47 protein-coding genes (2 of these 47 cut by a window edge) are annotated in these 57,671 nt (G+C 58.5%); 33 read left to right on the top strand and 14 right to left on the bottom strand.

Translation table 11 applies throughout. From position 1 onward, the window contains the following. The 8 genes from BM395_RS07585 to glnE all read right to left on the bottom strand — a co-directional run. A protein-coding gene (locus BM395_RS07585) for a lipopolysaccharide kinase InaA family protein (protein ID WP_090510267.1) crosses the window boundary here: on the bottom strand, positions 1-1,197 show its 5' portion. 261 nt of this gene lie to the left of the window's left edge; only the first 1,197 of its 1,458 coding nucleotides appear in the window; the start codon lies at positions 1,195-1,197; its stop codon lies off the left edge, out of view. Between the two features lie 85 nt (positions 1,198-1,282). Beyond that, entirely contained in the window at positions 1,283-2,020 is a 738-nt protein-coding gene (locus BM395_RS07580) for a lipopolysaccharide kinase InaA family protein (protein WP_090510265.1), read from the bottom strand. Continuing rightward, entirely contained in the window at positions 2,013-2,846 is an 834-nt protein-coding gene (gene rfaP / locus BM395_RS07575; RefSeq protein ID WP_090510263.1) for a lipopolysaccharide core heptose(I) kinase RfaP, read from the bottom strand. The genes BM395_RS07580 and rfaP overlap by 8 nt, the downstream gene beginning before the upstream one ends. Beyond that, positions 2,843-3,964 (bottom strand): glycosyltransferase family 4 protein, encoded by a 1,122-nt coding sequence (locus BM395_RS07570; protein ID WP_090510261.1) that lies wholly within the window; start codon positions 3,962-3,964, stop codon positions 2,843-2,845. Before BM395_RS07570 ends, rfaP begins: the two co-directional genes overlap by 4 nt. Further along, positions 3,964-4,965, bottom strand: a complete 1,002-nt coding sequence (gene waaC, locus BM395_RS07565) for a lipopolysaccharide heptosyltransferase I (protein ID WP_090510258.1) — start codon at positions 4,963-4,965, stop codon at positions 3,964-3,966. Before waaC ends, BM395_RS07570 begins: the two co-directional genes overlap by 1 nt. Beyond that, the gene (gene waaF / locus BM395_RS07560; protein WP_069898328.1) at positions 4,965-5,999 is read right to left on the bottom strand and encodes a lipopolysaccharide heptosyltransferase II; all 1,035 of its coding nucleotides are present in this window, start codon (positions 5,997-5,999) and stop codon (positions 4,965-4,967) included. Before waaF ends, waaC begins: the two co-directional genes overlap by 1 nt. Before the next feature lie 134 nt (positions 6,000-6,133). Continuing rightward, positions 6,134-7,060 (bottom strand): branched-chain-amino-acid transaminase, encoded by a 927-nt coding sequence (gene ilvE / locus BM395_RS07555; RefSeq protein ID WP_069898329.1) that lies wholly within the window; start codon positions 7,058-7,060, stop codon positions 6,134-6,136. 92 nt (positions 7,061-7,152) lie between these two features. After that, positions 7,153-10,098: a bifunctional [glutamate--ammonia ligase]-adenylyl-L-tyrosine phosphorylase/[glutamate--ammonia-ligase] adenylyltransferase gene (gene glnE / locus BM395_RS07550; protein ID WP_090510256.1), complete on the bottom strand. Its 2,946-nt coding sequence runs from the start codon at positions 10,096-10,098 to the stop codon at positions 7,153-7,155. A 268-nt stretch (positions 10,099-10,366) separates the two neighbouring features. Here glnE and aceE point away from each other — a divergent pair, with 268 nt between their 5' ends. From aceE to msrA, 4 genes are all read left to right on the top strand, one after another. Further along, positions 10,367-13,012, top strand: coding sequence for a pyruvate dehydrogenase (acetyl-transferring), homodimeric type (gene aceE, locus BM395_RS07545; RefSeq protein ID WP_069898331.1), 2,646 nt, complete (start codon positions 10,367-10,369; stop codon positions 13,010-13,012). A gap of 11 nt (positions 13,013-13,023) precedes the next feature. Then, on the top strand, positions 13,024-14,979 hold the full coding sequence (gene aceF, locus BM395_RS07540; protein WP_090510253.1) for a dihydrolipoyllysine-residue acetyltransferase: 1,956 nt from the start codon (positions 13,024-13,026) through the stop codon (positions 14,977-14,979). Positions 14,980-15,431: 452 nt separating this feature from the next. Further along, positions 15,432-17,486 (top strand): putative bifunctional diguanylate cyclase/phosphodiesterase, encoded by a 2,055-nt coding sequence (locus BM395_RS07535; RefSeq protein ID WP_170860563.1) that lies wholly within the window; start codon positions 15,432-15,434, stop codon positions 17,484-17,486. Between the two features lie 122 nt (positions 17,487-17,608). Beyond that, the gene (msrA, locus tag BM395_RS07530) at positions 17,609-18,256 is read left to right on the top strand and encodes a peptide-methionine (S)-S-oxide reductase MsrA (RefSeq protein WP_090510248.1); all 648 of its coding nucleotides are present in this window, start codon (positions 17,609-17,611) and stop codon (positions 18,254-18,256) included. Between the two features lie 89 nt (positions 18,257-18,345). Here msrA and BM395_RS07525 read toward each other — a convergent pair whose 3' ends face one another. Beyond that, positions 18,346-19,182, bottom strand: coding sequence for a 23S rRNA (adenine(2030)-N(6))-methyltransferase RlmJ (locus BM395_RS07525; RefSeq protein WP_090510245.1), 837 nt, complete (start codon positions 19,180-19,182; stop codon positions 18,346-18,348). Positions 19,183-19,374: 192 nt separating this feature from the next. On the opposite strand from BM395_RS07525, the gene BM395_RS07520 reads away from it, so the two are divergent. The 6 genes from BM395_RS07520 (at position 19,375) to selO (ending at position 30,342) form a co-directional block, all read left to right on the top strand. Further along, entirely contained in the window at positions 19,375-20,562 is a 1,188-nt protein-coding gene (locus BM395_RS07520) for a YbfB/YjiJ family MFS transporter (protein WP_090510242.1), read from the top strand. After that, a complete protein-coding gene (locus BM395_RS07515) occupies positions 20,562-21,605 on the top strand; it encodes an NAD(P)H-dependent flavin oxidoreductase (protein ID WP_090510240.1) in 1,044 nt (347 codons plus the stop codon). Before BM395_RS07520 ends, BM395_RS07515 begins: the two co-directional genes overlap by 1 nt. Before the next feature lie 81 nt (positions 21,606-21,686). Next, the gene (locus tag BM395_RS07510) at positions 21,687-23,489 is read left to right on the top strand and encodes an acyl-CoA dehydrogenase (RefSeq protein ID WP_069898336.1); all 1,803 of its coding nucleotides are present in this window, start codon (positions 21,687-21,689) and stop codon (positions 23,487-23,489) included. 184 nt (positions 23,490-23,673) lie between these two features. Beyond that, the gene (locus BM395_RS07505) at positions 23,674-25,419 is read left to right on the top strand and encodes a potassium/proton antiporter (protein ID WP_090510237.1); all 1,746 of its coding nucleotides are present in this window, start codon (positions 23,674-23,676) and stop codon (positions 25,417-25,419) included. A gap of 33 nt (positions 25,420-25,452) precedes the next feature. Then, entirely contained in the window at positions 25,453-28,809 is a 3,357-nt protein-coding gene (mscK, locus tag BM395_RS07500; protein WP_090510234.1) for a mechanosensitive channel MscK, read from the top strand. Between the two features lie 72 nt (positions 28,810-28,881). Further along, positions 28,882-30,342: a protein adenylyltransferase SelO gene (selO, locus tag BM395_RS07495; RefSeq protein WP_090510232.1), complete on the top strand. Its 1,461-nt coding sequence runs from the start codon at positions 28,882-28,884 to the stop codon at positions 30,340-30,342. Between the two features lie 32 nt (positions 30,343-30,374). Here the strand turns inward: selO and BM395_RS07490 are convergent, their stop codons facing one another. Beyond that, a complete protein-coding gene (locus tag BM395_RS07490; RefSeq protein ID WP_090510229.1) occupies positions 30,375-31,073 on the bottom strand; it encodes an aspartate/glutamate racemase family protein in 699 nt (232 codons plus the stop codon). A 223-nt stretch (positions 31,074-31,296) separates the two neighbouring features. On the opposite strand from BM395_RS07490, the gene BM395_RS07485 reads away from it, so the two are divergent. The 4 genes from BM395_RS07485 (at position 31,297) to BM395_RS07470 (ending at position 35,032) form a co-directional block, all read left to right on the top strand. Beyond that, the gene (locus BM395_RS07485) at positions 31,297-33,087 is read left to right on the top strand and encodes an SLC13 family permease (protein ID WP_090510226.1); all 1,791 of its coding nucleotides are present in this window, start codon (positions 31,297-31,299) and stop codon (positions 33,085-33,087) included. 60 nt (positions 33,088-33,147) lie between these two features. Beyond that, complete coding sequence (trxC, locus tag BM395_RS07480; protein ID WP_069898342.1) at positions 33,148-33,582, top strand: thioredoxin TrxC; 435 nt, start codon at positions 33,148-33,150, stop codon at positions 33,580-33,582. A 123-nt stretch (positions 33,583-33,705) separates the two neighbouring features. Beyond that, on the top strand, positions 33,706-34,149 hold the full coding sequence (locus BM395_RS07475; RefSeq protein WP_069898343.1) for a YiiD C-terminal domain-containing protein: 444 nt from the start codon (positions 33,706-33,708) through the stop codon (positions 34,147-34,149). Positions 34,150-34,234: 85 nt separating this feature from the next. Then, positions 34,235-35,032 carry a universal stress protein gene (locus BM395_RS07470; RefSeq protein ID WP_090510223.1) on the top strand — a complete coding sequence of 266 codons (798 nt, stop codon included), beginning with the start codon at positions 34,235-34,237 and terminating at the stop codon, positions 35,030-35,032. Between the two features lie 58 nt (positions 35,033-35,090). Here the strand turns inward: BM395_RS07470 and BM395_RS07465 are convergent, their stop codons facing one another. After that, positions 35,091-35,858 carry a ParA family protein gene (locus BM395_RS07465; RefSeq protein ID WP_069898345.1) on the bottom strand — a complete coding sequence of 256 codons (768 nt, stop codon included), beginning with the start codon at positions 35,856-35,858 and terminating at the stop codon, positions 35,091-35,093. 279 nt (positions 35,859-36,137) lie between these two features. Between BM395_RS07465 and BM395_RS07460 the strand changes: the two genes are divergently transcribed. The 19 genes from BM395_RS07460 to BM395_RS07370 all read left to right on the top strand — a co-directional run bounded on the left by BM395_RS07460 (position 36,138) and on the right by BM395_RS07370 (position 53,664). Beyond that, positions 36,138-36,854 carry a beta-ketoacyl synthase chain length factor gene (locus BM395_RS07460; RefSeq protein WP_090510220.1) on the top strand — a complete coding sequence of 239 codons (717 nt, stop codon included), beginning with the start codon at positions 36,138-36,140 and terminating at the stop codon, positions 36,852-36,854. Further along, positions 36,827-37,642, top strand: a complete 816-nt coding sequence (locus BM395_RS07455) for a lysophospholipid acyltransferase family protein (protein WP_090510217.1) — start codon at positions 36,827-36,829, stop codon at positions 37,640-37,642. Before BM395_RS07460 ends, BM395_RS07455 begins: the two co-directional genes overlap by 28 nt. Further along, positions 37,617-37,877 carry a phosphopantetheine-binding protein gene (locus tag BM395_RS07450; RefSeq protein ID WP_069898348.1) on the top strand — a complete coding sequence of 87 codons (261 nt, stop codon included), beginning with the start codon at positions 37,617-37,619 and terminating at the stop codon, positions 37,875-37,877. The genes BM395_RS07455 and BM395_RS07450 overlap by 26 nt, the downstream gene beginning before the upstream one ends. A gap of 12 nt (positions 37,878-37,889) precedes the next feature. Beyond that, complete coding sequence (locus BM395_RS07445; RefSeq protein WP_069898349.1) at positions 37,890-38,147, top strand: acyl carrier protein; 258 nt, start codon at positions 37,890-37,892, stop codon at positions 38,145-38,147. Then, on the top strand, positions 38,144-38,689 hold the full coding sequence (locus BM395_RS07440; RefSeq protein WP_090510215.1) for a COG4648 family protein: 546 nt from the start codon (positions 38,144-38,146) through the stop codon (positions 38,687-38,689). Before BM395_RS07445 ends, BM395_RS07440 begins: the two co-directional genes overlap by 4 nt. Next, positions 38,686-40,350, top strand: a complete 1,665-nt coding sequence (locus tag BM395_RS07435; RefSeq protein ID WP_090510212.1) for an ApeI family dehydratase — start codon at positions 38,686-38,688, stop codon at positions 40,348-40,350. The genes BM395_RS07440 and BM395_RS07435 overlap by 4 nt, the downstream gene beginning before the upstream one ends. Continuing rightward, positions 40,343-41,077, top strand: a complete 735-nt coding sequence (locus BM395_RS07430) for a glycosyltransferase family 2 protein (protein WP_090510209.1) — start codon at positions 40,343-40,345, stop codon at positions 41,075-41,077. Before BM395_RS07435 ends, BM395_RS07430 begins: the two co-directional genes overlap by 8 nt. Beyond that, positions 41,074-42,015 (top strand): lysophospholipid acyltransferase family protein, encoded by a 942-nt coding sequence (locus BM395_RS07425; protein WP_090510206.1) that lies wholly within the window; start codon positions 41,074-41,076, stop codon positions 42,013-42,015. The genes BM395_RS07430 and BM395_RS07425 overlap by 4 nt, the downstream gene beginning before the upstream one ends. After that, a complete protein-coding gene (locus tag BM395_RS07420; RefSeq protein ID WP_090510204.1) occupies positions 41,996-43,540 on the top strand; it encodes an HAL/PAL/TAL family ammonia-lyase in 1,545 nt (514 codons plus the stop codon). Before BM395_RS07425 ends, BM395_RS07420 begins: the two co-directional genes overlap by 20 nt. Next, positions 43,530-43,955, top strand: a complete 426-nt coding sequence (locus BM395_RS07415) for an acyl-CoA thioesterase (protein WP_069898355.1) — start codon at positions 43,530-43,532, stop codon at positions 43,953-43,955. Before BM395_RS07420 ends, BM395_RS07415 begins: the two co-directional genes overlap by 11 nt. Further along, entirely contained in the window at positions 43,952-44,557 is a 606-nt protein-coding gene (locus tag BM395_RS07410; protein WP_090510201.1) for an outer membrane lipoprotein carrier protein LolA, read from the top strand. Before BM395_RS07415 ends, BM395_RS07410 begins: the two co-directional genes overlap by 4 nt. After that, positions 44,547-46,907, top strand: a complete 2,361-nt coding sequence (locus BM395_RS07405) for an MMPL family transporter (protein ID WP_090510199.1) — start codon at positions 44,547-44,549, stop codon at positions 46,905-46,907. Before BM395_RS07410 ends, BM395_RS07405 begins: the two co-directional genes overlap by 11 nt. Then, positions 46,894-48,150, top strand: coding sequence for an NAD(P)/FAD-dependent oxidoreductase (locus BM395_RS07400; RefSeq protein WP_090510196.1), 1,257 nt, complete (start codon positions 46,894-46,896; stop codon positions 48,148-48,150). Before BM395_RS07405 ends, BM395_RS07400 begins: the two co-directional genes overlap by 14 nt. A gap of 79 nt (positions 48,151-48,229) precedes the next feature. Next, positions 48,230-48,730 (top strand): hypothetical protein, encoded by a 501-nt coding sequence (locus BM395_RS07395; RefSeq protein WP_244528944.1) that lies wholly within the window; start codon positions 48,230-48,232, stop codon positions 48,728-48,730. Further along, on the top strand, positions 48,730-49,926 hold the full coding sequence (locus tag BM395_RS07390; RefSeq protein ID WP_090510194.1) for a beta-ketoacyl-[acyl-carrier-protein] synthase family protein: 1,197 nt from the start codon (positions 48,730-48,732) through the stop codon (positions 49,924-49,926). The genes BM395_RS07395 and BM395_RS07390 overlap by 1 nt, the downstream gene beginning before the upstream one ends. Next, a complete protein-coding gene (locus BM395_RS07385) occupies positions 49,926-50,393 on the top strand; it encodes a hotdog family protein (protein ID WP_090510192.1) in 468 nt (155 codons plus the stop codon). Before BM395_RS07390 ends, BM395_RS07385 begins: the two co-directional genes overlap by 1 nt. After that, the gene (gene fabG, locus BM395_RS07380) at positions 50,386-51,114 is read left to right on the top strand and encodes a 3-oxoacyl-ACP reductase FabG (protein ID WP_090510189.1); all 729 of its coding nucleotides are present in this window, start codon (positions 50,386-50,388) and stop codon (positions 51,112-51,114) included. Before BM395_RS07385 ends, fabG begins: the two co-directional genes overlap by 8 nt. Further along, positions 51,114-52,349: a beta-ketoacyl-ACP synthase gene (locus BM395_RS07375; protein WP_090510187.1), complete on the top strand. Its 1,236-nt coding sequence runs from the start codon at positions 51,114-51,116 to the stop codon at positions 52,347-52,349. Before fabG ends, BM395_RS07375 begins: the two co-directional genes overlap by 1 nt. A gap of 79 nt (positions 52,350-52,428) precedes the next feature. Beyond that, on the top strand, positions 52,429-53,664 hold the full coding sequence (locus BM395_RS07370; RefSeq protein ID WP_090510184.1) for a dienelactone hydrolase family protein: 1,236 nt from the start codon (positions 52,429-52,431) through the stop codon (positions 53,662-53,664). 63 nt (positions 53,665-53,727) lie between these two features. On the opposite strand, the gene hemE is transcribed toward BM395_RS07370, so the two are convergent. The 3 genes from hemE to gltB form a co-directional block, all read right to left on the bottom strand. After that, on the bottom strand, positions 53,728-54,795 hold the full coding sequence (hemE, locus tag BM395_RS07365) for a uroporphyrinogen decarboxylase (RefSeq protein ID WP_069898364.1): 1,068 nt from the start codon (positions 54,793-54,795) through the stop codon (positions 53,728-53,730). A 191-nt stretch (positions 54,796-54,986) separates the two neighbouring features. Beyond that, positions 54,987-56,405 (bottom strand): FAD-dependent oxidoreductase, encoded by a 1,419-nt coding sequence (locus BM395_RS07360; RefSeq protein ID WP_069898365.1) that lies wholly within the window; start codon positions 56,403-56,405, stop codon positions 54,987-54,989. A 103-nt stretch (positions 56,406-56,508) separates the two neighbouring features. Beyond that, positions 56,509-57,671: the 3' portion of a glutamate synthase large subunit gene (gltB, locus tag BM395_RS07355; protein ID WP_090510182.1), read on the bottom strand. The gene runs 3,286 nt beyond the window's last position; only the last 1,163 of its 4,449 coding nucleotides appear in the window; its start codon lies off the right edge, out of view — the gene reads right to left on this strand; its stop codon occupies positions 56,509-56,511.

Below are 57,671 nucleotides of genomic sequence, written 5' to 3'. Positions count from 1 at the left end.
AGCCAACTCGGCATCAGATGGCCTGGCCGCTGAGCCAGTCGCTTCGGCATAAGGGCTGAATCGGCTGATTATATCCTCACCTGAGCAATGCTCGGTAACCAGATAAGCGCCACGGCGCAACCAGAGCGTCCTGCGCTCGACAATCGCCAGTGGGCGCGGCGTACCGATGCCGAGGAAATCGAGGCGGTTTCCCTCCTGCCAGCTATGCCAGGCGCGGCTTGGACGCCAAAAACGCTTGAGCCAGTGAAAGAAACCTTTGATGTTGTAACGCTTTATAACCAGCGACCGTCCGGCATGCTCAATTTGCGCAACGGTTGAGGAACCGCCGAGTTTAAGTGCCTGGCCTTCTGCTATCGCGCTGTCGAGGCGGCTCAGAACTGGCGCAAGGTTTTCGACCTCTTCACGGCGAACCACCTGCAAAATGGCGGCGCTACTGCGCGCACAAAACAACGTGCAGTCACGACCGATTTTCTTCAAGTAGTCGCGCAAACGCCAGCGACGAACCCTGGCAACCTCTTTGAGTAGCGCCTCCAGCGGCAATGCATGCTCGCCATTGACCAGCAGATAATGCACCAGCAACTCTTCAATCGAGTCATCAATCGCCGCAGGCAACTGGGCGAAAAACACCCCGAGATTGCTCAGCACCTTGTCGCGGGGAAGCGCCTGACCCGACTGCTCTGCGCGCACACCGCCGCCATCAATCAGATACAACTGGCCTTCGCGGCGCATCAAGTTGTCGAGATGCAAATCGTCCTGCCAAAGGCCCTTTAGATGCAGGCGTGCGATCACCTCCAAAGCCTCGCCCAGCAGCGTTTGCTGGGCGTCACTGAGCAATGGCTGCGCGCTAAGCGCCTGCCACTCATCGCCGAGGTTTTGTGCATTGTCGAGAAACTCAAACAGCAGCCAGCCGCCTTCGCCCGGACGAAAGCCATGTTCGAGCAACTGCGGGGTTTGCATGCCTTGCGCTGCGAGCAACTGCGCACCCGCCAGCTCTTGCTGATAGTTGCGCTCGGCGCTGGAGCCGACCAGTAACTTGGCAAGCACTTCACGCCCGGCCCAACTGGCTTTGCCAACGTAACGCTTGTTGGGCAATACGCGCAGGGTGCTCAGCAGCTGTAAGGGCTGCGCGGTGGCGCCCTGCACTTGCAGCGGCAACTCAAGCGTGCGGCCGGCATGCTGCAGATCAGTCAGCTTCATACGTTGCTAACCCGTGCTACACACTGTTGTCCGCCACAGAACAGATGTTGAGGCGTTGTTGGCGAGCATGGCAAACCAAGATCAATCACTCGCGGCCCTCGAAAAAATTGATGATGCGCCACAGGTACTTCTTGTCCCGTGCGTCTAACTTGTCGTGCCCGCAGTACTGCAAATAAAAACGCAGGCGCTGGGTACGGGTGAGGTGGTATTTGGCAACCTTATCAAGGCACGCCAGATCCTTGATGATCCGGTAGCGCAGAAAAGGCCCCCACCAAAAGCTACCAGCAGGACAGTCGATGAGAAACAGTTCTTTCGCATCATTTACCAGCAAATTACGCCATTTTAAATCATTATGAGCGAAGTTGTGCTCATGCAGCGTACGCGTAGCGTCTGCCAGTTGAGCGCTGACGGTTGCAACCCACGCACCATCACGCAAGCACGGGGCATTGCGCTGCGCCAGCTGGGCCATGTCCTCGGTGGCTGGCAACTCACGGGTAATCAACGCACCGCGGCTAAACGCCCAGCCTTTGCGCTCCAGGCCAAAGCCGACGACGGGCGCAGTCGGCACCCCCCACTTGATGAAGTGCTTGAGGTTTTGCCACTCAGCCTTGACTCGCGGACGCCCGATAAACCGGCGCAGGCCTTTACCCGCGCCGAGATAACGCTTGATGTAATAACGCTGGCCATCCAGGTCGCAAAGAATCACCTCGGAGAGCGGGTCACGGGTAATTTCGCGGCCCTGAGTTGCAAATACCGCTTCCAAACTCGCAAATGCCTGAACTTCAGCAGGTGTTGCGCCTTCACTCAGACGCCACTCACTCATTGCCAGCCCCCGGCGCGTATTTGCGTGCGTAACGCTGCATCAGTTTGTCAGCCTTGCGCTGCAACCACGCCAGCAACGGCGCTTCATCGCGCAGAATCTGACGCAACGAAGGGGCAGCAGAAGCGCTGCGAAAGTAGGCTTTGAGAAAACGTAATTTGTCGCGCTCGGTCAGGCCGATATTCAATGCAGAAAAATACAATCCAGCCAAATCCTTATTGCGCCAGCGCACTGGGGTGGCGCTGCGTACTTGAGCCCGGTGCAAATCGATCACCGAGAGCCTGAAATCATCAAAGCGAACGGCCTTGTCGGTGTGCAGCAAAAAGTGGCAAATGTAACAGTCGCGGTGATTCACCCCGGCGCGGTGCATTTCGCCAAGCATCTGCCCCACTCGCTCGATCAGTGCGCGCTTGAGTTTTACCTCGGGCGGGTTTTGCGGCCAATCGAGGCTGTAATCTTCCAGGCTCTCGGTCGGCGCCAGTTCTTCGGTGATGATGAATGAATGCTGCGCGGCCGGATTATTACCGCGCTCGCCAAACGCCACGGCGGTCATGGTCGGCACGCCGACTTGCTGCAAACGCGAAATCGCCTGCCACTCCTGGCGAGCGCCAAGCACCGGCAATTTGGCGGTGGATAAGTTCTTGAAAATTTCACCCCAGCCGATTCCACGGTGAATCTTGACGAAGTAACCCCGACCCGCGACTTCTGTACGCAGCGTACGACGCCCTTCCAGCTCACGGTAAACCTGGCCTTGCAACTGCTCGACCTCGACAAACGGATCTTTGCCGGCCCACAGGCTTTTGAATGGCTCGTTAAGCATTAACTTCATGAACGCTCCGCAAGAATCACATCGGCAGCATATTGCGGCATGCTGTAAAGGTCGGCGGAGTCCGCAAAAGCCAGTCCATTGCGCTGCCACAACGCACGCTGCGAGGCATCGGCGAGCATTTCAGCCAGCATCGTATTCAGCGTGTCCTGCTTGAATGGGCTGGGCACAACGCGCCCGGCATCGGCTTCGGCGATGTAATGGGCGTAGCCACACACATCGGTAACCAACACCGGCAAGCCGGCCACCACGGCTTCAAGCAACACCGTGCCGGTATTCTCGTTGTATGCCGGATGAATCAATAAGTCAGCGCCCAGCAGGAAGCGCGGAATATCGCTGCGACCCTTGAGTATCTGCACCTGATCCGACAAACCCAGCGCCTTGATCTGCAACAGGAACGGTTTAGGGTCATCCTGCCCAATAACAATCAGCCGGGTGCGCTTGCGCAGTTCGCGCGGCAATCCAGCTAACGCCTTGAGGCTGCGGTCCAGCCCCTTGGTCTTGAAGCCCGAGCCAATCTGCACCAGCAGCAGGTCATCATCTGCCAGTTTGAACTCCTGCCTGAATTGCCGACGAATCTCATCAGCGTTGGCCGGGGCACGTCTGTCGGCAGTAATCCCCGGCGGCAGCAGGTGGAAACGCTCAGCAGGCGTCCCGTAGTGCTTGACGAATAGCGGCTGCTGAACCTCGGATATCATCAGAATCTCAGTCTTCGACTCGGGCGCAAAAACAGCGCGCTCGTAATCGGCAAAGTGTTTGTAGCGGCCCCACTTGCGGTAAATCGAGTTGCGCAAGTTTTGCGCCTTGTCTTCAAAGCAGCCGTCGGCGGCGTAATAGACATCCAGCCCGGGCATCTTGTTGAAGCCAACTACACGATCAACCGGGCGCTTGGCCAGATCGGCCTTGACCCAGGCGGTGAGCTTCTCGTTGCGTTTGTGGTTAAACAGCGCCCTGACAGGCACCACGACCACTTCGAAACCGGCGGGTATTTCGCCTTCCCAGATCGGCGTATACACCCGAATATTGTGCCCGCGCTGCTGGCATTCAAGGGCAATGCGCATGAAATCGCGCTGCAATCCGCCGAACGGAAAGTATTTGTAGAGGATGAACGCCAACTGCATCAGACCGGCTCCTGCTGTGACAGTAATTGCTCCAGCGCATCGACAACCTGCGGCGGCTTGAGATCATCGAAACACGGCAGGTTACGATCACCTTTGCCTGCATTCGGGCCGCTGGCACACAGATGCACCTGCGAGCGACCATAAGCGCCAACGCGCCCAGGCAGCGTTGGGCCGTACAAAGAAATACTCGGCACATCGAGCGCGGCGGCCAGATGGCCGAGCCCGGTGTCCACTGCGACACAGGCCTTGGCGCCGGCAATAACCTGCGCCACACCGGCCAGATTCAGCTTGGGCAATACCGCCGCGTTTTCCAAACCGACAGCGATACGCTCGGCGCGGGCTTTTTCCACCTCGTTCCCCCAAGGCAGGCGAATGGCAAAACCCTTGGCACTCATTTGCTCGGCCAATTGCCGCCAGTAGGCCTCTGGCCAGTGTTTGCTGGCCCACGTGGTGCCGTGCAGGAACAGCAAATAAGGCTGCTCAACCACACCGGCCATCTGCTGGCGGTCAAGGCCGTAATCACCCAGCCCGTCAGGCAGCTGATAACCCAGCGCCTGGGCAAATAATTGGCGAACACGCTCCAGCGCATGCTGCTCACGGGGTACCGCATAGAGCTTGTCGTAAAAGCGGCAGGCAATTGGCTCACGCGCAGAGTTACGGTCCAGCCCCGCCACAGGTGCTTTGACGTAGCGCGTCAGCAGCGCACTTTTCAGCAGGCCCTGCGCATCAATCACCAGATCGTAGGGCGTCTCACGCAGGCGCGCCTTGAATCGGCTCCATTCACCGTTCCTGAGGGTTTGCATCAGGTTCTTGCGCCAGCGGCGAATCGCCACCGGAATCACCTGCGCAACAGCCGGATGCCACGCAGGGATCTCGGCAAAGCCTTCTTCCACCACCCAGTCAAACTGAATACCGGGAATAGCCCGCGCCGCGTCAGTGAGCGCAGGCAGGGTGTGGATAACATCGCCAAGCGATGACGTTTTGATTAACAGAACCCGCACTATTGAACCTCGACCGGATCAGCCACCAGGCGCTCAAGTGCCTCAACCACCGGACGCGGCTTGAGCTCACGCAAGCAATTGTAGTGACCAAAACGACAGGTACGGTCGAAGCATGGGCTGCATTCAATGCCCAAGCGGACAACCTCGACCTGATCCGCCAACGGCGGGGTGAACTGTGGCGAAGTTGAGCCATAAACAGCCACCAGCGGCCGGTTCAATGCCGCGGCCACATGCATCAGGCCAGAATCGTTCGACACCACAGCAGCGGCGCATGACATCAAATCTATTGCCTCGGCCAGGCTGGTTTCGCCGGCAAGGTTCATCGCCTCTTCGCGCAGGCCCGGAATCAGCCGCGCTCGAATTTCTTCGCCAACAGCATGATCATTCTTCGAGCCGAACAGCCAGACTTGCCAGCCCGCGCGGATTTTCAACTCGGCGACCTTGGCGTAGTGCTCACTCGGCCAGCGCTTGGCTTCACCAAACTCGGCGCCTGGACACAGGGCCAGCACCGGCCGGTCGAGCATCAGGCCGAACTTGCCAAGCGCACTCTCGCGGCTGGCAGGATCGATTTGCAGCAATGGCTGCGGATACGGTTTCACCAGTTCAGCGCCTGGCTCATAGGCCAGCGCCATGAAGCGCTCGATCATCAACGGGTAGCGTTCTTTATCGAGAATCCGTACGTCGTTGAGCAAGCCGTAGCGCATCTCGCCCTTCCAGCCCGTGCGCACTGGAATACCGGCAAAGAACGGCACCAGCGCCGACTTCAGCGAGTTGGGCAACAAAATTGCCTGGTCGTACTGACCGGCCAGTGACTTGCCGATTTTGCGCCGGGTTTTAAGCTCCAGCACGCCATGCCCCAGCGGAAAGCTGAGCGCCTTGCGCACTTCGGGCATGCGCTCAAGAATCGGCCGACTCCAGTCAGGCGCCAAAACATCGATTTCGGACTCGGGATAACGCTGCTTGAGACACTGAAAAAGTGTCTGCGCCATCACCATGTCGCCCACCCAGCTTGGACCTACGATCAGTATTTTCATGCTTATTCCAGAAACGATCAGGGAGGCTCACGCCTCCCTATCACTCTAATTCATCAGCGAATCGCTGCCAAAACAGCGACGCGCGAGGGCGGGCCGAGTGAAACCGCCCGCCTGATTAGCTGTTAATCAGCTAATCACTTGCTTACCAGCGTGCGCCAATCTGCGTGCGCGGCTGTTTTGCCGGTCACCAGATCAAAGTAGGCGGTTTGCAGTTTTTCAGTAACCGGACCACGGCGGCCCGCACCGATCTGACGACCATCCACTTCGCGGATTGGCGTTACTTCTGCAGCTGTACCGGTAAAGAACGCTTCATCGGCGATATACACCTCATCACGGGTGATGCGTTTCTCGATTACCTTCAGGCCCTGTTCTTCAGCCAGCGTGAGGATGGTATTGCGGGTGATCCCGTTGAGGCACGAAGTGACTTCCGGGGTGTAAACCACGCCATCCTTGACCAAAAAGATGTTCTCGCCCGAACCTTCGGCCACATAGCCTTCGGTGTCGAGCAGCATGGCTTCGTCGGCACCACCGGAGATCGCTTCCTGCAGGGCCAGCATCGAGTTGATGTAGTTACCGTTGGCCTTGGCGCGCGTCATCGAGATGTTCACGTGGTGACGGGTGAACGAGCTAGTACGCACTTTAATGCCGACCTGCAGGGCTTCGTCGCCCATGTAGGCGCCCCAGTCCCAGGCAGCAACAATCACTTGAACCTTGAGGCCGCTGGCGCGCAGGCCCATGCCTTCAGACCCGTAAAACACCATAGGACGGATGTAGGCGCTTTTCAGGTTGTTTTCACGCACAGCCGCGCGCGTAGCTTCGTTGATCTCTTCTTTGCTGAACGGCATCTTCATGTTCATGATGTGCGCAGAATCGAACAGACGATCAGTGTGAGCCTGCAAGCGGAAAATCGCCGTGCCCTGAGGGGTATCGTAGGCGCGCACACCTTCAAACACGCCCATGCCGTAATGCAGGGTGTGGGTCAGTACATGGGTTTTCGCGTCACGCCACGGCACCAGTTCGCCGTCATACCAGATCACACCATCACGGTCGGACATCGACATAGTTGCAAGCTCCTCAATTCGATTGGTACAGACTGTTCGTACTCACCTGCCCGGTGGCGCAAACCACCCGACAGGCCAACATTCATTCAGGCTCAGCTCAGACCCAGCGTCTGCCAGATACGCATCACGCTGCGCCGTTGCTCATGAAACTGATCGCCACTGACTACCCCCGGCTGCTTCTGCAGCGCCTGCCGGTGAGCCGCTGAGCGATAGGTTTTGTAGGCCTCTTGCAACAGGCCGACATCTTCACTTGCCAGCACGCCTATTTGCTCAAGCCCCTCCAATATGCGGATATTGTCAGTGAACTCGAGCAATGACGGGTGCTCGTGCGACCACGCCAAGGCCGCGTATTGCACCATAAATTCAATATCGACGATACCTCCCGCATCCTGCTTGAGGTCGAAGGCTTGCGCGGCGTCAAAGGCATTATCAGCCATACCGGCCTGGGTGGCGCGGGTCCCCAGATTGTCGCGCATCTTCGCGCGCATCTCACTGACCTCGGTGCGCAATTGCGTCAAGTCGCGTTTACGGCCCAAAACGGCGCCGCGCACGGTCTCGAATTTCGCCGCCACATCTTCACAGCCCACCAGTACCCGGGCACGCACCAGCGCCTGATGTTCCCAGGTCCAGGCCTCGTTTTCCTGATACCGCTGAAAGGCCCCAAGCGAGCTGACCAGCAGGCCAGAGGCTCCGGAAGGTCGCAGGCGCATATCAACTTCATAGAGTTGGCCAGAGTTGGTTTGCGTGGTCAGCAAGTGAATAATCCGCTGGCCGAGGCGGGTGAAAAACTGCGCGCTGTCGATCGACTTGGGTCCATCGGTTTCAGCTTGTGGGTCGCCATCATGGATAAACACCAGATCCAGATCCGAGCCGTGGCCAAGCTCGATACCGCCAACCTTGCCGTAGCCGACGATAATGAAGCCGGGATCACAATACGTGCCGTCGATACGTTTAGGCGTGCCGTATTTTTGCTGGGTATGGCGCCAGGCCAGTGCCAGCACCTCCTCAAGAATGGCTTCGGCCAGCCAGGTCAGATAATCACTGACCTTCATCAGTGGCAGCGTTCCGGCAATCTCCGAAGCGGCTACACGCAGCCGGTGCGCCAACTTGAAGTGGCGCAACGCCTCCATCTGCTGCTCAAGATCATCTTCGGGAATTCGCATCAGCCGTTCGCGCAACTCGGCAACCAATTCAGGTGCCTGCGGCGGGCTGAACAAGCGCCCTTCGTTAAGCAACTCATCGAGCAGCAACGGGAACCGGGTGATCTGTTCGGCAATCCACGGGCTGCCCGCACAAAGCGTTAGCAGGCGCTGCAAGGCACCGGGGTTTTCGGTGAGCAGCACCAGATACGCCGAACGCCGGGCGACGGCCTCGATTAAAGGCATGACCCGCTCAAGCACTAAATCAGGATTGTCATGCTCTGCAGTCTGGGCCAGCAGGCGCGGGATGAATGCATCGAGCCGCTCACGCCCCAGACGCTGCATGGCGCGCACCTGATTACTGCTGCGCAGACCAATCAAACGCTGCCACGCCGACTGCGCATCAGCAAAGCCGGCCTCAGTCAGCTGTCGGCAAGCGGACTCCTCATCCTGTGCATCTTCCCAGAGCGGTATCCAGTCACCGCCAACAACTTCATCGGCATCGATACTTTCGTCTTCATCGGGGTCGGCAATAACCTGACGAAAATGCCAGTCGATCCGCCCACGCCAGTGCATCAGGCAATCATGAAATGCCTGCCAGCTATCAAAGCCGACTATTAATGCAACCCGCGCACGATCGCGGTCATTATCCGGCAGCATCTGCGTTTGCCGGTCATCAATGGCCTGCAAGGCGTGTTCGGTGTAGCGCAAGAACTCATAGCCCTGACGCAGCTCATCGGTGACCGCTGCCGGCAAGTAACCCTGCCCTTCCAGCGTCGCCAGCACCTTGAGCAGCGGTCGCTGCTGCAAGCTCAAATCGCGGCCACCGTGAATCAGCTGGAAGGCCTGAGCGATAAACTCGACCTCACGAATGCCGCCAGAGCCGAGTTTGATATTGGCCGCCATGCCCTTGCGTCGCACTTCCTGCTGAATCAGCTGCTTCATGCTGCGCAGCGCTTCAATCGCCGAGAAATCCAGATAGCGGCGATAGACGAAAGGCCGCAACATTTCCAGCAGTTGCGCGCCAGCGGCCAGATCACCGCCCACCACGCGCGCCTTGATCATGGCGTAACGCTCCCAGTCACGCCCCTGATCCTGATAATACTGTTCCAGCGCATTGAAGCTCAGCACCAGCGCGCCCGACGAGCCGTATGGGCGCAAGCGCATGTCAGTACGGAACACGAAGCCATCAACCGTAATCGCATCCAGCGCCTTGATCAGTCGCTGGCCGAGACGGATAAAGAATTCCTGATTATCCAGCGAGCGCTTCACGCCTTCCGTTTCACCGCCCTCGGGATAACCGAAGATCAGATCGATATCGGAAGACAAATTCAGTTCGTGCGCGCCCAGCTTGCCCATGCCGAGAATGACCATGTGCTGCGCTTGTCCGGTACGCCGCCCGATTGGCGTGCCGAATTGCTCGCAATGCCCGACATAGAGCCACTGATAGGCCAGATCAATACAGGCGTCCGCCATATCTGAAAGATCGGCGCAGGTTTCCTTGAGGTCGGCCTGGCGGCTGATGTCGCGCCAGATAATCCGCACCTGCTGGCGGGCACGGAAGCGCCGCAAGCGGCTGCCCAAATCGTCTTCACTGGCGCAATCGGCCAGCCAGTCCTGCAACTGCTGGCGCATTTCACCACCAGCCTTGCGCCGTTCAAGTTCACCGTCATCGGCCAGTTGCAGGAGCATCTGTGGATCACGCAGGCTTTGTTGCAAAACAAAATCACTGGCCGCCATCACGCGGCGTAGCGCTTCCAGGCGCTCAGCGGGCCAGGCAGCAAATTGCGCCAGGGCGCTATCACCCAACTCGGCCACGGCTGTACGCATGGATTGTTCGGCCGCAAGGGCAACCGATTGCAAAGAAACCGGTAAAGAGACCAGCACGGGCAAGCTCATGGTCTATCCTTTTTGTCGAGTTGTGAGCGCCAGTATTTATCACTGAACCCCTTGCAAACAGGGACTTACACTCAGAACGCAGTAATTAAATTGTAGTTTTGCTACTAAAGTTTGTAAGCAAAGGGCTGAAATTCGCGCAAATATGTAGTAAAACTACACAGCGCCGGTCCTACCCCCGGTACACCCAAGAATTGATGTGGCCCACTCACGAAGCCGGCCACGCATCCTGGCATCCGATTCTGGAAGCCTTTGAGCCCTGGAGCAAGCCATGCAAGACCTCGATCCCGTCGAAACCCAGGAATGGCTGGACGCCCTTGAGTCAGTCCTCGACCAAGAGGGTGAAGACCGCGCACATTACCTGATGACCCGTCTGGGTGAACTGGCAACGCGCAGCGGTGCACAGCTGCCTTACGCGATCACCACGCCTTACCGCAACACAATCCCGGTAACCCACGAAGCACGCATGCCTGGCGACCTGTTCATGGAACGCCGCATTCGCTCGCTGGTTCGCTGGAACGCAATGGCAATGGTGATGCGCACCAACCTGACCGACCCCGATCTAGGTGGCCACATTTCCAGCTTCGCCTCCAGTGCGACGCTGTATGACATCGGTTTCAACTACTTCTTCCAGGCGCCGACTGATGAACACGGCGGCGACCTTATCTATTTCCAGGGCCATGTTGCACCAGGCATTTATGCCCGCGCTTTCATGGAAGGCCGGATCAGCGAAGAGCAGATGATCAACTTCCGTCAGGAAGTCGACGGCAACGGCCTGTCATCTTATCCACACCCTTGGTTGATGCCTGACTTCTGGCAATTCCCGACCGTGTCGATGGGCCTTGGCCCGATTCAGGCGATCTACCAGGCGCGCTTCATGAAGTACCTGGAAGACCGTGGCTACATCCCTGCTGGCAAGCAGAAAGTCTGGTGCTTCCTGGGCGACGGCGAATGTGATGAGCCGGAATCGCTCGGCGCCATTTCGCTGGCTGGCCGCGAGAAGCTCGACAACCTGATCTTCGTTATCAACTGCAACCTGCAGCGCCTCGACGGCCCGGTTCGCGGCAACGGCAAGATCATTCAGGAACTCGAAGGCGTATTCCGCGGTGCACAGTGGAACGTCAACAAGGTTGTATGGGGCCGTTTCTGGGACCCACTGCTGGCAAAAGACACCGACGGCCTGCTGCAGCGCCGTATGGATGAAGTGATCGACGGTGAATACCAGAACTACAAGGCCAAAGACGGCGCCTTCGTTCGCGAACACTTCTTCAACTCGCCAGAACTCAAGGCGATGGTTGCCGATCTTTCCGATGACGAAATCTGGAAGCTCAACCGTGGCGGCCACGACCCGTACAAGGTCTATGCGGCTTACCACGATGCGGTCAACCACAAAGGTCAGCCAACTGTCGTTCTGGCCAAGACCATCAAAGGTTACGGCACCGGTGCTGGCGAAGCCAAAAACACCGCGCACAACACCAAGAAGGTGGACGTCGACAGCCTGCGCAAATTCCGCGATCGCTTCGACATCCCGGTCAATGACGATCAGCTGGAAAACCTGCCGTTCTTCAAGCCGGAAGAAGGCAGCGCCGAAGCCAAGTACCTGTCCAAGCGCCGCGAAGCACTGGGCGGTTTCGTGCCGCAGCGCCGCGCCAACAGCTTCAGCATTCCAACGCCGCCGCTCGACACCCTGAAAGCGATTCTGGATGGTTCGGGCGACCGTGAAATTTCGACCACCATGGCCTTCGTGCGGATTCTCGCGCAGCTGGTCAAGGACAAAGAACTCGGCCAGCGCATCGTCCCGATCATCCCGGACGAAGCCCGTACCTTCGGTATGGAAGGCATGTTCCGTCAGCTCGGTATCTACTCGTCTGTAGGCCAGCTGTACGAGCCGGTCGATAAAGACCAGGTAATGTTCTACCGCGAAGACAAGAAAGGTCAGATTCTCGAGGAAGGCATCAACGAAGCCGGCGCGATGTCCTCGTTCATCGCCGCGGGCACCAGCTACAGCTGCCACAACCAGCCGATGCTGCCGTTCTACATCTTCTACTCGATGTTCGGTTTCCAGCGTATTGGCGACCTGGCCTGGGCCGCTGGCGACAGCCGCACCCGTGGCTTCCTGATCGGCGGTACTGCTGGTCGCACCACGCTCAACGGTGAAGGTCTGCAGCACGAAGATGGTCACAGCCACATCATGGCGGCGACCATTCCGAACTGCCGCACGTTCGATCCAACCTACGGCTACGAGCTGGCGGTGATCATCCGCGAAGGCACGCGCCAGATGATGGAAGAGCAGCAGAACATCTTCTATTACATCACCGTGATGAACGAAGCCTACCAGCAGCCAGCCATGCCTGAAGGTGCCGAAGAAGGCATCATCAAGGGCATGTACCTGCTCGAAGAAGACAGCAAAGAAGCCGCGCATCACGTCCAGCTTCTGGGTTCCGGCACGATCCTGCGTGAAGTTCGCGAAGCGGCGAAAATCCTCCGCGAAGAATTCAACGTGGCATCTGATGTCTGGAGCGTTACAAGCTTCAACGAACTGCGCCGCGATGGCCTGGCTGTAGAGCGTCGCAATCGCCTGCACCCGGAGCAGAAGCCTGAGCAGTCTTATGTCGAGCAGTGCCTGACTGGCCGTAAAGGTCCGGTAATCGCCAGCACCGACTACATGAAGTTGTTTGCTGACCAGATCCGCCAGTGGGTACCAAGCAAAGAGTACAAAGTGCTCGGCACCGACGGTTTCGGCCGCAGTGACAGCCGCAAGAAGCTGCGCCACTTCTTCGAAGTCGACCGTAACTGGGTCGTGCTGGCAGCTCTTGAAGCCTTGGCAGACCGCGGTGATATCGAACCTAAAGTAGTGGCTGAAGCCATTGCCAAGTTCGGCATCAACCCTGAAAAAATCAACCCACTGGACTGCTAAGGAGCGAAACGATGAGTGAATTGATTCGCGTACCCGACATCGGCAGCGGTGAGGGTGAAGTTATCGAGTTGTTCGTCAAGGTCGGCGACCGCATTGAAGCCGACCAGAGCCTTTTGACCCTTGAGTCTGATAAAGCCAGCATGGAAATCCCGGCGCCTAAAGCCGGGGTTATCAAAAGCATCAAGGTCAAGCTGGGCGACACCCTGAAAGAAGGTGACGAACTGCTTGAGCTCGAAGTAGAAGGCGCCAGCGAAGAACCTGCCAAAGAAGCCGAGCCTGCCGCACCTGCGCAGGAAGAGGCTAAAGCAGAGACCAAGGCTGAGGCACCTGCTCCGGCAGCGGCTGGTTCCAGCGTTGAAGAAGTGCGCATTCCGGACACCGGTTCAGACGCCAAGGGCAAGATCATCGAGATCTTCGTCAAGGCCGGCGACACCATCGAAGTTGATCAATCGCTGATCACCCTCGAATCGGACAAGGCCAGCTTTGAAGTGCCATCGCCGTCTGCGGGCGTGGTGGAAAGCGTTGAGGTCAAACTCGACGACGAAGCCGGCACCGGCGACCTGATTCTAAAACTGAAAGTGGCAGGCAGCGCTGCACCGGCTGCGGCCGCCGCCAGTGAACCTGCCAAAGCACCCGCCGCTGCGCCTGAAAAAGCAGCTGCTCCGGCCAAGGCTGCAGGCTCTTCGGTTGAAGAAGTGCGCATCCCGGACACCGGTTCAGATGCCAAGGGCAAGATCATCGAGATCTTCGTCAAGGCCGGCGACACCATCGAAGTTGATCAATCGCTGATCACCCTCGAGTCGGACAAAGCCAGCTTTGAAGTGCCATCGCCATCCGCGGGCGTGGTTGAGAGCGTTGAGGTCAAACTCGACGACGAAGCCGGCACCGGCGACCTGATTCTCAAGCTGAAAGTAGCGGGCTCTGCTGAAAGCGCACCTGCAGCTGAGCAAGCGCCTGCTGCCGCGCCTGAAAAAGCCCCGGCGAAGGCTCCAGCGCAAGCGCCTGCGGCATCAGCACCAGCACCGGCTGCTTCACCAGCAGCCAAAGGCGCGAAAGTGCACGCAGGCCCGGCAGTGCGTCAGCTCGCTCGCGAGTTCGGCGTTGAGCTTGGTGATGTGCCTGGCACGGGCCCTAAAGGGCGTATTCTCAAAGAAGACGTGCAGGTTTACGTCAAATCGATGATGAACAAGGCCAAGCAGGCGCCTGCGGCAGCAGCGGCTACTGGCGGTGCTGGTATCCCAGCGGTTCCGGCAATCGACTTCAGCAAGTTTGGTGAAATCGAAGAAGTTCCGATGACTCGCCTGATGCAAATTGGCGCTGCCAACTTGCATCGCAGCTGGCTCAACGTGCCTCACGTCACCCAGTTCGACTCGGCAGATATCACCGAACTGGAAGCTTTCCGCGTTGCGCAGAAAGCGGTCGCGGAAAAGGCTGGCGTCAAGCTGACTGTGTTGCCACTGCTGCTCAAGGCTTGTGCTTACATGCTCAAGGAAATGCCGGACTTCTGCAGCTCGCTCGCGCCTAGCGGCAAAGCGTTCATCCGCAAGAAGTACGTGCACATCGGCTTCGCTGTAGACACCCCGGACGGCCTGCTGGTACCGGTTATCCGCGATGTTGACCAGAAGAGCCTGTTGCAGCTTGCAGCCGAAGCAGCAGACCTTGCCGACAAGGCCCGCAACAAGAAACTGTCGCCGGATGCCATGCAAGGCGCCTGCTTCACCATTTCCAGCCTCGGTCACATTGGCGGCACCGGTTTCACACCGATCGTCAACGCCCCTGAAGTTGCGATTCTGGGTGTCAGCAAAGCCACCATGCAGCCGGTCTGGGATGGCAAAGCTTTCCAGCCAAAACTGATGCTTCCGCTGTCTCTGTCCTACGATCACCGCGTGATCAATGGCGCTGCTGCAGCCCGTTTCACCAAGCGCCTCGGCGATGTGCTGGCGGATATCCGCACCATGTTGCTGTAACGCTACCCTGTTGTACCTATCGAGCATGCCACGCTCGTTCCTCAGCCCCGCCTATTGGCGGGGTTTTTTATGGGCTATTTATCAATTATGGCGTCGAGCGCCGCACACTCTGAACAGTTGAGTTTTGCCGTTTTGCTTGGCGTGATGGCGGTCAACCAAGCCGGATACGATGTGCGAGATACTTGAAATCAAGACCAGACAGACACGACCACGCCAACAGCGTGATTTTTTACAGAGCACCGCAAGGGCTCTAGCCCGTGGATGACTGGGAAAGGGTCTTGCAGAGGAAACATTCGGCTAAACATATTCCGCCATGCGCCACCTCTGACAACTGCACTATTGTTGAGACCTTCTGCCCCACAGTGACGTGGGAAGCCAATTTGTTTGGCCAGCATATGGAACGTGAAGCCAGCATGAGAAATGTCCCAAGATCGCTATTAGATCCGCCTACAGTGAAAGCTGCGCCGCCTGAAGCATCACCGGGGCTGGATATCATCAGCTTTGAACGGCGGAACCTGAAAACCTGGCCGATGCTCAGCATTGATAACGCCTGCAAAAACAAGCTGGGGCTATCGGCCGCGCAACTCTGCACAGACGCCAATCAGCAACAACCGCCCACGGCGTTCGCCAGCCTGATGGACTCGGATACGCGCGAGCACTTGCATAAGGTGATTCAGGAACAGTTGCAGCAGCAGTCGCTGTATCTGGTGAGCTACACCGTGAATACCGCCAATGGCCAACTGCATCTCAAGGAGCGGGGAGAGCTGATCGTGCAGGACGGGCAACCGGTCTTACGCGGTTATCTGTTGATCGATCTACCCCTGACTCCCGAGCTTGGCAGTTGGCCAGTCCAGTTTCGCGATATTGAGCGAAGCCCACGCGCCGTGGTGATCTTCAACAAAAACGCGCACATCGAATACGTGAATCCCGATTTCACCCGCATGACCGCGTACACAGCGGCCGAAATGCACGGGCAACCCATTCGCCAGCTGATTGCCGCAGACGCAGAGAGCCAGGCACTGGATATCGAGGCGCATTTCAACGCCCGCAATAACTGGCAGGTGGAGTTCAATTGCCGGCGTAAAGATCAGCTGCCGCTCAGATGCCTCCTGTCGGTTTCCAGACGTATCAGCGCCTGTGGTCGCTTCACCTACTATGTAGACACCTATGAAGACGTGGGTGAGCACCACAACGAACAGGAAAACATGGACAAGCTGGCGTTCACCGACCCGCTTACCGGGCTGGATAATCGCTACGGCTTTATCCGCGAGCTGGAGCAGCATTGCGCAAACAGCGGCAGAACTGTACTTGGCCTGCTGCTGGTGGATATCGATAACTTCAAGCGCATCAATGACAGCATGGGCAATGACGCGGGCGATCAATTATTGGCCAGCCTGGCCGAACGGTTGCGCAGCAGCGTCACTGGCAACTGCGTGATGGCGCGCATCGCCAGCAATGAATTTGCCATCCTGCTCGACGGTTTCAGTACCCGCCAGTGTCAGGCGATTGGCTTGCAGATACTGCACACGCTGGAGATGCCGCTGACGCTGGACAACCAGCAGATAGGCGTGACCGCATCCATTGGCCTGGCCATAGATACCGGCACCCAAACCAAGCCACAGGCGCTGATGCGACATGCCGGGCTGGCGCTGCATAAAGCCAAGGCCAATGGCAAAAATCAGCTCCAAACCTTCACCCCCGAGCTGCATACCGCGGCAGACTACAAGCAGTTCGTGGAAAACAACCTGCGCCTCGCACTGGGCCAGGATGCGCTAAAGGTTTTCTACCAACCCAAGTTTTGCCTCAAACGCGGCCGTTTGGTGGGTCTGGAAGCGCTGTTACGTTGGTATCACCCGCAGAAAGGCCTGATCAATCCCGATCAGTTTATTGGCGTCGCCGAAGAGACAGGAATGATCGTGTCCATCGGCAAATGGGTCGCGCGTCAGGCCTGCAAAATGAGTGCGCAACTGCGCGATGCCGGATTTGTGGATTTACCGATTGCGATAAACATGTCACCGCGCCAGTTTGCTGATCCGGATCTGGTCGACTGCTTGAAGTCGATTCTGATGCAAGAGCAAATGCCGGCGAAACTACTGGAAATAGAACTCACCGAGAACCTGCTGCTGGAAGCCACCCACAGCACCCACACGCAGTTGGCCGAACTCAAGAAATTGGGGATCACGCTGGCCATGGATGACTTTGGCACCGGCTACTCATCGCTCAGCTACCTGAAGAAATTCCCGATTGATGTGATCAAGATTGACCGCAGCTTCATCAAGGATATTCCGCAGAGCAAAGACGACCGCGAAATCACTTCAGCGGTCATCGCCATGGCCCACAAACTCAAACTTACAGTCGTTGCCGAGGGCATCGAGACTCAGGCGCAATTGAAGTTTCTCCGTGACCAGCGCTGCGACATTGGCCAGGGCTACTTGTTTGATCCGCCCATATCCGGCAGCACACTCATCACTCACTTGCAGCACTACACAACGACGCCCAAACGCTAGACAAGACAACCGTGCAGACGCCGCCAAACCTGCAGTACACTGGTCGATGAATAATCCGCATGTAACGCCACGCCGATGCAGTGGTCTACTTGCAGACAGACACATAGATTGAGGGATGGCACATGGTTCTGCGCTCGCAAATTCTGGCTCACAAACTTGAGCTGCCTACGGCCGAACAAGCATTGCCGGGGCGCGATACCCCGTTAGCAGTGCCCGACGCCCACTATGTCAATGGCAACCCGTTGCAGGCGCCCTTCCCAGCTGGCATGCAAATGGCCATTTTCGGTCTCGGTTGCTTCTGGGGTGCGGAACGCCGCTTCTGGCAACAACCTGGCGTTTATACCACCGCAGTGGGTTACGCGGGCGGCCATACGCCGAACCCGACGTATGAAGAAACCTGCTCGGGCCTCACCGCGCACGCGGAAGTTGTGCTGGTGGTTTTCGACCCGAAAGTAACCAGCTACCCGGCGCTGTTGAAAGTGTTTTGGGAGTCGCATAACCCAACGCAAGGCATGCGTCAGGGCAATGATCAGGGCAGCCAATACCGCTCAGCGCTGTATTGCTTCAATGAGGAACAACTGGAACAGGCCGAAACCAGCAAACAGGTTTACCAGGCAGAACTCGACAAGGCCGATGCCGGGCAAATCACCACCGAAATTGCTATGGCGCCGACGTTCTATTACGCCGAGATTTACCATCAGCAGTATCTGGCGAAGAACCCGGGAGGCTATTGCGGGATTGGCGGCACCGGTGTCTGCCTGCCAGCGTAACTGATGGCGCGCGCCCGCTTCGGGCGCGTACCTGCTACAGCGCACTCAGCTCAAGACCTGCACAAAGGCTTGAGCTGAGCGTGCCGAGATTACTCGGCGATCAGCCAGTCCAGACGCCAGCTGCTTTCACTTTGAGCCAGCCGTTTAGCAAGCCAAGGCAGAATTTGGCGCAGCTCGTCTTCCAGCCCCCAAGGCGGGTTACTGATGACCAGACCGGAGCCGTTAAGGCGCTGAGCATCATCACCCGGATGCACGAACAACTCTGCGCGCAGCAACTTCGGCGCGTTGCTCTTGCTCAAGTCGTTGTAGAAGCGGTGTAACTGGCGCTCATCCTTGATCGGGTACCAGATGGCGACGATAGCCTGCCGCATACGACCGATCGCATCATTCAAGGACTCAACACAACGCTCCAACTCATCGGCCTGCTCAAACGGCGGATCGATCAGCATCACCATGCGTTTTTCCTGAGTGGGCAACAGCGCGCGCGGCACATACCAGCCCTCCCCGAGATGCACGGCTGTGCGCCGGTCATGCGCCATGTTCTCTTTCAGCAGGCGACCGTCTTCAGGGTGTTTTTCGTTGAATTGCAGGCGATCCTGCTCACGACTCAACTGGCGCGCCAATTCGGGCGACCCCGGGTAATAGCGCAACTGACCGTCCGGGTTCATCGCCCGCAGCACACCGAAGTACTCATTGAACGCCGCCGGCAGATCATCCGCCTCCCAGAGCCGGCCAATGCCGTCACGCCATTCACCGGTGCGGGTAGCCTGATCGGCCGTCAAATCGTACAAGCCAAGCCCGGCATGGGTATCGAGGTAGGCATAAGGCGCCTCCTTGCGAGACAGCAACAGCAACAGACGGCTGAGCACCAGGTGCTTGAGAACATCGGCGTGGTTGCCGGCATGGAAGGCGTGACGGTAATTCATGAAAAGGCTCCTTGAAGCCCGTTAGTTTAACCGTTTGCTGAGTTTTCGCCTTGCCTGTTTGGCTGCAAAACCGATGAGCGCAGCGTCTGGACAACCTCAGGAGCCCGCGACTTAAGTCGTAAAACTGCGGAAAAATTGGCATCCCCCGCACAACTGCCGTTATGGTTTAGCCCGCCAAAAGACGGACCTGCGATGAGAACACTGCCTGACACACTGCCCAAACACTCAATTTTCCTTGCCCTGCTGGCGGGTGCCAGTGCGCTGATGGTGGTTCACGGCCTCGGCCGTTTTGCCTACACACCCCTGCTTCCCTACCTGGTGAGCGATGGCCTGCTGACGCTGGAACAAGGCGCGCGGGTGGCGACCTCAAATTACATTGGTTATCTGCTTGGCGCCCTGCTCGCACTGGTGCTGCATGCGCCGCAGCGAATGCGTATCGCCCTGCCATTGGCGCTGATCGTAAACACCCTGGTAACTTTTGCGCAGGTAGGTGCTGATTCTTACCAAAGCCTGCTCTGGCTGCGCCTCGCCAACGGCATCAGTAATGGCGTGGTGTTTGTGCAAGCACCTGCATTGGTTCTTGAATGGCTGGCCCAGCACCAGCGTACGCGGCTGAGCGGCCTGATCTATCTGGGCCTCGGCGGCGGTTTGTTACTGTCCAGCGCCACCGTTTCCTGGCCCGCGCAGTGGCTCAGCGGTGCGGCGCGCTGGTGGCCGATGGCGCTTCTGAGTATTCCGCTGGCACTCTTGAGCATCGTGCTGCTCAGGCGCCTGACGATCCAGCCGCATGCGGACGTTCATACGCAGAGCCGTACATCGCTGTTCGACCGCGCCAGTATTCCACTGTTTCTGGCGTATACCGGGGCCGGGCTGGGCTACATCCTGCCGATGACGTTCTTGCCGTCACTTGCCCGCGAGCAACTGCCCGCCAACGACCCATTGCTGAGTGGCGCCTGGGTCTGGACCGCAACAGCCAGCCTGGTTTCGATAGCCTTGTGGAATAGCCTCGGCGCGCGCCTGGGTGATCGCCGCGCACTGGTGTGCAACTACGCAGCGCAGGCATTGGGCGCTGCTGCACCGATGATATGGCCGGGCGCATTCGGCATCGTGATGTGTGGCGTACTGGTGGGCGGCAGCTTTATCGGCACGGTTTTCCTGACTCAGCGTCTGGCCCGCACCCTGCACCCGCATCAGGGCCCGCGCCTTTCCGCAGCACTGATTGCCCTGTATGGCGCCAGCCAACTACTGGGGCCGTGGATTTGCGCGCAGGCGCTGGAGAGCGGCGCCACGCTCACTCAGTGCTTCGGCATTGGTGCCGGTGCGCTGCTTTGGGGGTTATGCTGGACGTTAATGATTCCGCGTACAAAGGATGCAACCTGATGAGCCTGACCGAACTGCTTGGGGTAAAACTGCCGATTATCCAGGCGCCTATGGCGGGCGCCCAAGACCATCGCCTGGCGGCAGCTGTATGCCAAAGCGGCGCACTCGGCTCCTTACCTGCCGGCATGCTCGACGCCAATGCCTTGCGTCGCGAACTAACAGCCCTGCAGGCGCTCACAGACGCCCCCTGCAACGTCAACTTCTTCTGCCATCAAATGCCGGCCGCCGACCCGGTTCGCGAACAACAATGGCGCGAGTTGCTCCAACCATTTTTCACCGAGTACGCAATCGATCCTGAAAACATACCTGCCGGCGCCAGCCGCCTGCCCTTCAGCAGCGAAATGGCCGACGTACTGGATGAATTGCGCCCTGCCGTGGTCAGCTTTCACTTTGGCCTGCCGGCTCCTGAGTTGCTGGCACGGGTAAAAAGCAGCGGTGCGAAGATTCTCGGTTGCGCCACGACAGTTGCCGAAGCGCGTTGGCTTGAAGCACGAGGCGTGGATGCGATTATTGCTCAGGGCCTCGAGGCTGGCGGACATCGCGGAATCTTCCTCGACATGGACCTCAGCACCCAGCTCAGCACGCTGGCACTGGTTCCGCAGATTGTCGCCGCCGTCAGCATTCCGGTGATCGCTGCCGGCGGAATCAGCGATGCAGCCGGCGTAAGCGCGGCGATGCAACTGGGCGCTGCAGGCGTGCAGGTTGGCAGCGCCTACCTGCTCACGCCCGAATCAACCATCAGCAGCGTACATCGCGCGGCCCTGCAAAGCCCCGACAGCGCTAAAACAACACTGACCACCCTGTTCAGCGGTCGTCCGGCACGCGGAATCGTCAATCAACTCATTCGCACAGTAGGCGCGCAACCTGACCAGGCACCTGAATTTCCGCTGGCCAGCGCGGCCATTGCGCCGCTACGCAGCGCAGCCGAGAAGCTCGGGCGTGGCGACTGCTCACCGCTCTGGGCCGGGCAAAACCTGATGGGTTGCAAGGCCGTGCCCGCCGCGCAGATCACTGCGGCTTTGGCTGCGGGATTAAGCATGTGAGGCTTTATCACGCCAATTGATAATGCTGGGCAGAGCGGATGCGCCTGCCTAGACTCGGCCTCATTAACAGGAGGCCCCACCATGTCCGAGACGCTGCTTAACGCCCGCAACCTCGCTTTCGAGCTCTATGAAGTGCTGGATGCCGAGGCCCTTACCCAGCGCGAGCGCTTTGCCGAGCACAGCCGCGAAACGTTCAACGCGGCAATCGATACCGCGCGCAGCATCGCCGAAAACCTGTTCGCACCGCACAACCGAAAGAACGATGAAAACGAGCCCGAATACGTTGATGGCGCGGCGACGCTAATCCCGGAAGTGAAGCCGGCGGTCGATGCGTTCCTTGAGGCTGGTTTTCTGAATGCCACCCGCGAATTCGACGTCGGCGGCATGCAGTTGCCCAATCTACTGTCTCAGGCCTGCTTTGCCCACTTCCAGTCGGCCAACATTGCGACCTCGTCGTACGCCATGCTGACGATGGGCGCGGCCAATCTGATCGAGGCGTTCGGCAACGAAGACCAAAAGCAGCGCTACCTGCAACCGATGATCGACGGGCGCTTTTTCGGCACTATGGCGCTCACCGAGCCACACGCGGGCTCATCGCTGTCGGATATCCGCACGCGGGCCGAACCAGCAGCAGATGGCACTTACCGGCTCAAGGGCAACAAGATATTCATCTCCGGTGGCGACCATCCGCTGTCAGACAACATTGTGCACATGGTGCTGGCGAAACTGCCGGATGCACCGCCTGGCGTAAAAGGCATCTCGCTGTTTATCGTGCCCAAGTTTCTGGTCAACGATGACGGCTCGCTTGGCAAGCGCAATGACGTTCTGCTGGCAGGCCTGTTTCACAAGATGGGCTGGCGCGGAACCACCTCGACAGCGCTGAACTTCGGCGATAACGGCGAATGTGTGGGCTACTTGGTAGGTAAGCCTCATCACGGCCTTGCCTACATGTTCCAGATGATGAACGAGGCGCGGATCGGCGTCGGCATGGGCGCGGTCATGCTCGGCTATGCCGGTTACTTGTACTCACTCGACTACGCCCGTCAGCGTCCGCAAGGCCGACTGCCAGACGGCAAAGACCCGACCAGCAGCCAGGTTGCGATCATCGAGCACGCCGACGTTCGACGCATGCTGCTGACCCAGAAAGCTTATGTCGAAGGCGCTTTTGATCTGGGCCTGTACGCAGCCAGATTGTTCGACGACACACAGACGCTTGAAACCGCAGAGGCCCGCAGCAGCGCGCTGGAACTGCTCGACCTGCTGACCCCAATCGTAAAATCCTGGCCTTCTGAGTTCTGCCTCAAGGCGAACGAACTGGCGATACAGATTCTCGGCGGCCACGGTTATACCCGCGAGTATCCGGTGGAGCAGTATTACCGCGACAATCGCCTGAACCCGATTCACGAAGGCACTCACGGCATCCAGTCGCTCGACTTGCTGGGGCGCAAAATCTCGATGAACAACGGGGCGGCGCTCAAGCAGTTGGTCAAGCTGATCCAAAAATGCTGTGAGCAAGCCAAAGGCTTCACCTCGCTTGACGCAATGCGCCAGCCACTTGAGCAGTTACTGGCACGCCTGTCGGCAGTCACCCTGGCGTTGCTGGGTGATTTGATGAGCGGCAAGGTCAATCAGGGGCTGGCGAACTCGGCCTTGTACCTCAAGGTTTTCGGCCACTGCGTGATTGGCTGGCGCTGGCTGGAACAGGCAATTCGCGCTGAGCAAGGTCTGGCGCACGGCAACCCTGCCGACACCGACTTCTATCAGGGCAAGCTACAGGCGGCGCGCTACTTCCTGACATGGGAAGTGCCAGCCTGCCAGCACGACCTCGACCTGTTGGAAGCGCGCGACGACACCTGCCTGAACATGCAGGACAACTGGTTCTGAAACAGCCGGACGTGGTGCGCCGGTTGTGACTCGCAACCGGCGCATCGCAAGCATTAGGTACAGTTTTCAGGCAATTGTTTACGCCAATTGCTAACCCAATTGCGGGGCCACAGGTTAGAATCAGTGGCACGCGCAATGCATAGTTTCATGGCGCGACCTTCCTCTGCATATGGAGTACGTGCCCTTGGATGCCAGCACCATCAACAGCCTGTTCATGATTGGTGCATTGCTGGTTGCGTTGAGCATTCTGGTCAGCGCCTTCGGCTCGCGCTTCGGCATCCCGATCCTGGTTATCTTTCTCGCGGTCGGCATGCTCGCCGGCGTCGACGGTCCGGGCGGCATCGTCTTCAACAATTACCCGCTGGCCTATCTGGTCGGCAACCTGGCACTGGCGATCATCTTGCTCGATGGTGGTATGCGCACCCGCGTGTCGAGTTTCCGCGTGGCGCTCTGGCCCTCGTTATCACTGGCAACTGTCGGGGTAATGGTCACAGCCGGGCTCACCGGCGTCGCCGCTGCGTGGCTGTTTGATCTGAGCCTGATGGAAGGCCTGCTGATCGGCGCTATCGTCGGCTCAACAGACGCCGCCGCCGTATTCAGCCTGCTCGGTGGCAGCGGCCTCAACGAACGTGTCAGCGCCACCCTCGAAATCGAATCCGGCAGCAACGACCCGATGGCGGTGTTCCTCACTGTCACCCTGATCAGCATGTTATCAAGCGGCCAGACCGGCTTTAGCTGGGACTTGCTGATGCAATTGGTGTTGCAATTCGGCCTGGGCGGCATATTGGGTCTGGGCGGCGGCTGGCTGCTGCTCAATCTGGTCAATCGCATGGCGCTGGCCAACGGGCTCTATCCATTGCTGGTAGTCAGTGGCGGCCTGATGATCTTTGCCATTACCACGGCATTCGGCGGCAGTGGCATTCTGGCGATTTACCTGTGCGGTCTGCTGCTGGGCAATCAGCCGATTCGCTCGCGCCACGGCATTTTGCACATGCTCGACGGCCTGACCTGGCTGGCTCAGATCGGCATGTTCCTGGTACTTGGCTTGCTGATTACACCGCATGAGCTGCTGGCGATTGCACTGCCTGCACTTGGGTTGGCGCTGTGGATGATTCTGTTTGCGCGGCCGCTGTCGATCTTCCTCGGCCTGATGCCATTTCGCGCGTTCCACGACCGCGAGCGAGTGTTTATCGCATGGGTCGGTTTGCGCGGCGCCGTGCCGATTATTCTCGCGGTGTTCCCGCTCATGGCCGGGCTGCCGAATGCGCAACTGTTCTTCAACGTGGCCTTCTTTATTGTTCTGGTCTCGCTGCTTCTGCAAGGCAGCAGTTTGCCGCTGGCCGCCAAGTTACTGCGCGTGACTGTACCGCCAGAGCCAGCTCCGGTATCGCGCACCGGCCTTGAAGTGCACCCGACGAGCCAGTGGGAATTGTTCATCTATCGTCTGGGCGCCGAAAAATGGTGCATCGGCGCGGCGTTGCGCGAGCTGAAAATGCCGCAGGGAACGCGCATTGGCGCCTTGTTCCGCAATCAGCAATTGCTCCACCCGTCAGGCAGTACCCGGCTCGAGGCTGGCGATATGCTTTGCGTCATCGGTCACGAACATGATCTGCCGGCGCTGGGAAAACTGTTTAGTCAGGCACCGAAGCGCGGACAGGATCTACGCTTCTTTGGTGACTTCGTACTTGAAGGCGATGCCGAACTTTCCGCCGTGGCCGCGCTGTATGGTTTGAAGGTCACTGAAGCCGACAGCAACCAGCAGCTGGGCCGCTTTATCGCGCAGGAAATCGGCGGTGAACCTGTCGTAGGCGATCAGGTCGAATGGCAAGGTTTGACCTGGACGGTCGCCACCATGGAAGGCAATAAAATTCGCAAGGTCGGGGTCAAGTTTCCGGAAGGTAGCCGCCCCAGCCCGGGTTTGTTTCTCTAACTGTTTATCACTCTGAGTCGCCAGATAGCGCCCATGCCATCAATTCGTAGCGTTGCTTTATCTATTCTTCTTGGCCTTAGCGTGGCCATGCCCATGGCCCACGCGGCGCAAACGCCTAAAAGCGAGGATGTCCAGCGGAGCCTGGAAACCATCAGCGAGCGCAATCTGCCGGAAGCGGATGCAGCCGAGCTGAAACAGGTTTTGGAAAAAACCCTGAGCCTGCTCAATTCGCAAAAAGACAGCGTCAAGAAACTCGACGACCTCAAGGCCCGGCTCGATGAAGCACCACGCCTGATTGGTGAGGCCCAACGTGAGCTGGCTCGTTTGAAAGGCAGCACGCCGACGCCGGTTCAGGAACGCTACGCCAACAGCAAAGTGTCCGACCTTGAGCAACTGATCAACGAGCGCAGTAATCAGTTGGCTCAATGGCAGAAAGACATTATTGAAGCCAATAGCCTGATTATCACCGCACAAACCCGCCCGGAACGTGCACAAGCCGAAATCAGCAGCAATCAGGTTCGCGCCCGCGAGATTGCCGGCATCCTCAAAGCCGGCAAGATGGATGGCAAAGCCCTCAGCAGCGAAATGCGCGACCAGCTCAATGCAGAAGTCGATCAACTCAATGCGCAAACCGAGTTGCGCCGCCAGGAATTGAGCGGCAACAGCCTGCTGCAGGACCTCGGCAGCAGCCAGCGCGACCTGCTCGAAGTGCGCATCAAGCGCCTTGAGCAAGAGCTGATAGACCTGCAAACGCTGATCAATGACAAACGCCGCGAACAGTCGCAACAAACCGTTAGCGAGCAGTCGCTGGAGGCCGAGAAAGCCGGTTCAGACAAACTGCTCAGCCTTGAGAGCAGCTTGAATCTGAAATATTCAGATTACCTGCTGCGTGCGACTGACCGGCTCAATCAGCTTACCCAGAAGAACCTGCAAACCAAGCAGAAGCTCGACTCGCTTAATCAGATTGATCAGGCGCTGGACGAACAGATCAACGTTTTGCAAGGCAGCCTGTTGCTGTCGAAAGTTCTATATCAGCAGAAAAAAGCCCTGCCCTCGCTCGAGATCGACGCCGGCCTGAGTGACGACATTGCCGATATTCGCCTGTACCAATTCGAACTCAACCAAGCCCGCGAGCAGATCAGCAACCCCGACACTTACGTTGAAGATAAACTCGCCAAGCAGCCTGCCGAAGAAGTCACGCCCGAAGTCAAAACATCGCTGACGTCACTGATCCAGACCCGTCGTGATCTGCTGGACCGACTCAATCGTGAACTGAACGCAGTCCTCAACGAGTCGATTACCTTGCAGTTGAACCAGAAGCAACTGCAAACCAGCGTTACAACCTTGCGTGAGACACTCGACGAGCAATTGTTCTGGATCCCCAGCAACAAACCACTTGATATCTCCTGGTTCGAGGAAATGCCTGCGCGCCTCCAGCGCCAGCTATCCGAACTGCCCTGGCGCTCGAGCTCTCAAGAGCTGGGCGCAGGGCTGGTCGAGCGACCGCTGCTGTTCCTGCCCTTGTTGCTGCTGATCAGCTTCCTGCTCTGGCGCCGGGGGATTATCTACAAGAAGCTCAAGGAGCTGCACCACGACATTGGCCACTACAAGCGTGACGGTCAATTGCACACGCCAATGGCGTTGCTGCTGAACGTCCTGCTGGCTTTGCCGGGTGCCTTGTTCTTCGGGCTCTGCGGCTTTGCCCTGCAAATGGATGCACGCGGACAGAACGCCAACCTGGGTTCGGCGCTCTACGGCATGGCATTCGCGTGGTTAGTGTTTTATACCTGCTACCGGATTCTCTCGCCGGGCGGCGTTGCAGAACTGCATTTCCGTTGGGGCAAGCCCAATGTCGCGTTCCTGCACCGGCAAATTCGCTACCTCGGCCTTGTGGTCATTGCGCTGGTGGCGGTGGTTACCGTGGCCGAACGCCAACCGGCTGAGTTAGCCAATGACGTAATTGGCATCGGCGTGGTTATTTCTTGCTACGCCCTTATGGCCTGGCTGTTGTACAAACTGCTGATCAGCGGGCCTGCCCGCGAAAACTCATCGACCTTCCGCACCCTCATTGGCTGCTTGTTCAGTCTGCTGCCACTGGCGCTGATCATTGCCGTTGGATTTGGCTATTACTACACCGCGCTGAGGCTGACTGACCGACTCATCTACACCATTTACCTGCTGATATTCTGGGTCATCATCGAAGCCACGCTGATCCGTGGTCTGGCAGTTGCGGCCCGTCGCCTTGCTTATCAACGCGCTCTGAGCAAACGCCAGGCGCAAGAAGACTCCGACGGCTCTGACGTTGTTGTAGAGGAACCCACGCTCGACATCGACCAGATCAACCAGCAATCGCTACGCCTGATTCGACTCGCGCTGGTGGGTACCTTCGTGGTTGGGTTGTATCTGGTCTGGGCCGATTTGATTTCAGTGTTCTCCTACCTTGATAACGTCACGCTCTACGAATACAGCACGGGCTCGGGCGCCACGGCCAGCGTTGTGCCGATCAGCCTCAGTGACGTTCTCAGCTCGCTGCTGATAATCGGTATTACCATCGCGCTGGGCCGCAACTTGCCGGGCCTGCTGGAAGTGCTGGTGTTGTCGCGGATGAAACTTGCGCAAGGCAGTGCTTATGCCACCACAACCTTGCTCTCTTACGTCATTGTCGGCCTCGGCTCGGTCATCACCCTCTCAACCCTGGGCTTGAGCTGGGACAAACTGCAGTGGCTGGTAGCAGCCCTGTCAGTCGGCTTGGGTTTCGGCTTGCAGGAAATTTTTGCCAACTTCATTTCCGGTCTGATCATCCTGTTCGAGCGTCCGGTGCGAATTGGCGACGTAGTCACCATCGGCAACCTGTCCGGTACGGTAAGCCGTATTCGCATTCGCGCCACCACGATTACCGACTTTGATCGCAAAGAAATCATCGTGCCGAATAAAACCTTCGTCACCGACCAACTGATCAACTGGTCGCTGAATGACACGATCACCCGCGTGATCATCACGATTGGCCTGGCGTATGAGGCGGATCTTGAGTTGGCACGCAAGCTGATGATGCAGGCGGCCATGGATAACCCGCGTGTTCTGCGCGACCCGGAACCGGTGCTGTTCTTCCTCAGCATTGGCGCCAGCACCTTCAATTACGAGCTGCGCGTGCATGTGCGCGAATTGGCTGATCGCAACGCCGCCACCGACGAGTTGTTGACCAAAATCGCCATGAGCTTCCGCGAGAACAATGTCGAGATGGCATTCAATCAGCTCGATGTTTCAGTGAAGAGTTTGAAAGGCCTCGAACTTAACTTGAAAACCGGCAAGACCAGCTTCGTCAGTGACGAGCCGGAGCAAAAACAGCCCGATGATCTGAACAAGCAACCGCCAGCGGTCGACCCGAACTGAGCATGGCGTTATTGTCGGTGTTAACGCCGTCGGCCTTCTTGCCGGCGGCCACCGTTTTGCTGGAGTGTGGTTTTGAAGTTACTCACCGACCTGACATTCGACAATCGCTTTGCCCGCCTGGGCGATAGCTTTTCGACCGAGGTCAATCCCGAGCCGATCAGTGACCCCAAGCTGGTAGTCGCCAGTTTGGGCGCTGCCACGTTGCTCGACCTTGACCCAAAGGAGCTGGATAACCCGCTGTTCACTGAGATATTCGCGGGCCACAAGCTGTGGAGTGAAGCCGAGCCGCGGGCGATGGTTTACTCCGGCCACCAGTTCGGCGGCTACACGCCGCGCCTTGGCGACGGTCGGGGCCTGTTACTCGGTGAAGTGCTCAATGACAGCGGCGAACACTGGGACCTGCACCTGAAAGGCGCAGGCCCGACGCCGTATTCGCGCATGGCTGATGGCCGCGCGGTGTTGCGCAGTTCAATCCGCGAATTTCTCGCCAGCGAGCACCTGCATGCGCTGGGCATCGCCACATCGCGGGCGCTGTGCGTGACCAGTTCGAGCACGCCGGTGTGGCGCGAGAAGCGTGAAAATGCCGCCATGTTGTTACGCCTGGCCCGCAGCCATGTGCGCTTTGGCAGCTTCGAGTATTTCTATTACACCAAGCAGCACGAACTGCTGAAACAACTCGCCGATCACGTACTCGACGCGCATTACAGCGAGTGCCGAAGCGAGCCCGAGCCGTATCTGGCGATGTTCAAGACCATCATTGAACGCAACGCCGAGATGATCGCCCACTGGCAGGCTTACGGCTTTTGCCACGGCGTGATGAACACCGACAACATGTCTATTCTCGGCATCACTTTCGATTACGGCCCTTACGCCTTCCTCGATGATTTCGACGCCCGGCACATCTGCAACCACTCGGATGACACCGGCCGTTATAGCTTCAGCAATCAGGTGCCAATCGCCCAATGGAATCTCGCGGCGCTGGGACAGGCGCTGACACCGCTGGTCAGTGTCGATCAGCTGCGTGAAAGCCTGGAGCTGTTCCTGCCGCTGTACGAGGCCCACTATCTGGACCTGATGCGCAAACGCCTGGGCCTGCTCACGGCCGATGAAAACGATGGCGATCGCATCCGCACCCTGCTGCAACTGATGCAAAGCAGCGCGATTGACTACACCCGGTTTTTCCGCGAACTCGGAGACAGCACACCAGTGGCTGCCTGCGCACGCTTGCGTGAAGACTTCACCGACCTTGCCGGCTTCGATGCCTGGTCAGCCGACTACATTGCAAGAAGCCAGCTTGAGGGCGACTCGCAAGAGCAACGCCGCACGCGGATGCACGCTGCCAATCCCAAATACATTCTGCGCAACTATTTGGCGCAAGAGGCTATCGAGGCTGCTGAGGCCGGCGATTACGCGCCTGTGCGCGAACTGCATGAGGTGCTCAGCAAGCCATTCGATGAGCAGCCAGGCAAAGAGCGCTACGCCCAGCGGCCGCCGGACTGGGGCAAACACCTCGAGATCAGTTGCTCATCCTGATGTAGGCCTGAAAATGCTGACGGGGGCTTTATTCAGTCGCCGGTCAGCATCCAGTCCAGGCCCATCTGCACATGCAACTCGGTGCTGTCGTACAACGGCAGCGGGGCCTCAACGCCCTCAAGCAGCAGGCCGATCTCGGTGCAGCCCAGAATACCCACTTCGCAGCCCTGCGCCCGCATGTCTTCAAGACACGCGAGGTAAAAATCGCGGGACTCGTCGGTGAATACACCACGGCACAGCTCGGCAAAAATCACCCGATCAATCTCGCCAATCTGCTCTTCGCTGGGTATGCGCACATCAATGTCGAAGCGTTCAGCCAGCCGCAACCGGTAGAAATCTTCCAGCATGGTGAAGCGCGTGCCCAGCAAGGCAGCCCGCTTGATACCGGCATTCTGTAAAGCAAGGCCCACCGCATCGCCTATGTGCAAAAGCGGGATCGACACGGCCGCCTCGATAACAGGCGCTACTTTGTGCATGGTGTTGGTGGCCAGCAACAAAGCTGTCGCGCCGGCCTGCTCCAGGCGCTGCGCACTGTCGGCCAACAACGCCCCCGCGGCCTTCCAGTCGCCACTGCTTTGCAACGCTGCGACCTGAGCGAAATCCAGTGAATGCAAAAGCAACGGCGCTGAATGCAAACCGCCGGCGCGCTCGCGAACGCCCTGATTCAGCAGCCGGTAATAGCTTGCCGTGGACTCCCAGCTCATGCCACCGATTACGCCTAGTTGCTGCATCGCATCACCTCCGGGTAAAAACTGAAACTAACACCCGGGCATAAATGGGCCTAGTGACAGTTGCCACATATATCCAAAGTACAGCAGCTTTGGTTAATCCAAAATCGCATATAAACCTGCCCAAACATTCTTAGACTATCTAAGCAAAGCCCACTATCTTGGCGACCTTGTGCCGGCTCTCATCGCCAGCTCACCACTTACACGGTTCAAGGTTGGGACATCAATGCTCGGGGTTTCATTGCCGTTGCTGTTTGTCGGCGCACTGCTGGTCTGGGTGTTGTTCGCCTTTGTTCGTGAGAAATGGAGCCCGGATATCGTCGCTGCCATCGCAGTGGCAGCCCTGCTGATCACCCAACTGCTGACGCCCGCTGAAGTTCTCAGCGTGCTGTCCAACTCCGCCCCGGTCACCATCGCCTGCATGTTCGTGCTCTCGGCAGCACTGGAGCGCACCGGCTGCGTTGATGCGCTGGGCAACTGGCTGGGCAATCTGGTCGGCACCAGCCCGATTCGCGTGCTCACCGGCTTGACCCTGACCGCACTGGTTATTTCCGCCTGCCTGAATAACACCCCGGTGGTGGCGATTCTCACCCCGGTGGCGATTTCCCTCGCCCGCCGCGCTGGCACCATGCCGTCCAAGCTGCTTATCCCGTTGTCTTACGCGACCATTCTGGGCGGCACGCTGACGATGATTGGCACTTCGACCAACATTCTGGTCGACGGCGTGGCACGCAAGGCCGGACTTGCGCCCTTCGGGATTTTCGAGATCACCGGAGCCGGTCTGATTCTGGCGACTGCGGGCATGGCTTACCTGTTGTTGGTTGGCCGCCACCTGCTGCCAGATCGCGACACTCTTTCGCGCCAACTGCGCCCTGATCTCGACCGCACCTTCATGACCGAATTACTGGTGCCGCACGAGTCGCCGGTTATCGGTAAAACCCTCAGCGAAGCCAACCTCAATGGCGGCAGCGGCCTGCAAGTGCTCAAGCTATTCCGTGAGGCGCTGGAAATAACCGAACCGGGTCACGACACCGTACTGGAAATGGGCGACCGGCTGGTGCTGCACGGTCAGGTCAAGAACGTGGTCGAGCTGCGCGAAAGCGGCCACCTGACGTTCAATCGCAGCGACGCATTCGAGACCATCAGCAGCCATGATGTCATTCTGGCCGAGGCCATCGTGGGCCGTAACTCTCGCTACAGCCATCGCCCGATGCGTGACCTCGACCTCACCGCCCGCTACGGTATCGCCGTGCTCGCCGTGCACCGTCAGGACGAGAACGTGCAAGGCAACCTCGACGATTTCGAGTTGCAGTTTGGCGATGTAATGCTGGTAGAAGGCACGCCCGCGCAGATCAAACGCTTTGCCGACAACGGTGAACTGATCAGCCTGCACGCTGTGCAAGAACGCGCCTTCCGCCGCGATAAAGCGCCGATAGCAATCGTCGCAACATTGGCCGTGATGCTGCTCGCCGCCTTCAGCGTGATGCCGATTGAAGGCCTGGCCATCATCGGTGCGGTCGCGGTACTGGCAACTCGCTGCCTTGATGTCGAGGATGCATACAAGGCCGTCGACTGGAAAATTCTCAGCCTGATATTCGGCATGCTGGCGATCAGCATTGCCATGGACAAAGTCGGGCTGGTGAAGATACTGGTCGAGAACGTCATGGGCTGGCTGCCGTGGGCCGGGCCGCTGTTGATGCTGTCGTTCATCTACCTGTTTACATCGATACTCACCGAGCTTTTGTCCAACAACGCGGTCGCGGTATTGGTCACTCCAATCGCCATCGGGCTGGCGCAGCATCTGGGCGTCGACCCGCGCCCTTTTGTGGTCGCTGTGATGTTTGCCGCCAGCGCCAGCTTCGCCACGCCCATCGGCTATCAGACCAATACCTTTGTATATAACGCGGGCGGTTATAAGTTTACCGATTTCATGAGGGTCGGCATTCCGCTTAATCTACTGCTTTGGGTCGTCGCGACGATTGTCATCCCGCTATTCTGGCCACTCACGCCGCTGTAGCAGCCCTTGATATCGGCGCACGATGCCTGCACATTGCAGGTAATTCTTGTGGAGCCGAAGATGACACAACCGCTACTAATCCCCTGCCCCAGCTGCAATGGTCTCAACCGTATCCCGGCCGACCGGCTGAGTGATGCGCCGCGCTGCGGGCGCTGCAAAAATAGCGTACTGCTCAATACCCCGTTTGAACTGAACGCCAGTAACTTTGCGGCCCAGATTAAGGGCGACCTGCCTTTACTGGTCGATGTCTGGGCAAGCTGGTGCGGTCCGTGCCAGGCCTTTGCGCCAACTTTTACCCAGGCTGCCGCGCAACTGAGTGGCCGCGCGCGCTTGGCCAAACTCGACAGTGAAGCCAATCAGCAACTCGCCGGCCAGCTTGGCATCCGCTCGATCCCCAGCCTGATTCTCTACCGTCAGGGCAGTGAGCTGGCGAGAATCAGCGGTGCCATGAACATGACGCAGTTACTCGACTGGCTGAAACAGCAGAATATTTGAAGCCGGCGTAAAGCGGTTAGCCGTCGCCAAATACCTCGTATACATTTATCAGCAATTCTCAGGGTTAACGCTTATTCAGCGCCCTGCCCGCATTCGATAACAATAAATAAAGAGGCTGCACACATGCCAATGCCCGAGGCAATCGCCCGCCAGCTGACCGAAGAACAAATAGCCTTCGTAAAACGCAGCGGCCTTAAAGCCGAAGCGCTGCAACCGGGCTTTGTGCGCTTACGCATGCCCCTGGCGGGCAACACCAACCATATTGGCAGCATGTATGCAGGCGCTTTATTTACATTGGCAGAGATCCCCGGCGGCGCATTGTTCGTCACCAGTTTCGATGTAAAACGCTTCTTCCCGATCATCAAAGAGATGAACCTGCGATTCAGGCGCCCTGCCAGCAGCGATATTTTCGTTGAGGCAACGCTCAGCCAAGAGCAGATAGTGGCGCTGCAGGACCAAGCCGAACGCGAAGGCAAGGCCGAGTATGAGCTGGCGCTTGAGCTAACCGACGAAACGGGGGAGATTGTGGCAGTGAGCCACGGTCAGTATCAGTTAAGGGCTTATTAATGCCAGACCCGTTTTGGGTCTATTAGCGGCTAAGCCATGGAGCATAATAAATTTGCCGACTTGTCTCGGCAGGAGATTTTTACTGATGACCACGCACATCCTTATCGCCCACGACTTACGTGAAACCGCGAATCTGGCGTTGCAGCGCGCCAACCAGCTGGCAGCGCAGCACAATGCCAAATTGACGGTCTTGCACGTACTCAACCCCAGCCAAAGCCAACAGCAGCATACCCAGGCCAAAAAGAGCCTGAACATGAGTATTGCTGAGTACGCGCCGGACTCCACGGCCCGGGTGATCATGGGCGGCAAGCCGTCTGAAGTGGTGCTGCAGCAAATTATCGACCTGGACTGCGACCTGCTGGTGTTGGGCGCTCACCATAATCGCCACGACTTTTTCAACGGCACCAGCCTCGACCGCATCGCGCGCAGAAGTACGGTGCCGATGCTGGTTGTCGCGCGCGATGAATTCAGCCCGTACAAACGCGCAGTCTCCGCGCTCGACTTCTCGGTGTGCTCGTGCTGTGCGCTGGAAAAGGCCTATTGCCTGCTCCCGCCCACCGCCGAGCTGCATGCATTGCATGTCTATTGCCCGGAGAAAAGCAGCGCGAAAAAGGACGAGACAGAGTTCCGCATGCAGTGCATGTTGATCGAACAACTGCTCAAAGATGAGCAGGAGAAACTGCCAGCAGAAGGCCCGAAGCTCACTCACAGCGTGCAGCAAGGCGGGATTTTGCGTGGTTTGCAGGAAGAGCTGAAAAGCCGGCGCGGCGAACTGCTGGTGCTGGGCAGTCACGGCCGCAGCGCATTGTCCCAAGCGTTGCTCGGCAGCCTTGCGCAACACTTTCTGCACAAGGCGCCGTGTGACATTTTCGTGGTGCGCTAAACCGCTGTGATCTTGCCTGAGCCTGAATCATCAGGCTCAAACAACTACGCGTTTACCGCTACTGCTGCAGCAGGTCGTGCAACTCGACAAACTGCAGGGTCAGCTTGTGTCGCGGCTCAAGGTAAATCAGCGGCGTGCAGGCCTGATGCGACTCGCGCATTTTCACCGAACTCATCAGGTTCACCGGCAACACCGGCAAGCCCTCTTCCACCAACTCATCCAGTAACTGCTGCGGCAGCGTGGCGCGCGGCTGGAATTGGTTGACCACAATGCCCTCAACTTCCAGGCCTTCGTTGTGGTCTTCCTTCAATTCTTCAATCTCAGCCAGCAAACCGTACAGCGCATTGCGCGAGAAGCTGTCGCAATCGAACGGGATAAGCACGCGATCAGCCGCTATCAACGCAGAAACGGTATAAAAATTGAGTGCCGGTGGCGTGTCCAGATAGATGCGGTCGTAATCTTCCGAAAGGTCATCGAGCAACTTTCGCAACTTGTTGATCTTGTGCTTGGCCTCAAGCTTGGGCTGCAAGTCAGCCAACTCGGCCGTCGCCGTGACCACATGCAGGTTATCAAACGGAGTCTCGTAGATATCGACCTTGCCCTTTTTATTGAAAGGCCCGCTGGACAGCGTCTGCTTAAAGAAATCAGCGATGCCTACCGGAATTTCTTCCCCCGTAAGCCCGGTCAGATAATGCGTGGAGTTGGCCTGCGCATCGAGGTCAATCAGCAGCGTACGATAGCCCTGTGAGGCGCTGACTGCCGCAAGATTGCAGGCAATGCTCGACTTGCCCACACCCCCTTTCTGATTAAAAACTACACGCCGCATCTGATTCGCTCCTAATCCCTGAATTGACATCGATTCTATGCACATTACATGACAACGGCGAGGTTCCTCAGCAATTGAGCCCGACCGTTAGGCAAAAACTGGCGCCAAAGTTTGCGCAACCCCCCGGCCATCGAGATAATGCCAGCACTTTGCCAGGTAAATTTCGACAGCCCAACTCTCACATCCTTACTGAGAATTGGCTTAAACGCATGCAATTTGGCCGATGAACAGGACTGCCGCAGCTGACAAGGACGCCCGCAGGGGCGAGGAATTCCCTCCGTGATGCACTTCAAAATACAACAATGGCGAGCCTGGGCCCCCAGTCTGGAAAGCTCGCAACAGTGGCGTGACTGGTGTCAGGCGCCCGTGCGCGTGGCGGATGAGCAGCAGCAACCCGACGTTAGTTTTCTCGCGCCCATGCAGCGCAGGCGCTTAAGCCGGCTGGCGCGAATGGTGTTCAATGTTGCCTGGCCGTTAGCTGAATCACACCCCAGGCTGCCGCTCATATTTGCCTCCCGCCACGGCGAAACCCCGCGCACACTGGCGATTCTTCACGACCTGGCACGCGGCGAGCCGCTCTCTCCCACCCAGTTCAGCCTCAGCGTGCATAACGCAATTATCGGCCAGTGGTCGATATTGCGCGCCGACACCAGTGAGATGTCCGCCCTGGCCGCCGCCGGTGACGGCTTGGAACATGCGGTGCAAGAAGCTTGTCTATTGCTCCATGAAGGTGCACCCGCGGTGCTGGTGGTCATTGCAGAAGAAGCACCGCCGGCGCTGTATACATCGTTCATTGACGACGTACCGTTCGCCTACGCTGTGGGGCTGTTACTCACGCCAGGCGACGATTGGCAGCTGGACCTGCAAACCGGCAGCGGCCCGCGCAGCGAATGGCCGCACCCTCTGAGTTTGCTCCGGGCGCTTAACAACGACCAGCAGGACATCACCCATTACTGGAGCCGCCGCCAATGGATGTGGTCACGCAAGCAAAAGTGAGCGCTTACAGCCCACCCTATGCATGGCGACTGGTTGCCACAGCGCTGAGCTTTTTGATCTTTGGTTTGGGCGGCATGATCTTGAGCGTGGTGGTGTTCCCAATCCTGAATTTACTGCCGGGCGACGCCGTCAGTCGTCGTACGAGAGCCCGACGAGTCATTAATAAAAGCTTCTGCGCCTTTGTGCAGATCATGTACCGCCTGGGGGTTCTGACCTATTCGGTCGAAGGGGCCGAACACTTGGGAAAGCCGGGCCAGCTGATCATCGCCAATCACCCCTCGCTGATTGATGTAGTCGTGTTGATCTCGCTGATTCGCAACAGCAATTGCGTGGTCAAACAAAGCCTGTGGAACAACCCCTGTATGCGCAGCCCGATCCATGCGGCGCAGTACATCAGCAACAGCGGCAGCGTGGAAATGCTCGATGAAGCGGCAGCAGCTCTGCAAGGCGGGCAATGCCTGATCATCTTCCCCGAGGGCACCCGCACCACGCCCGGCAAGCCACCCGAATTCCACCGTGGTGCCGCGGCCATCGCCATCCGCGGCGCTCACTGCGTGACGCCGGTGACCATTCACGTAACACCGACCACCCTGACCAAAGCCGAACCGTGGTACAGCATTCCCGCCCGGCGCGTGCACATCCAACTCCGCGTGGGTGCAGACATCGACCCGCAACAATTCAAGGCCGCTGCGCCGGCGCCGATAGCCTCGCGCAAGCTCAATGATTACCTACATCAATACTTCATAAAGGAGCTCGCAACAGATGAGCGAATTACAACACGAAATTAAAAACCTGATTATCGACTCGCTGGGGCTCGAAGACATGTCGGCTGAAGACATCGCGACCGACCAGCCGCTGTTTGGTGATGGCCTGGGCCTCGACTCGGTAGATGCCCTCGAACTGGGGCTGGCGATCCAGAAACGCTTTGGCATCAAGATCGATGCAGAGGACAAGGACACGCGCCAACACTTCGCCAATGTGGCCAACCTGGCGGCTTTTGTATCTGCACGCCAGGCCGTTTGAGAGCGCTAAAACATGCAAAATCGTGATGAAATTTTTAGCACCCTGCGCGACTCCCTTGTCGAGTTGTTTGAACTCGACGCCGCCGACATCAGCCCCGAGGCCAACCTGTATCAGGACCTTGAAATCGATAGCATCGACGCGGTCGACCTGATTGATCACATCAAGCGTAAAACCGGCAAGAAAATCGCCGCCGACGAATTCAAGTCGGTACGCACAGTCAGTGACGTGGTCGAAGCCGTGTACAAACTGGTTAACCCAGAGCGCGCATGAGCCGATTGCTAGGCCTCGTCCTGATAGCGGCAGGACTGGCGTATCCATTTGCGGTGTACTTCGGGATCGAGCACTTGTCGCCCAGAGTATTTGCCTTGCTGCTCGGCGCACTGTGGATCGCCCGCCTGCTGACAGCGCAGCAACGGCCCGGCGGGCGCTGGATGGCGCTGGCCGCGTTGCTGTTCTGCGTGGTGCTGGGCATTGCCGGTGAGCCGGCATTACTGCGCTGGTATCCGGTGTTACTGAACAGCATCTTGTTGTGCGTATTCCTGCTCAGCCTGCGCTACGGCCCGCCGCTGATAGAGCGGCTCGCACGCCTGCGCGAACCTGAACTGCCGGCTGAGGCCGTGCGCTACACGCGAGTGGTAACACAGGTCTGGGCCGGGTTCTTTTGCTGCAACGCGCTAATCGCGGCAGCGCTGACATTATGGGCGCCACTGGCTTGGTGGACGCTGTACAACGGCTTTATTGCCTATTTATTGATGGGCCTGCTGTTCGCTGTTGAATGGTTTGTTCGCCAACGCGTAAGAAGAATTGCATGAAATGGATTGCCCTTGAGGCATTGCTCCTCGAGCCGGATGCACAGCGCAGCATCACCTTCGAACCTGCACTCAATCACCAGCAGTTCTGCCGGCAGGCGTTACAGCTGGCAGGCTACTTTGCAGCTCACAGAATTCAGCGCGTAGCGATTCATCTGGACGATGCAGCCGAACTGGCGATTGCACTGTTTGCCGCCTGGCAAGCGTCTGTCACAGTACTGCTCCCCGCTGATGCGCAACCCCAGACCCGCGCCCGTCTCGCAAGCCAGACAGACCTCTGGCTGGACGCCCTGCCAGATACTCAAGGCTGCACACCCGCGCAATCCAGCCCCCTCGCCACAGATGCCTGCCTGCTGACGCTGTGCACTTCGGGCTCCAGCGGTGAACCCAAGCTGATCGACAAAACGCTTGCGCAATTGGCCAACGAAGTCGCTGCACTCGAACAACTCTGGGGCTCGGAAATTGGCAGCGCCGCCGTTATCTCCAGCGTCTCGGCGCAGCACATTTACGGCTTGCTGTTCCGCGTGCTTTGGCCGCTGTGCGCAGGGCGCGTATTTCTTCGCCAGACGCTGCCATTCAGTGAAGACATGCAGCGCGCCAGCCTGCCTCACTCCGCATTCATTTGGGTGGCCAGCCCCGCGCTGCTCAAGCGCACCAGCGATAATCTGGACTGGTCAGCGCTGAGCCGCATACGCAAGATTTTTTCATCCGGTGGCGCACTCCCCGAAGAGGCGGCTGCTTATCTGCAAGCACGCTTGCAGCAGTTCCCAACCGAAATTTATGGCAGCTCCGAGACCGGCGGAATTGGCTGGCGGCAGGGTGGCCAGCACTGGCAACCGTTCGCTGGAGTTGCCATTAGCCGCAACCCGCAAGGGGCGCTCAGCCTGACCTCGTCGTACTTGCCAGCCGGACACCGTGAAGAAACCGCTGACGCCGTGCAGATTGAAGCCGATGGCCGGTTTCTGCTCGGTGCACGCCTCGATCGCATCATCAAACTCGAAGAAAAACGCATCTCGCTGCCCATGCTGGAAAACACCCTGATTCAACATCCATGGGTAACAGATGCCCGGGTGGGCGTGCGCCAGTTGGGCCGTGCCGTTGTCGGCGCGCTCATTGCGCTAAGCCCTGCCGGCTTGCATGCCCTGCGCAATCAGGGCAGACGAGCCACCACTCAGGCGTTGCGCACTCATCTGTCGAGCCATGTGGAGCCCATTGCCCTGCCTCGCCAATGGCGGCTTTACACCGAGTTGCCGTACAACAGTCAGGGGAAGCTGGCGCAAAGCCGCATTGAGCAGTTGCTCGCGGCGCAAAGGCCGACTCAGGTGTTGCCGGACAGCATTGAACAAACAACTGACGGGCTGCTGATAAAGCTTCAGGTTCCGGTTGATCTCGCGCACTTCAGTGGCCACTTCAGCCGGGCGCCAGTAGTGCCAGGCGTGGTGCAGATAGACTGGGCACTGCATCTGGCCCGGCAGTTGATTGCGGATCTACCGCCCCGGTTTACCGGCATGGAAGTGCTTAAATTCCAGCAGTTAATGCGTCCGGGAGACCGCGTACAACTGTCACTGCGTTTCGATGCAAACCGCAGTAAGTTGTATTTCTCTTTCACTAACAGCAATGCCCCGTGTTCATCCGGACGCATTCTTCTGGCCCAGCATGCATAAGCCCTGCGCAGTAATCCCGGTGTACAACCACGAACATGCGCTGATGCATGTGGTCGAGGCCTTACGCGCAGCAAAATTGCCCTGCATTCTGGTCAATGACGCCTCAAGCCCGGCCTGTACAGCGGTGATTGAAACACTCGCCAGCCAGCCCGATTGCTACGCCGTGCACCTGCTGCACAATCAGGGAAAGGGGGGCGCCGTGATGGCGGGCCTGCGCGAAGCGCAACTGCTGGGATTCACCCACGCCTTGCAAGTAGACGCCGACGGCCAACATAACCTCAATGACATCGCGGCGTTTCTGCAGCGCTCGCGCGAGCACCCGCTCGCCGTTATCTGCGGGTATCCCGAGTACGACGCCAGCGTGCCCAAGGGCCGTCTTTATGCACGCTACCTGACTCACGTGTGGGTCTGGATCAACAGCCTGTCATTGCAGATACGCGACTCCATGTGCGGCTTCCGCGTTTATCCGCTGGCGAGTACGGTCAGTTTAATCAACCGGGTCAATCTGGGCAGGCGCATGGATTTCGATCCGGAAATTCTGGTGCGCATGGCATGGCAAAACCAACCCATGGAATGGCTGCCGACCCAGGTGCATTACCCGCTGGACGGCCTCTCGCATTTTCGTCTGGTTCACGACAACCTGCTGATCTCGAAAATGCACGCCAAGCTGTTCTTCGGCATGTTGCTGCGAGCGCCGAAAATCATCTGGAGCCGGGGCCGACGATGAGCCGACCAGACAACGACCAGCACTGGGCCGCCCAACAGGAACGCGGCAGCCTGTGGATGATGAAATTTACGGTCGTGGCCATGCGTACTCTCGGCCGCCGAATGATCAGCCCGCTGCTGTATTTGATCGTGCTGTATTTCTTCATATTCGGTGCCAAGGCCAGACGCAGCATTCGCCAGTATCAGCTCAACCTGATGCACTGGAGCGGTAAAACCCCGCCTCCAAGCCTGCGCTCAGTGTTTGCCCAGTTCATGGCATTTGCCGACGCTTTACTCGACAAACTGGATATCTGGCGCGGCAAACTCAGCGCCCGCGATATTGATCTGATTGACCCGCACAACCTGCGCGGGCTGATGCACGCGCCACGCGGGCAAATGCTGGTGGGCGCGCATTTGGGCAACCTTGAAGTGTGTCGCGCGCTGGCTGAATTGGGCGACAAGGTGACCATGAATGTTCTGGTGCACACCAAACACGCCGAACAATTCAACCAACTGCTCGGTGAAGCCGGTGCCCGCAACATGCGCCTGATTCAGGTCAGCGAGTTGAATCCGGCGACCATGCTGCAACTCTCGGAACGAATTGAGCGCGGCGAATGGCTGGCGATCGCCGGTGACCGCATTCCGCTGCACGGCGGGCGCCATGTCACGGTCGACTTCCTCGGCAAACCAGCCGCATTTCCACAAGGTCCCTGGCTGCTGGCCGGGCTCCTCGATTGCCCGGTGAATTTGCTCAGCTGCGTGAAAATCGCCGGTCGTTATCAAATCTTGCTCGAGCCTTTTGCCACGCGAGTGCATTGGAAGCGCAGCAACCGCGATGCGGTCATCCGCGAGTGGACCCAACGCTTCGCTGACCGACTGGCTGAACGCTGCCTGGACGCACCACAACAGTGGTTCAACTTTTATCCGTTTTGGAATTCAGATGACGACACATCAGCCTGAACCGGTAATTTTCGGCGAGACTCATCTCTCGATCGAGAACATTGTCGCGCTGGCGAAGCAACGCGCCAGCGCACACCTGCAAATGGACGCCGAGTACCGCGAAAAAATCGCCAAGGGCGCACGTTTTCTCGACACCCTGCTGGATAAAGAAGGCGTGATCTACGGCGTTACCACAGGCTATGGCGACTCCTGCGTGGTCGCCGTGCCGCTGGATCAAGTCGAAGCCCTGCCGCGCCATCTCTACACATTTCACGGCTGCGGCCTGGGTAAATTGCTCGACCCGGAGGCAACGCGCGCAGTGCTGGCGGCTCGCCTGCAATCACTGTGCTTCGGTGTTTCCGGGGTGCGCGTCGAGCTGCTTGAACGTCTTCAGGCTTTTCTCGAACACGACATCCTGCCGCTGATTCCCGAAGAAGGTTCGGTCGGCGCCAGCGGTGATCTGACGCCATTGTCTTACGTTGCCGCGACCCTCAGTGGCGAACGCGACGTGCTCTACAAAGGCCGCCAATACAGCGCCCTTGAAGTTCACCAAATGCTCGGCTGGACGCCGCTGACCTTGCGCCCGAAAGAAGCGCTGGCATTAATGAACGGCACCGCCGTGATGACTGCGCTGGCGTGTCTGGCCTACTCGCGGGCCGACTATTTACTGCAACTGGCAACACGCATCACCGCGCTGAACGTGGTTGCGCTGGAAGGCAACCCGGAGCACTTTGATCAGCGCCTGTTTGCGGCAAAGCCCCATCCGGGGCAAATGCAGGTGGCGGCATGGCTGCGCGAAGACCTCGCCATTACCGGCCCAACCCCTGCGCTGCATCGCCTGCAAGACCGCTACTCGCTGCGTTGCGCGCCCCATGTTTTGGGCGTGCTTGCCGACAGCCTGGGCCTGCTGCGTCAATTCATCGAAACCGAACTGAACAGCGCCAACGACAATCCCCTGATCGACGCCGAAACCGAACGCGTGATGCACGGCGGTCACTTCTACGGCGGCCATATCGCCTTTGCGATGGACAGCCTGAAAAACCTGGTGGGAAACGTCGCCGACCTGCTCGACCGTCAGCTCGCATTGTTGGTCGATACCCGTTACAACCACGGCCTGCCAAGCAACTTGTCCGGTGCTCCCGCCGCCACGGCGATGATCAATCACGGCTTCAAGGCCGTGCAAATCGGTGCCAGTGCGTGGACCGCCGAAGCCCTGAAAAACACCCTGCCCGCCAGCGTCTTTTCGCGCTCGACCGAATGCCATAATCAGGACAAGGTCAGCATGGGCACCATCGCCGCGCGTGATGCCCTGCGCAGCCTCGAATTGACCGAACAGGTTGCCGCCGCCACCTTGCTGGCGGCCAATCAAGGCGTCTGGTTGAGAATGCGCGACAACTCGCGGTCATTGCCCGAGCCACTGCTGAACATGCGTGAACAACTGGCAGCCGATTTTGCGCCGGTGATCGAAGACCGCGCCCTCGAAGGCGAGCTGCGCTTGTGCCTGACCCGCATCCGCGATCAGCATTGGAGGCTTTATGCGCAGTAGTGGCGTGTTGCAGGTTGATTGCGAAGTCGTCGTCCCCTTCTTCGATATCGACATGATGGAGGTCGTCTGGCACGGCCACTACGTGAAATACCTCGAAATGGCGCGCTGCGCCCTGCTCGATAAAATTGGCCATAACTACACGCAAATGCGCGACGCCGGTTATGCCTGGCCAGTGATTGATCTGCAACTGCGCTATATCCGTGGCGCGACGTTTGGCCAAAAGCTGATCGTGCGCGCCGATCTGGTCGAGTGGGAAAACCGCCTGAAGATCCATTACCTGATCAGCGACTTTGCAACCGGTGAGCGCATGACGCGCGCCAGCAGCGTACAAGTGGCAGTTGAAATCGCCAGCCGCGAAATGCAGATGGCCTCACCACGGGTGTTTGTGAACGCCGTTGAGGCCGCGCTGCCATGAGCCGCTTCTACTTGCGCGTAGTCTGCATGCTGGGCTGTCTGTTACTGACACCACTGGCGCAGGCATTTGACCTCAATGACCTGAGCAGACAACTCGGCAAACACCTGGTTGTTCGCGGCCCGTTCGTTCAGGAAAAACATTTGCGCGCCATGGCCCGGCCTCTCACCAGCCGCGGCCTGTTTGTATTGGCCGCCGATACCGGGCTGCTGTGGCAACTGAAAACCCCCATTGCGCAGGACTACCGGATCAATGCGGACGGCATCGCCAAGCGCACAGCCAATGGCTGGCAAGTGCAGCCCGGCAACAATGCCGCCGCGCAACAAAGCCGGCTATTTCTGGCGCTGCTGCGCGGCGACCGCACAGGGCTTGAAGCCGATTTCACCTTGCAGCTGGAAGGCACAAGCGATGAATGGACGCTAACCCTGACACCCCGAGCGCTGCTGCTCCAGCAGATATTCAGCCACATCGAGATTCAGGGTGCGACGCTTGTGCAGCGTATTGAGCTGTTTGAAACACAGGGCGATCGCACGTTGTTAAAACTCCCGGACAGCCAGGCCAGCGATGCCCTAACCGCAGCCGAGCGAGACGCTTTTGCAGACTGAGCGCACACTGCCGCGCCTGTTCGGCATAGGCCTCTTGGCGTTGTTGTGCCTTGCAGCATGGCAATGGCGCAGTGGCCCGCCTGTGGCCGCCAGCTTGTTGGCGTTGCTGCCCAGCAATCAGATTGATGGCGAAATCCGCGCGGCGGAACAGCGCATACAAGAGCCACTCAACCGCGAGCTGCTACTGCTGGTCGGCCACCGTGAACGACGCGAAGCCATTCAACTGACGCAAGCCATTGCCGGACAACTGCGCAAGAGCCAGCACTTTTCCGCCGTTCAATGGAGCGTGCGCAATGACTTGTCAGACCTGCGCCAACAACTGCTGGCGCAGCGCCTGGCATTGCTGCCGGCGGCAGAAAAGTCGCTGCTGATCAATCAGCCCGATGAGTTTGTCCAACGGCGCTCTGGCGAGTTGTTCGATACCTTTGCAGGTTTCAGTCTGGTGCCCCTTGAACAAGACTGGCTGGGCCTGACAGCCAAGGCGCAAACCACGCTCAATCCGCACAGTAATGTCCAGGTCGACCTTGGCAGCGGCGCGCTGCTGATCAACGACAACGCCAAAACATGGGTACTGGTACGTGCGCAGAGCCACGGCGATGCCTTTGATATGCAGGCCCCGGCTAAGGTCGCCGCAGATGTCGCCAAGGCCCGTGAGCAGGCACAAGCCGCTGGCGGCCAACTGCTCGCCAGCGGCGGTGTACTTTATGCCAACGCCGGCCAGGCCCAAGCCACACAAGAGATCAGCCTGCTCGGTGGCGCCGCCATTGTCGGTTTAATTGCGCTGCTGCTGTTTGCCTACCGGCGCACCCGTGTGCTGTTGAGTTTGCTGCCCGTTGCGGTGGCGCTATTGGCGGGCACCAGCGCCTGCGTGCTGTGGTTCGGCCAGATCAATGCGCTCACCCTGATTCTTGGCGCGAGCCTGATCGGCGTGGCCATTGATTACCCGCAGCACTATTTGAGTAAATGCTGGGCGCAGCAGCAATGGCAGAGCTGGAGCGCGATGCGTGCAACCCTGCCCGGACTGACCCTGAGCCTTGCGACCAATCTGCTGGGTTACGTCGCGCTGGCCTTCACACCCTTTCAGGCATTAACTCAGATCGCAGTGTTCTCGGCCGCCGGTTTGATCGGCGCCTATCTGTGCGCAATCTGCCTGCTTCCCGCCTGTTTCAAGGGGATGCAACTGCAACCTGGGCGGAGTTTACTCAATCTCGCCAACGGCTTGTTGGCAGCGCGCTTGTGGTGCATTAAAAAAGCTCGCTGGCCAATGATTATCGGCGTGCCGTTGTTTTGCCTGGGCGGTATCGCGCAACTGCACACCCAGAACGATCTACGCCAGTGGCTGGGCAAGGAGCCCGAACTCGCGGCGCAAGCGCAACGGATTGCCGAACTTACCGGGCAACAGCCCACCAGCCAGTTTTATCTGGTGCGGGCGGCAGACGAGCAACAACTACTCGCGCGTCAGGCGGCTTTGAGCGAGCGCCTCGATGCACTCGTCAGCAACAATCAACTGCGCGGCTATCGCTCACTCAATCAGCTGATATTGCCTGACGAGCAGCTCGATAATTTGCACAAAGCCTTGCAGGCTCTGCCCCAACACTGGCAACCATTGCTTGATGCGGGTATTGCCGAGGCGGCGCTTAATGCCGAGGTCGAAGGTTTACTGCACCAGCCACGCCCGAGTCTCGATGAGATTCTTGAACAGACGCTGGCAGAGCCATGGCGTCCATTGTGGATGGGCAAAAGCGCCAGTGGCGTGAGCGGATTGGTCAGCCTCGACGGGCAAACAGCCACAGCCTTGCTTGAGGATGCAGCGACCGGGCTTGAAGGTGTCGAGCTGGTCGACCGGCTGGGCGAACTCAACGCGTTATTCACCGAGACGCAAATCAGCGCCGCCACACTCAAGCTGATTTCCTGCGCCGCCATTGTCGTGTTGCTGTGCATTCCCTTTGGTCTGCGTGGCGCATTGCGCGTCGTCAGCCTGCCACTGCTCGCGGCAATCACCGCCCTCGCCTGCTTGGGCTGGCTGGGCCAACCACTGACATTGTTCAGCGTTTTCGGCCTGCTGCTGATCACAGCCATTGGTATCGACTACGCCATTCTGATGCGCGAATCTGTGGGAGGCGAAGCGGTGAGTCTGATCGGTACACTGCTTTCAGCATTGACCAGTTGGCTGTCGTTCGGCCTTCTGTTATTCAGCAGTACGCCGGCGATTGCCAACTTTGGCCTGACCGTGAGCCTGGGCCTGCTGTTCAGCTTTATCTACTCGCCATGGGCGACCCCGGGCCAGCCTTCTGCCCCGTCTCAATCAGCCGATATCAATCAGGCAAGGACGCAACATGCAGCCAGTTGAACCACTCAAGCGTACGGTCGTCGTCATTGGTGCAGGCCCCGCCGGCGCCATCGCCAGCGCCCTGCTTAAACGCAACGGCCACGATGTACTGGTGCTTGAGCGCCAGCGCTTCCCACGCTTCTCCATTGGCGAAAGCCTGCTCGCGCACTGCCTCGACTTCATTGAGGAAGCCGGCATGCTTGAGGCTATCGAGTCAGCCGGATTTCAGGTCAAACATGGCGCTGCATTTGCCTGCGGCGAGCGCTCTGCCGACATCGACTTTCGCGACGGATACACGGTCGGTAAAGGCTCAACCTTTCAGGTCGAGCGCAGTCGATTCGATAAAATCCTGGCGGATGAGGCGCAGCGCCAAGGTGTTGAGATTCGCTATGAAGAAGAGGTGGTAGCCGCCGATTTCTCCGGGGCCACGCCGCAACTGCGGGTCAAGCGCCTGACAGATGCGCAGCAATACCTGATCGACTGTGAATTTGTGCTCGACGCCAGTGGCTATGGCCGCGTGCTGCCGCGCTTGCTGGATCTCGAACAACCGTCGAACTTCCCGGTGCGCAAGGCCCTGTTCACCCACATTGAAGACCACATCGACAGCCCGGCCTTCAACCGTGAGCGAATTCTTATCAGCACTCATCCCGAGTTGCGTGATGTCTGGTATTGGACCATTCCCTTCAGCAACGGTCGCACCTCTGTCGGCGCGGTGGCAGACGCTTCGCACTATGCAAGCCTCGGCGACAACCCAGAAGCCAACCTGCGCGAATTGATCAGACAAGCGCCCTCACTCAACGCGATTCTGGCCAATGCCGTGTGGGACACACCGGTGAGCACACTGGGCGGCTACTCGGCCAATGTTAAGCGTATGCATGGCCAGGGCTTCGCATTGCTGGGCAATGCGGCCGAGTTCCTGGATCCGGTATTTTCCTCGGGCGTGACCATTGCCATGCGCTCGGCCAGCATGGCAGCGGCGGTGTTGCATCGTCAGTTGACTGGTGAGCAGGTCGACTGGCAGCGCGAATTTGCCGAGCCGTTAAAGAAAGGCGTGGATACCTTCCGCGCTTACGTGGAGGGCTGGTACGACGGCTCATTGCAGGACGTGATCTTCTTTGAAAATGCCGCACCGCAAATCCGCCGCATGATCAGCTCGATCCTTGCAGGTTATGCATGGGATGAATCCAACCCTTACGTAAGCGACCCCAAGCGCCGGCTCAATGTGCTGGCGCAATTGTGTGCGCCCAAGCAGCAAGGACTGTGATGAACCCGGCCGCGACTTACATTGGAAAGACCCGCTTCGGTTTCTGGTTTCTGCAAAGCCACGTCTTGCAGGTGCCGTCGTGATTGTGCGCATTCTCTGCATCAGCCTGTGCCTTTTGCTGAGCGCTTGCGCCGGCCGCACGCCATTGCCACAAGGCGAGCCGCAGCTGCATGTATCGCTGCCGGTATCGATGCATGTGCAACGCCAGACAAACGATACGACTGAGGACTGGCTACTGGTCATTCAGCCGCAGGCACAAGGGTCGCGCTGGTCGCTGTTCGACCTTATCGGCACACCACTGGCGCGACAGCAACTGAGCGCAGGCCAGTGGCACGACGAAGGCCTGTTGCCGCCCAATGATGAAAGCCGTGAATTGTTTTCAGCCCTGTTATTTTCACTCAGCACAGTGCCTGGCCTGAGGGATAATTACCCCGCAGACAGCTGGACCAGCAGCGCCATGCAACGCACGCTGCGCCCTGATTGGCGGGTGAGTTACAGCGACGAATTACATTTCACTTTGGAGAAAGGCGAACACGTGCGATATCAGTTCAGCCCACTAGCCGACAACGAGAATCCTTGATGCCCAGTTACTTAAACGCCTTGGGGGTGATCTGCTCGCTCGGCACAAGCTGCGAAACGGTTGCAGCGACGCTGTTCAAGGGCGACACCTCGGGTATGCGCAAGCACAGCGGCTGGGTCACTGGTCAGGCGCTGACTATCGGCGCGGTAGACGCTACGCTGCCGCCGATGCCGGCCGGCATGCAACACTGCGCGAGCCGCAATAACCAATTACTGCTGGCCGCCGCATTGCAGATCGAGCCGCAAATTCGCCTGGCAATTGAACGCTTCGGCAGCCACCGCGTGGCCGTTGTGATAGGCACCAGCACCTCGGGAATTGATGAAGCCTCGCAAGGCATTGCGGCTTTCGAGGCAGCGGGCGCGTTACCCGCGGATTACAACTACGCGCAACAGGAAATTGCAGCGCCAGCCGCGTTCCTGAGTGAATGGCTGGGCTTGAGCGGCCCGGTGTATAGCATCTCCACTGCGTGCACCTCGAGCGCCCGGGCGTTGCTCAGCGCTCATCGTCTGCTCAGCCAGGGGGTTTGCGATGTCGTGCTGTGCGGCGGTGCAGACAGCTTGTGCGGCCTGACCCTGAATGGTTTCAGCGCACTGGAAGCGGTCACCGCTGAGCGCTGCAACCCGTTTTCAAACAATCGCCAGGGCATCAATATTGGCGAAGGTGCTGCGTTGTTCATAATGACGCGTCAGGCCAATGAGCCATCATCGCGATCCATTGCCTTGCTCGGCGGCGGCGCCTGCTCCGACGCGCACCACATCTCGGCGCCCGAACCCAACGGACTGGGCGCACAGCAAGCCATGCACAAAGCGCTGCAGGCCGCCGGTCTTGCAGCGAGTGATATCGACTACCTCAACCTGCATGGCACCGCGACGCAGCACAATGATGCAATGGAATCACTCGCCGTACAGGCGGTGTTCCCCGAGGGTATTTGCAGTTCATCGACCAAACCCCTCAGCGGCCATACGCTTGGCGCGGCTGGAGCGTTGGAGGCGGCGTTCTGCTGGCTGACGCTTAGCGAACACAATCGTCAGCAATTGGCGCCTCCGCATATCTGGGATGGCCAGTTCGACCCGCAGTTACCGCGCCTGCAGTTTGCCAGCCCGGGTTATGCATTCACCACACCCGCGCGCGTTGCGATGAGCAACTCATTCGCCTTTGGCGGCAGTAATGTCAGCCTGATTCTGGGAGTTGTTTGATGAGTCTGTTTTCTGTGGCGGACCTCGTTCCCCACTCGGGCGACATGCTGTTGATTGACGAGGTTATCCGCTTTGGCGTCGATGACATCGAAACCCGTGTTCTGGTTAAAGCCGGTGGCCTGTTCAGTCAGGCCGACGGCAGCATGCCCGCCTGGGTCGGTGTCGAACTCATGGCGCAAACCATCGCCGCCTTTGCCGGATGCCATGCGCGCACAGCCAATGAGCCGGTGGCGCTGGGATTTTTGCTGGGTACACGCAAGTACACCTGCAATGTCGAGGCTTTTGCAGCGGGCACAGCCTTAACCATCAAAGCGCAGCGCTCGCTGCAGGACGACAACGGCATGGCGGTTTTCGAGTGCGAAATGACCGGCCCAAAAATCCTTGCCAGCGCCCGCCTGAACGTATTTCAGCCACCCAATGCAAGCCAATACTTAGCAGAATCCGGCGAGGCCAAAAAACATGTCTGACCCTATCTTGGTAACCGGCTCCAGCCGCGGAATTGGCCGCGCCATCGCGTTGCGCCTGGCACGCAGCGGGCATGATCTGGTGTTGCATTGCCGCAGCCGCCGTGAAGACGCCGAACAGGTGCAAGCCGAAATCGTCGCGCTTGGCCAAACCGCACGCATCCTCCAGTTCGATGTGGCAGACCGCACGGCCTGCCGCGAACAACTCGAGGCGGACATCGAAACTCACGGCGCCTATTACGGTGTTGTGTGCAACGCTGGCCTGACCCGAGACGGCGCTTTTCCGGCGCTCAGCGAGGACGACTGGGATCAGGTGCTGCGCACCAATCTCGACGGTTTCTATAACGTCCTACACCCGCTGACCATGCCCATGATTCGCCGCCGCAAAGCCGGGCGGATTGTCTGCATAACGTCGGTTTCCGGGCTTATCGGCAATCGCGGCCAGGTCAATTACAGTGCCTCGAAAGCCGGCGTAATTGGCGCGGCAAAAGCCCTGGCGATTGAACTCGGCAAGCGCAAGATCACAGTCAATTGCGTCGCCCCCGGACTGATCGATACCGACATGCTCGATGACCATGTGCCGGTTGAAGACCTGCTCAAGATGATCCCGGCGCAACGTCTCGGCACCCCGGAAGAAGTCGCGGGCGCCGTTAACTTTTTAATGTCTGAAGAGGCGGGTTATATCACCCGCCAGGTTCTCGCAGTCAATGGAGGTCTGTGCTGATGCCAGGGTGTAAACGCGTCGTGGTCACCGGCATGGCTGGCGTTAGTTCGCTGGGTGATGACTGGGCCACTATCGAAGCCAACTTCCGCGCCAATCGCAGCGGCATCCGGCGTATGGATGAGTGGGATCGCTACAGCGAATTGAATACCCGCCTCGGCGGCCCCATCGATAATTTCAGCACGCCCAAACACTGGACCCGCAAGCAACTGCGCAGCATGGGCCGGGTTTCCAAGTTGGCGGTGTACGCCGCTGAGCGGGCGCTGGAACATGCGCAGCTACTTGGCGATCCGTCCATTCAGGATGGGCGCATGGGCGTGGCGTGCGGCTCTTCCACGGGCAGCACCGATGAGATCAAGGCGTTCGGCAACATGCTGCTAAATTCGGTGGCGGACGGCCTCAACGCCAACTCCTACATCCGCATGATGCCGCACACCACGGCGGCCAATATCAGTATTTTCTTCGGCCTCAAAGGCCGCCTGATTCCCACTTCAAGTGCCTGCACCAGCGGCAGCCAGGGCATTGGCTATGCCTATGAAGCGATCAAGTTTGGCCGCCTGCCGATGATGCTGGCCGGGGGCGCAGAAGAGCTTTGTCCAACCGAGGCAATGGTCTTCGATGCGCTTTACGCCACCAGCCTGCAGAACGATACGCCGCAGAGCGCGCCACGCCCTTACGACAACAGCCGCGACGGTTTAGTGATTGGTGAAGGAGCTGGCATGCTGGTGCTCGAAGAGCTTGAGCATGCGCTGGCCCGTGGCGCGAAAATTCATGCTGAAATTGTCGGCTTTGGCAGCAATGCCGACGGTATGCATATCACCAAGCCCGAGCAGGCGACCATGCGCGGGGCGATGGAGTTGGCCTTGCAGGATGCTGGGCTGGAACCGCAGGCCATAGGTTACGTTAACGGCCACGGCACCGCCACCGAACAAGGCGACATTGCCGAGACGCTCGCCACCAGCAGTCTGTTTGGCGAGAACATGCCGATCTCTTCGCAAAAGAGCTTTCTCGGTCACACCCTCGGTGCCTGCGGCGCGCTTGAGTCATGGTTCTGTATCGAGATGCTCAACAGCAACCAATACGTGCACACCCTCAACCTTGCTCAGGTAGACACTCGCTGCGGCCCGCTTGATTATCTGCGCGATGAGTTCCGGACGATGCACAACGACTACGTGATGAATAACAACTTCGCCTTCGGCGGCGTCAACACCTCGCTTATTTTCAAACGCTGGTGCTGAGGGTTTCGGCACGCGACGAACTCAGACAGCATTAAAACAATACCCAGCAATATTCACTCAAAAACGTGGAGCACGTGACATGGGCAAGATGATCGAGATAAAGGCCACTGACGGCACCGCCACTTTCGGCGGCTATCTGGCTCTTCCAGCCAGCGGCAAAGGACCGGGTGTGGTAATTGGCCAGGAAATTTTCGGGGTCAATTCCAACATGCGCGCCGTCGCCGACTTCTACGCCGAAGAAGGCTATGTGGCCTTGGTGCCCGACCTGTTCTGGCGGCTGCAGCCGAACATCGAACTGGGCTATGGCGAAGACGACTTCAAAGTAGCCATCGACCTGTTCCAGCGTCTGGATATTGATAAAGCCATCGAAGACATCGACGCCAGCCTCAGCGCACTCAAAGCAATGCCCGAAGTTGAGGACTCAGGCTTGGGCTATGTCGGTTTCTGCCTGGGTGGCAAGCTCGCCTGGCTGACCGCCACGCGCACATCTGTCTCGTGCGCCGTTGGCTATTACGGCATGGGCATCGAACACATGCTGGATGAAGCGGACCAACTCAAGGGCCGACTGGTGCTGCACTTCGCCGAGAATGACGGCTACTGCGACGCCGCCGCACGCGCGCAGATCAGCGAGCGCCTGGCCAGCAACAACAAGGTTGAAATCTACACTTACCCAGGCGTCGACCATGCTTTTGCCCGGGCAGGTGGCATGCATTACGACAAGCCATCGGCGCAGATGGCTCACGAGCGCAGCATTGCCGCCCTCAAGCGTGAGATCGGCCCTAACTTCGACCTGTCCGCCCTCTGGGAAGAACACATTCTGCATGAGTTCGGCAATCGCGACGTTCCCGCGACCATGGCGACAATGGTTGCTGAACCCTATGTAAACCACATCCCGACCATGACCGGCGGTGTTGGGCAGAAGGACTTGAGCCGCTTCTATCAGAACCACTTCGTCCACGGCAATCCGCCCGACATGAAGCTGATTCCAATCTCACGCACCGTGGGCGCGCTGCAGATTGTGGATGAATTCATCATGTGCTTCACCCACACCACAGCCATCGACTGGATGCTGCCCAACGTTGCGCCGACCGGCAAATACGTCGAGATTCCGATGCTGGGTGTGATCAAGTTCCGTGGCGATAAGCTGTGCCATGAGCACATCTACTGGGATCAGGCCAGCGTACTGGTACAGATTGGTCTGCTCGATCCGAGCGGCTTGCCAGTGGCTGGCGCGGCGTCAGCGAAGAAGTTGCTTGATGAGCAGCTGCCATCGAATACGCTGATGGCCAACTGGCCTCTGAGCGAAGGCAAGTAACGCCTGAAAGATGCAGAACGCTAATGCGCGATGCGGTTCTACAACCGCATCGCGCATTTTTGTTTACTGGTGATACTGCGCAGACAACTCGTGTACGGCTTCCAGGAATGCGCCAGCGTGGGCTGGATCGACTTCCGGGGTGATGCCGTGGCCAAGGTTGAACACGTGGCCGCTGCCGTTGCCGTAGCTCGCCAGAATGCGTGCAACCTCCTTGCGAATGGCTTCTGGCTTGGCGTACAGCACGGTTGGGTCCATGTTGCCCTGCAGTGCAACCTGAGCGCCGACACGCTTGCGCGCCTCGCCAATGTCGCAGCTCCAGTCCAGGCCCAGTGCGTCAGCGCCGGTTGCGGCGATCGACTCCAGCCACAGGCCACCGTTTTTGGTGAACAGAATCACCGGAATCTTACGGCCTTCATGCTCACGGATCAGGCCGTTGACGATCTTCTGCATGTACGCCAGCGAGAACTCCTGATACGCCGCGGACGACAGGTTGCCGCCCCAGGTATCGAAGATCTGCACAGCTTGCGCGCCTGCCAGAATCTGCCCATTGAGGTAGGCGGTAACCGACTGCGCCAGCTTGTCGAGCAGGCCGTGCATGGCTTCCGGGTTGTCGTAAAGCATCGCCTTGATCTTGCGAAAATCTTTCGATGAGCCGCCTTCAACCATGTAAGTCGCCAGCGTCCAGGGGCTGCCCGAGAAACCAATCAGCGGCACACGACCATTCAACTCGCGGCGAATGGTACGCACTGCGTCCATTACATAGCCGAGGTCTTTCTCCGGATCTGTCACTTGCAGGGCTTCAACATCGGCGGTGGTGCTGATGACCTTCTTGAAGCGCGGACCTTCGCCCGTTTCAAAGTACAGGCCCTGACCCATCGCGTGCGGGATGGTCAGAATGTCGGAGAACAGAATGGCCGCGTCCAGCTGTGGATAACGGTCCAGCGGCTGCAAGGTAACCTCGCAGGCGAATTCCGGGTTCATCATCAGGCTCATGAAGTCGCCTGCCTTGGCGCGGCTCGCGCGGTACTCCGGCAAATAGCGACCGGCCTGACGCATCATCCATACCGGCGTCACGTCTACAGGCTGCTTAAGCAGGGCGCGGAGGAAGCGGTCATTCTTCAAGGCAGTCATGTGCACAGTTCTCTATCAGTCATTGGGTTTCGGCTTCGCATCCTGCGGCGTCACACTCACTGCATCCTTGCAGTCGCCGGCACGAGAAAGATCTGCGCGCATTTTCGCAGACCCCAATACAAAAGGCACGGCGAGTGCCGTGCCTTTTGTCTATCGTGACGATTTGCCGCGTTACAAATTGTCGCGCAGGCTCAGACGCCGAGGTAGTCGAGGATACCTTCGGCGGCATTGCGGCCTTCGAAGATAGCCGTCACAACCAAGTCAGAACCGCGCACCATGTCGCCACCGGCGAAGATTTTCGGGTTGCTGGTCTGGTGCTTGAACGTGCTCTGCTCCGGTGCAATCACGCGGCCCTGGCTGTCAGTCTGGATTTCAAACTGTTCAAACCAAGGCGCCGGGCTTGGACGGAAACCAAAGGCGATCAGTACCGCTTCTGCGGGAATGATTTCCTCGGAGCCCGGGATCGGCTCAGGGCTGCGACGACCGCGTGCATCAGGCTCGCCGAGACGCGTCTCGACAACCTTGACGCCTTCGACCTTGTCTTCGCCGACAATCGCGATCGGCTGACGGTTGAAGAGGAACTTCACACCCTCTTCCTTGGCGTTCTTCACTTCTTTACGCGAGCCGGGCATGTTGGCCTCGTCGCGGCGATACGCACAGGTAACCGACTTGGCGCCCTGACGAATCGAGGTACGGTTACAGTCCATGGCGGTGTCACCACCACCGAGCACCACAACGCGCTTGCCCTTCATGTCGATGAAGTCTTCTGGCGCCTTCTCGAAACCCAGGTTGCGATTGACGTTGGCGATGAGGAAATCCAGCGCGTCATACACGCCAGGCAAGTCTTCGCCGGGGAAACCGCCCTTCATGTAGGTGTAGGTGCCCATGCCCATGAACACGGCGTCGTATTCGGCGAGCAACTGCTCCATGCTGATGTCTTTACCGATTTCGGTATTCAGACGGAACTCGATACCCATGCCGGTGAAGACTTCGCGGCGATTGCTCAGCACGGTCTTTTCCAGCTTGAACTCGGGGATACCGAAGGTCAGCAGACCACCGATTTCCGGGTTCTTGTCGAACACCACCGGGGTCACGCCATTGCGCACCAGTACGTCGGCACAACCCAGACCCGCCGGGCCTGCACCGATAACGGCAACACGCTTGCCGGTCGGCACGACGTTGGACATGTCCGGACGCCAGCCCATGGCGAAGGCAGTGTCGGTGATGTACTTCTCGACCGAACCGATGGTTACCGCGCCGAAGCCATCGTTAAGGGTACAGGCCCCTTCACACAGACGGTCTTGCGGGCAAACGCGGCCGCACACTTCCGGCAGCGTGTTGGTTTGGTGCGACAGTTCGGCAGCCGCCAGAATGTTGCCTTCGGAGACCAGCTTCAACCAGTTGGGGATGAAGTTATGGACCGGGCATTTCCATTCGCAATACGGGTTACCGCAACCCAGGCAACGGTGCGCCTGATCAGCCGCGACCGCAGGCTTGAAGTTGTCGTAGATTTCGACGAACTCTTTTTTACGTTGACGCAACAGCTTCTTCTTCGGGTCTTTACGCCCGACTTCGATGAACTGGAAGTCGTTATTCAGACGTTCAGTCATTTCAAAACCTCTCAACAGCTACGCGCACTCAGGGCATCACGCAGCAAGACAATCACGGGTAGCGTGCAATCCCCGCGCACGGGGATTGTCGCCTGAAGCTGTTTTATTGCGGGTTGGCCAGCGTGCTGGTGAGCAACGACTTGAGGCTTGCCGCCTTAGGCTTGACCAGCCAGAACTTGCGCACGTAGTCATCCAGATTTTCCAGCAGGTTATTACCCCAGGCGCTGGAAGTCTCTTTGACGTACTCGCTCAGCACACCTTGCAGGTGGCTGCGGTAGGCTTCCATCGCTTCACTGTTGATGCGCTGGATTTCTACCAGTTCGTGGTTAACCCGGTCATAGAAGCTGTTGTCCAGGTCCAGCACGTAGGCGAAACCGCCAGTCATGCCCGAACCGAAGTTGTAGCCGGTTTTACCCAGTACGCAGACAAAGCCGCCTGTCATGTATTCACAGCAATGGTCGCCCGTGCCTTCAACAACGGTGTGCGCGCCAGAGTTACGCACGGCAAAACGCTCGCCGGCGGTGCCTGCTGCAAACAACTTACCGCCGGTTGCACCGTACAGACAGGTGTTGCCGATAATGGCGCTGTCTTGCGTGGCGAACGGGCTGCCTTCTGGCGGCGTGATAACCAGCTTGCCACCGGTCATGCCTTTGCCGACGTAGTCGTTGGCATCACCTTGCAGGTACAGGTTCAGGCCACCGGCGTTCCACACACCAAAGCTCTGACCGGCAGTGCCTTTGAAGCGGAACGTGATCGGAGCCTTGGCCATGCCCTGATTGCCATGCGTGCGGGCGATTTCGCCGGAGACACGCGCACCAATCGAACGGTCGCAGTTGCAGATGTCCATGTCGAACTCTGCACCCGTTGCACCAGCAATCGCTGGTTTGGCCATCTCGACCATCTTCTCGGCCAACAGGCCTTCGTCGAATGGCGGATTGCGATCAACCAGGCAGAACTGCGGCTTGTCGGCCGGAATGTGGTCACTGCCAAGCAGCGGAGCCAAATCGAGGTTGCCTTGCTTGGCAGTCTCGCCCGGCAGCATTTCGAGCAAGTCAGTACGCCCGATCAATGCTTCAAGGCTTGGTACGCCCAGCTTGGCCAGCCACTCGCGCGTCTCTTCTGCCACGTAGGTGAAGAAGTTCATGACCATTTCAACGGTGCCGATGAAGTGATCCTTGCGCAGCTTGTCGTTCTGGGTGGCAACACCGGTCGCGCAGTTGTTCAGGTGGCAAATACGCAGGTACTTACAACCCAGCGCGATCATTG

Origin of the sequence: Pseudomonas marincola (genome assembly GCF_900116605.1) — a bacterium.
Classification (GTDB): Bacteria; Pseudomonadota; Gammaproteobacteria; order Pseudomonadales; family Pseudomonadaceae; genus Aquipseudomonas; species Aquipseudomonas marincola.
This window is presented reverse-complemented; position numbering and strand designations above follow the sequence as displayed.

What these genes read in the sequence shown, in the direction of transcription:
- waaF (WP_069898328.1), bottom strand. Translation starts at nt 5,999, where the DNA reads ATGAAAATACTGATCGTAGGTCCAAGCTGGGTGGGCGACATGGTGATG.
- aceE (WP_069898331.1), top strand. Translation starts at nt 10,367, where the DNA reads ATGCAAGACCTCGATCCCGTCGAAACCCAGGAATGGCTGGACGCCCTT.
- BM395_RS07490 (WP_090510229.1), bottom strand. Translation starts at nt 31,073, where the DNA reads ATGCAGCAACTAGGCGTAATCGGTGGCATGAGCTGGGAGTCCACGGCA.
- trxC (WP_069898342.1), top strand. Translation starts at nt 33,148, where the DNA reads ATGACACAACCGCTACTAATCCCCTGCCCCAGCTGCAATGGTCTCAAC.
- BM395_RS07515 (WP_090510240.1), top strand. Translation starts at nt 20,562, where the DNA reads ATGAGCCTGACCGAACTGCTTGGGGTAAAACTGCCGATTATCCAGGCG.
- BM395_RS07385 (WP_090510192.1), top strand. Translation starts at nt 49,926, where the DNA reads ATGAGTCTGTTTTCTGTGGCGGACCTCGTTCCCCACTCGGGCGACATG.
- BM395_RS07465 (WP_069898345.1), bottom strand. Translation starts at nt 35,858, where the DNA reads ATGCGGCGTGTAGTTTTTAATCAGAAAGGGGGTGTGGGCAAGTCGAGC.
- rfaP (WP_090510263.1), bottom strand. Translation starts at nt 2,846, where the DNA reads ATGAAGTTAATGCTTAACGAGCCATTCAAAAGCCTGTGGGCCGGCAAA.
- BM395_RS07475 (WP_069898343.1), top strand. Translation starts at nt 33,706, where the DNA reads ATGCCAATGCCCGAGGCAATCGCCCGCCAGCTGACCGAAGAACAAATA.
- BM395_RS07455 (WP_090510217.1), top strand. Translation starts at nt 36,827, where the DNA reads ATGGATGTGGTCACGCAAGCAAAAGTGAGCGCTTACAGCCCACCCTAT.
- BM395_RS07470 (WP_090510223.1), top strand. Translation starts at nt 34,235, where the DNA reads ATGACCACGCACATCCTTATCGCCCACGACTTACGTGAAACCGCGAAT.
- mscK (WP_090510234.1), top strand. Translation starts at nt 25,453, where the DNA reads ATGCCATCAATTCGTAGCGTTGCTTTATCTATTCTTCTTGGCCTTAGC.
- aceF (WP_090510253.1), top strand. Translation starts at nt 13,024, where the DNA reads ATGAGTGAATTGATTCGCGTACCCGACATCGGCAGCGGTGAGGGTGAA.
- fabG (WP_090510189.1), top strand. Translation starts at nt 50,386, where the DNA reads ATGTCTGACCCTATCTTGGTAACCGGCTCCAGCCGCGGAATTGGCCGC.
- BM395_RS07525 (WP_090510245.1), bottom strand. Translation starts at nt 19,182, where the DNA reads ATGAATTACCGTCACGCCTTCCATGCCGGCAACCACGCCGATGTTCTC.
- BM395_RS07400 (WP_090510196.1), top strand. Translation starts at nt 46,894, where the DNA reads ATGCAGCCAGTTGAACCACTCAAGCGTACGGTCGTCGTCATTGGTGCA.
- BM395_RS07570 (WP_090510261.1), bottom strand. Translation starts at nt 3,964, where the DNA reads ATGCAGTTGGCGTTCATCCTCTACAAATACTTTCCGTTCGGCGGATTG.
- BM395_RS07510 (WP_069898336.1), top strand. Translation starts at nt 21,687, where the DNA reads ATGTCCGAGACGCTGCTTAACGCCCGCAACCTCGCTTTCGAGCTCTAT.
- BM395_RS07360 (WP_069898365.1), bottom strand. Translation starts at nt 56,405, where the DNA reads ATGACTGAACGTCTGAATAACGACTTCCAGTTCATCGAAGTCGGGCGT.
- msrA (WP_090510248.1), top strand. Translation starts at nt 17,609, where the DNA reads ATGGTTCTGCGCTCGCAAATTCTGGCTCACAAACTTGAGCTGCCTACG.
- BM395_RS07580 (WP_090510265.1), bottom strand. Translation starts at nt 2,020, where the DNA reads ATGAGTGAGTGGCGTCTGAGTGAAGGCGCAACACCTGCTGAAGTTCAG.
- BM395_RS07390 (WP_090510194.1), top strand. Translation starts at nt 48,730, where the DNA reads ATGCCCAGTTACTTAAACGCCTTGGGGGTGATCTGCTCGCTCGGCACA.
- BM395_RS07485 (WP_090510226.1), top strand. Translation starts at nt 31,297, where the DNA reads ATGCTCGGGGTTTCATTGCCGTTGCTGTTTGTCGGCGCACTGCTGGTC.
- glnE (WP_090510256.1), bottom strand. Translation starts at nt 10,098, where the DNA reads ATGAGCTTGCCCGTGCTGGTCTCTTTACCGGTTTCTTTGCAATCGGTT.
- BM395_RS07440 (WP_090510215.1), top strand. Translation starts at nt 38,144, where the DNA reads ATGAGCCGATTGCTAGGCCTCGTCCTGATAGCGGCAGGACTGGCGTAT.
- BM395_RS07435 (WP_090510212.1), top strand. Translation starts at nt 38,686, where the DNA reads ATGAAATGGATTGCCCTTGAGGCATTGCTCCTCGAGCCGGATGCACAG.
- BM395_RS07420 (WP_090510204.1), top strand. Translation starts at nt 41,996, where the DNA reads ATGACGACACATCAGCCTGAACCGGTAATTTTCGGCGAGACTCATCTC.
- BM395_RS07370 (WP_090510184.1), top strand. Translation starts at nt 52,429, where the DNA reads ATGGGCAAGATGATCGAGATAAAGGCCACTGACGGCACCGCCACTTTC.
- BM395_RS07520 (WP_090510242.1), top strand. Translation starts at nt 19,375, where the DNA reads ATGAGAACACTGCCTGACACACTGCCCAAACACTCAATTTTCCTTGCC.
- BM395_RS07450 (WP_069898348.1), top strand. Translation starts at nt 37,617, where the DNA reads ATGAGCGAATTACAACACGAAATTAAAAACCTGATTATCGACTCGCTG.
- BM395_RS07430 (WP_090510209.1), top strand. Translation starts at nt 40,343, where the DNA reads ATGCATAAGCCCTGCGCAGTAATCCCGGTGTACAACCACGAACATGCG.
- BM395_RS07415 (WP_069898355.1), top strand. Translation starts at nt 43,530, where the DNA reads ATGCGCAGTAGTGGCGTGTTGCAGGTTGATTGCGAAGTCGTCGTCCCC.
- ilvE (WP_069898329.1), bottom strand. Translation starts at nt 7,060, where the DNA reads ATGTCGATGTCCGACCGTGATGGTGTGATCTGGTATGACGGCGAACTG.
- BM395_RS07425 (WP_090510206.1), top strand. Translation starts at nt 41,074, where the DNA reads ATGAGCCGACCAGACAACGACCAGCACTGGGCCGCCCAACAGGAACGC.
- BM395_RS07410 (WP_090510201.1), top strand. Translation starts at nt 43,952, where the DNA reads ATGAGCCGCTTCTACTTGCGCGTAGTCTGCATGCTGGGCTGTCTGTTA.
- BM395_RS07445 (WP_069898349.1), top strand. Translation starts at nt 37,890, where the DNA reads ATGCAAAATCGTGATGAAATTTTTAGCACCCTGCGCGACTCCCTTGTC.
- hemE (WP_069898364.1), bottom strand. Translation starts at nt 54,795, where the DNA reads ATGACTGCCTTGAAGAATGACCGCTTCCTCCGCGCCCTGCTTAAGCAG.
- BM395_RS07375 (WP_090510187.1), top strand. Translation starts at nt 51,114, where the DNA reads ATGCCAGGGTGTAAACGCGTCGTGGTCACCGGCATGGCTGGCGTTAGT.